Source organism: Pseudomonas sp. CFBP 5748, from assembly GCF_053850495.1.
In genome coordinates this window covers 1-56,005 of sequence record NZ_JBSPTN010000004.1, presented here as the reverse complement: position 1 = coordinate 56,005, position 56,005 = coordinate 1, and the positions used below count along the sequence as shown (strand labels likewise).

51 protein-coding genes, 1 pseudogene and 1 riboswitch (1 of these 53 cut by a window edge) are annotated in these 56,005 nt (G+C 62.0%); of the genes and pseudogenes, 31 read left to right on the top strand and 21 right to left on the bottom strand.

Annotated features, from left to right (window positions below):
* The 7 genes from ACWNZ1_RS10250 to gshB form a co-directional block, all read right to left on the bottom strand.
* Positions 1–65, bottom strand: the beginning of a protein-coding gene (locus ACWNZ1_RS10250) for a dihydroorotase (RefSeq protein WP_256453880.1). The gene continues 1,207 nt to the left of window position 1, outside the view; only the first 65 of its 1,272 coding nucleotides appear in the window; its start codon is at positions 63–65; the stop codon falls past the left edge of the window.
* Entirely contained in the window at positions 62–1,066 is a 1,005-nt protein-coding gene (locus ACWNZ1_RS10245; protein WP_003177495.1) for an aspartate carbamoyltransferase catalytic subunit, read from the bottom strand. The genes ACWNZ1_RS10250 and ACWNZ1_RS10245 overlap by 4 nt, the downstream gene beginning before the upstream one ends.
* A gap of 24 nt (positions 1,067–1,090) precedes the next feature.
* Entirely contained in the window at positions 1,091–1,597 is a 507-nt protein-coding gene (gene pyrR / locus ACWNZ1_RS10240) for a bifunctional pyr operon transcriptional regulator/uracil phosphoribosyltransferase PyrR (protein ID WP_135847618.1), read from the bottom strand.
* 86 nt (positions 1,598–1,683) lie between these two features.
* On the bottom strand, positions 1,684–2,121 hold the full coding sequence (gene ruvX / locus ACWNZ1_RS10235) for a Holliday junction resolvase RuvX (RefSeq protein ID WP_030137904.1): 438 nt from the start codon (positions 2,119–2,121) through the stop codon (positions 1,684–1,686).
* Positions 2,121–2,690 carry a YqgE/AlgH family protein gene (locus ACWNZ1_RS10230; RefSeq protein WP_135847617.1) on the bottom strand — a complete coding sequence of 190 codons (570 nt, stop codon included), beginning with the start codon at positions 2,688–2,690 and terminating at the stop codon, positions 2,121–2,123. The genes ruvX and ACWNZ1_RS10230 overlap by 1 nt, the downstream gene beginning before the upstream one ends.
* A 234-nt stretch (positions 2,691–2,924) precedes the next feature.
* A complete protein-coding gene (locus tag ACWNZ1_RS10225) occupies positions 2,925–3,821 on the bottom strand; it encodes an energy transducer TonB (RefSeq protein ID WP_135847616.1) in 897 nt (298 codons plus the stop codon).
* 77 nt (positions 3,822–3,898) lie between these two features.
* A complete protein-coding gene (gene gshB / locus ACWNZ1_RS10220) occupies positions 3,899–4,852 on the bottom strand; it encodes a glutathione synthase (protein ID WP_135847615.1) in 954 nt (317 codons plus the stop codon).
* A gap of 224 nt (positions 4,853–5,076) precedes the next feature.
* Between gshB and ACWNZ1_RS10215 the strand changes: the two genes are divergently transcribed.
* The 15 genes from ACWNZ1_RS10215 to madM all read left to right on the top strand — a co-directional run bounded on the left by ACWNZ1_RS10215 (position 5,077) and on the right by madM (position 22,842).
* Entirely contained in the window at positions 5,077–5,505 is a 429-nt protein-coding gene (locus ACWNZ1_RS10215) for a response regulator (protein WP_135847614.1), read from the top strand.
* Positions 5,506–5,551: 46 nt separating this feature from the next.
* Positions 5,552–5,917 (top strand): twitching motility response regulator PilH, encoded by a 366-nt coding sequence (pilH, locus tag ACWNZ1_RS10210; RefSeq protein ID WP_058544375.1) that lies wholly within the window; start codon positions 5,552–5,554, stop codon positions 5,915–5,917.
* A 10-nt stretch (positions 5,918–5,927) separates the two neighbouring features.
* The gene (locus ACWNZ1_RS10205) at positions 5,928–6,467 is read left to right on the top strand and encodes a chemotaxis protein CheW (RefSeq protein WP_135847613.1); all 540 of its coding nucleotides are present in this window, start codon (positions 5,928–5,930) and stop codon (positions 6,465–6,467) included.
* Between the two features lie 156 nt (positions 6,468–6,623).
* On the top strand, positions 6,624–8,684 hold the full coding sequence (locus tag ACWNZ1_RS10200; RefSeq protein WP_256453879.1) for a methyl-accepting chemotaxis protein: 2,061 nt from the start codon (positions 6,624–6,626) through the stop codon (positions 8,682–8,684).
* A 185-nt stretch (positions 8,685–8,869) separates the two neighbouring features.
* Entirely contained in the window at positions 8,870–14,803 is a 5,934-nt protein-coding gene (locus ACWNZ1_RS10195) for an Hpt domain-containing protein (RefSeq protein WP_256453878.1), read from the top strand.
* Positions 14,796–15,266, top strand: a complete 471-nt coding sequence (locus ACWNZ1_RS10190; protein ID WP_135847610.1) for a chemotaxis protein CheW — start codon at positions 14,796–14,798, stop codon at positions 15,264–15,266. Before ACWNZ1_RS10195 ends, ACWNZ1_RS10190 begins: the two co-directional genes overlap by 8 nt.
* Before the next feature lie 322 nt (positions 15,267–15,588).
* Positions 15,589–17,259 (top strand): malonate decarboxylase subunit alpha, encoded by a 1,671-nt coding sequence (gene mdcA / locus ACWNZ1_RS10185; protein WP_135847609.1) that lies wholly within the window; start codon positions 15,589–15,591, stop codon positions 17,257–17,259.
* Positions 17,260–18,135, top strand: a complete 876-nt coding sequence (locus tag ACWNZ1_RS10180; RefSeq protein WP_256453877.1) for a triphosphoribosyl-dephospho-CoA synthase — start codon at positions 17,260–17,262, stop codon at positions 18,133–18,135. It begins immediately after the preceding gene.
* The gene (locus ACWNZ1_RS10175; protein WP_003206454.1) at positions 18,135–18,434 is read left to right on the top strand and encodes a malonate decarboxylase subunit delta; all 300 of its coding nucleotides are present in this window, start codon (positions 18,135–18,137) and stop codon (positions 18,432–18,434) included. The genes ACWNZ1_RS10180 and ACWNZ1_RS10175 overlap by 1 nt, the downstream gene beginning before the upstream one ends.
* The gene (locus tag ACWNZ1_RS10170; protein ID WP_135847607.1) at positions 18,427–19,278 is read left to right on the top strand and encodes a biotin-independent malonate decarboxylase subunit beta; all 852 of its coding nucleotides are present in this window, start codon (positions 18,427–18,429) and stop codon (positions 19,276–19,278) included. The genes ACWNZ1_RS10175 and ACWNZ1_RS10170 overlap by 8 nt, the downstream gene beginning before the upstream one ends.
* Complete coding sequence (mdcE, locus tag ACWNZ1_RS10165) at positions 19,275–20,078, top strand: biotin-independent malonate decarboxylase subunit gamma (protein WP_256453876.1); 804 nt, start codon at positions 19,275–19,277, stop codon at positions 20,076–20,078. The genes ACWNZ1_RS10170 and mdcE overlap by 4 nt, the downstream gene beginning before the upstream one ends.
* Positions 20,072–20,695 (top strand): malonate decarboxylase holo-ACP synthase, encoded by a 624-nt coding sequence (locus ACWNZ1_RS10160; protein ID WP_256453875.1) that lies wholly within the window; start codon positions 20,072–20,074, stop codon positions 20,693–20,695. The genes mdcE and ACWNZ1_RS10160 overlap by 7 nt, the downstream gene beginning before the upstream one ends.
* Entirely contained in the window at positions 20,692–21,612 is a 921-nt protein-coding gene (mdcH, locus tag ACWNZ1_RS10155) for a malonate decarboxylase subunit epsilon (RefSeq protein ID WP_135847604.1), read from the top strand. Before ACWNZ1_RS10160 ends, mdcH begins: the two co-directional genes overlap by 4 nt.
* A gap of 67 nt (positions 21,613–21,679) precedes the next feature.
* Entirely contained in the window at positions 21,680–22,072 is a 393-nt protein-coding gene (gene madL, locus ACWNZ1_RS10150; RefSeq protein ID WP_135847603.1) for a malonate transporter subunit MadL, read from the top strand.
* A gap of 5 nt (positions 22,073–22,077) precedes the next feature.
* Entirely contained in the window at positions 22,078–22,842 is a 765-nt protein-coding gene (gene madM / locus ACWNZ1_RS10145; protein ID WP_135847602.1) for a malonate transporter subunit MadM, read from the top strand.
* Positions 22,843–22,953: 111 nt separating this feature from the next.
* Here madM and ACWNZ1_RS10140 read toward each other — a convergent pair whose 3' ends face one another.
* A complete protein-coding gene (locus ACWNZ1_RS10140; RefSeq protein ID WP_135847601.1) occupies positions 22,954–23,868 on the bottom strand; it encodes a LysR family transcriptional regulator in 915 nt (304 codons plus the stop codon).
* A 286-nt stretch (positions 23,869–24,154) separates the two neighbouring features.
* On the opposite strand from ACWNZ1_RS10140, the gene trhA reads away from it, so the two are divergent.
* Positions 24,155–24,772: a PAQR family membrane homeostasis protein TrhA gene (gene trhA, locus ACWNZ1_RS10135; RefSeq protein ID WP_135847600.1), complete on the top strand. Its 618-nt coding sequence runs from the start codon at positions 24,155–24,157 to the stop codon at positions 24,770–24,772.
* 157 nt (positions 24,773–24,929) lie between these two features.
* On the opposite strand, the gene ACWNZ1_RS10130 is transcribed toward trhA, so the two are convergent.
* The gene (locus ACWNZ1_RS10130; protein WP_256453874.1) at positions 24,930–25,649 is read right to left on the bottom strand and encodes a 16S rRNA (uracil(1498)-N(3))-methyltransferase; all 720 of its coding nucleotides are present in this window, start codon (positions 25,647–25,649) and stop codon (positions 24,930–24,932) included.
* A gap of 74 nt (positions 25,650–25,723) precedes the next feature.
* Positions 25,724–27,130, bottom strand: a complete 1,407-nt coding sequence (locus ACWNZ1_RS10125; RefSeq protein ID WP_265072483.1) for an adenosylmethionine--8-amino-7-oxononanoate transaminase — start codon at positions 27,128–27,130, stop codon at positions 25,724–25,726.
* Between the two features lie 245 nt (positions 27,131–27,375).
* On the opposite strand from ACWNZ1_RS10125, the gene ACWNZ1_RS10120 reads away from it, so the two are divergent.
* From ACWNZ1_RS10120 to ACWNZ1_RS10110, 3 genes are all read left to right on the top strand, one after another.
* Positions 27,376–29,133 (top strand): flavin monoamine oxidase family protein, encoded by a 1,758-nt coding sequence (locus ACWNZ1_RS10120; RefSeq protein ID WP_135847597.1) that lies wholly within the window; start codon positions 27,376–27,378, stop codon positions 29,131–29,133.
* Between the two features lie 668 nt (positions 29,134–29,801).
* Positions 29,802–30,353: a cytochrome b gene (locus ACWNZ1_RS10115; RefSeq protein ID WP_135847596.1), complete on the top strand. Its 552-nt coding sequence runs from the start codon at positions 29,802–29,804 to the stop codon at positions 30,351–30,353.
* Positions 30,354–30,385: 32 nt separating this feature from the next.
* Positions 30,386–30,982, top strand: a complete 597-nt coding sequence (locus ACWNZ1_RS10110) for a YceI family protein (protein WP_135847595.1) — start codon at positions 30,386–30,388, stop codon at positions 30,980–30,982.
* 254 nt (positions 30,983–31,236) lie between these two features.
* On the opposite strand, the gene ACWNZ1_RS10105 is transcribed toward ACWNZ1_RS10110, so the two are convergent.
* The 4 genes and pseudogenes from ACWNZ1_RS10105 to ahcY form a co-directional block, all read right to left on the bottom strand.
* Entirely contained in the window at positions 31,237–33,099 is a 1,863-nt protein-coding gene (locus ACWNZ1_RS10105; RefSeq protein WP_135847594.1) for a DEAD/DEAH box helicase, read from the bottom strand.
* Positions 33,100–33,332: 233 nt separating this feature from the next.
* Positions 33,333–34,143: pseudogene (locus ACWNZ1_RS10100) on the bottom strand (substrate-binding periplasmic protein); the annotation flags it as partial.
* 210 nt (positions 34,144–34,353) lie between these two features.
* The gene (metF, locus tag ACWNZ1_RS10095; RefSeq protein WP_135847592.1) at positions 34,354–35,199 is read right to left on the bottom strand and encodes a methylenetetrahydrofolate reductase [NAD(P)H]; all 846 of its coding nucleotides are present in this window, start codon (positions 35,197–35,199) and stop codon (positions 34,354–34,356) included.
* 161 nt (positions 35,200–35,360) lie between these two features.
* Positions 35,361–36,770 carry an adenosylhomocysteinase gene (ahcY, locus tag ACWNZ1_RS10090; RefSeq protein ID WP_135847590.1) on the bottom strand — a complete coding sequence of 470 codons (1,410 nt, stop codon included), beginning with the start codon at positions 36,768–36,770 and terminating at the stop codon, positions 35,361–35,363.
* Between the two features lie 23 nt (positions 36,771–36,793).
* Positions 36,794–36,900: riboswitch (S-adenosyl-L-homocysteine riboswitch) on the bottom strand.
* A gap of 191 nt (positions 36,901–37,091) precedes the next feature.
* Between ahcY and ACWNZ1_RS10085 the strand changes: the two genes are divergently transcribed.
* Positions 37,092–37,496 carry an acyl-CoA thioesterase gene (locus tag ACWNZ1_RS10085; protein WP_135847589.1) on the top strand — a complete coding sequence of 135 codons (405 nt, stop codon included), beginning with the start codon at positions 37,092–37,094 and terminating at the stop codon, positions 37,494–37,496.
* A gap of 143 nt (positions 37,497–37,639) precedes the next feature.
* On the top strand, positions 37,640–38,521 hold the full coding sequence (locus ACWNZ1_RS10080) for a formate/nitrite transporter family protein (RefSeq protein ID WP_135847588.1): 882 nt from the start codon (positions 37,640–37,642) through the stop codon (positions 38,519–38,521).
* Here ACWNZ1_RS10080 and ACWNZ1_RS10075 read toward each other — a convergent pair.
* Entirely contained in the window at positions 38,472–39,641 is a 1,170-nt protein-coding gene (locus tag ACWNZ1_RS10075; RefSeq protein ID WP_135847587.1) for an MFS transporter, read from the bottom strand. The two genes, ACWNZ1_RS10080 and ACWNZ1_RS10075, sit on opposite strands and share 50 nt — an antisense overlap.
* A gap of 197 nt (positions 39,642–39,838) precedes the next feature.
* Here ACWNZ1_RS10075 and ACWNZ1_RS10070 point away from each other — a divergent pair, with 197 nt between their 5' ends.
* Together ACWNZ1_RS10070 and ACWNZ1_RS10065 are read left to right on the top strand one after the other, a co-directional pair.
* Positions 39,839–40,672: an EamA family transporter gene (locus ACWNZ1_RS10070; RefSeq protein WP_456027620.1), complete on the top strand. Its 834-nt coding sequence runs from the start codon at positions 39,839–39,841 to the stop codon at positions 40,670–40,672.
* A gap of 51 nt (positions 40,673–40,723) precedes the next feature.
* A complete protein-coding gene (locus ACWNZ1_RS10065) occupies positions 40,724–41,107 on the top strand; it encodes an MAPEG family protein (RefSeq protein ID WP_135847585.1) in 384 nt (127 codons plus the stop codon).
* A 152-nt stretch (positions 41,108–41,259) separates the two neighbouring features.
* On the opposite strand, the gene mltA is transcribed toward ACWNZ1_RS10065, so the two are convergent.
* A complete protein-coding gene (mltA, locus tag ACWNZ1_RS10060) occupies positions 41,260–42,447 on the bottom strand; it encodes a murein transglycosylase A (RefSeq protein WP_135847584.1) in 1,188 nt (395 codons plus the stop codon).
* A 125-nt stretch (positions 42,448–42,572) separates the two neighbouring features.
* Here mltA and ACWNZ1_RS10055 point away from each other — a divergent pair, with 125 nt between their 5' ends.
* Positions 42,573–43,022 carry a c-type cytochrome gene (locus ACWNZ1_RS10055; protein ID WP_135847583.1) on the top strand — a complete coding sequence of 150 codons (450 nt, stop codon included), beginning with the start codon at positions 42,573–42,575 and terminating at the stop codon, positions 43,020–43,022.
* Between the two features lie 91 nt (positions 43,023–43,113).
* Here ACWNZ1_RS10055 and ACWNZ1_RS10050 read toward each other — a convergent pair whose 3' ends face one another.
* Entirely contained in the window at positions 43,114–43,509 is a 396-nt protein-coding gene (locus tag ACWNZ1_RS10050) for a DUF1090 domain-containing protein (protein ID WP_135847582.1), read from the bottom strand.
* Positions 43,510–43,601: 92 nt separating this feature from the next.
* The gene (gene ligB, locus ACWNZ1_RS10045; protein WP_135847581.1) at positions 43,602–45,275 is read right to left on the bottom strand and encodes an NAD-dependent DNA ligase LigB; all 1,674 of its coding nucleotides are present in this window, start codon (positions 45,273–45,275) and stop codon (positions 43,602–43,604) included.
* Between the two features lie 207 nt (positions 45,276–45,482).
* On the opposite strand from ligB, the gene ACWNZ1_RS10040 reads away from it, so the two are divergent.
* On the top strand, positions 45,483–46,103 hold the full coding sequence (locus ACWNZ1_RS10040) for a LysE family translocator (protein ID WP_135847580.1): 621 nt from the start codon (positions 45,483–45,485) through the stop codon (positions 46,101–46,103).
* Between the two features lie 81 nt (positions 46,104–46,184).
* Here ACWNZ1_RS10040 and metK read toward each other — a convergent pair whose 3' ends face one another.
* Genes metK through ACWNZ1_RS10025 form a run of 3 tightly spaced genes read right to left on the bottom strand, consistent with a single transcriptional unit; the run spans position 46,185 to position 48,632 of the window.
* Positions 46,185–47,375 (bottom strand): methionine adenosyltransferase, encoded by a 1,191-nt coding sequence (gene metK / locus ACWNZ1_RS10035; RefSeq protein ID WP_135847579.1) that lies wholly within the window; start codon positions 47,373–47,375, stop codon positions 46,185–46,187.
* Between the two features lie 19 nt (positions 47,376–47,394).
* Positions 47,395–48,390, bottom strand: a complete 996-nt coding sequence (locus tag ACWNZ1_RS10030) for an ArsR/SmtB family transcription factor (RefSeq protein ID WP_256453872.1) — start codon at positions 48,388–48,390, stop codon at positions 47,395–47,397.
* An 11-nt stretch (positions 48,391–48,401) separates the two neighbouring features.
* Positions 48,402–48,632 carry a hypothetical protein gene (locus tag ACWNZ1_RS10025; RefSeq protein WP_135847577.1) on the bottom strand — a complete coding sequence of 77 codons (231 nt, stop codon included), beginning with the start codon at positions 48,630–48,632 and terminating at the stop codon, positions 48,402–48,404.
* A gap of 30 nt (positions 48,633–48,662) precedes the next feature.
* Between ACWNZ1_RS10025 and tkt the strand changes: the two genes are divergently transcribed.
* The 6 genes from tkt (at position 48,663) to fba (ending at position 55,069) form a co-directional block, all read left to right on the top strand.
* A complete protein-coding gene (gene tkt / locus ACWNZ1_RS10020; protein WP_135847576.1) occupies positions 48,663–50,660 on the top strand; it encodes a transketolase in 1,998 nt (665 codons plus the stop codon).
* Between the two features lie 170 nt (positions 50,661–50,830).
* Positions 50,831–51,901: an erythrose-4-phosphate dehydrogenase gene (gene epd, locus ACWNZ1_RS10015; RefSeq protein WP_135847575.1), complete on the top strand. Its 1,071-nt coding sequence runs from the start codon at positions 50,831–50,833 to the stop codon at positions 51,899–51,901.
* A 24-nt stretch (positions 51,902–51,925) separates the two neighbouring features.
* Entirely contained in the window at positions 51,926–53,089 is a 1,164-nt protein-coding gene (locus tag ACWNZ1_RS10010; RefSeq protein ID WP_135847574.1) for a phosphoglycerate kinase, read from the top strand.
* Between the two features lie 31 nt (positions 53,090–53,120).
* On the top strand, positions 53,121–53,345 hold the full coding sequence (locus ACWNZ1_RS10005) for a hypothetical protein (protein ID WP_135847573.1): 225 nt from the start codon (positions 53,121–53,123) through the stop codon (positions 53,343–53,345).
* Positions 53,346–53,401: 56 nt separating this feature from the next.
* Positions 53,402–53,737: an MliC family protein gene (locus ACWNZ1_RS10000; RefSeq protein ID WP_135847572.1), complete on the top strand. Its 336-nt coding sequence runs from the start codon at positions 53,402–53,404 to the stop codon at positions 53,735–53,737.
* Positions 53,738–54,004: 267 nt separating this feature from the next.
* Positions 54,005–55,069, top strand: a complete 1,065-nt coding sequence (gene fba, locus ACWNZ1_RS09995; RefSeq protein WP_003177554.1) for a class II fructose-bisphosphate aldolase — start codon at positions 54,005–54,007, stop codon at positions 55,067–55,069.
* Positions 55,070–56,005: the final 936 nt, after the last annotated feature.

The following is a 56,005-nucleotide window of genomic DNA, read 5'->3' as shown; positions in this document are numbered from 1 at the left end:
TCAGTCACTTGATCCAGGCCACTGGCTGGATCGATCACGCGTGCGCCGAGAATGCTGAGCTTCACTGGGCGTTCTCCTGGTCGAATTGGCGCTGGGCCGTTTGCCCGCTCATGGCCATGGACAGCACGGCCATGCGGATGGCGATGCCGTAGGTCACTTGGTTGAGGATCACCGAGTGCGGCCCGTCAGCCACCGCTGATTCGATTTCCACACCGCGGTTGATCGGCCCCGGGTGCATGACGATGGCGTCCGGCTTGGCCCCGGCCAAACGGGCGGTGGTCAGGCCGAACAGGCGGTAGAACTCGCCTTCGCTGGGCAGCAGGCCGCCGGTCATGCGTTCGCGCTGCAGACGCAGCATGATCACCACGTCCACATCCTTGAGGCCTTCGGTCATGTCGGTGTAGACCTTCACGCCGTACTGCTCGACGCCGATGGGCAGCAGGGTCTTGGGCGCGATCACGCGAATGTCCGGGCAGCCGAGGGTCTTGAGGGCCAGCATGTTCGAACGGGCCACTCGCGAGTGCAGGATGTCGCCGACGATGGCCACCGACAGGTTTTCGAAGCTGCCCTTGTGCCGACGGATGGTCAGCATGTCCAGCATGCCCTGGGTCGGGTGGGCATGACGGCCGTCGCCGCCGTTGATGATCGCCACTTGCGGGCACACGTGTTCGGCAATGAAGTGCGCCGCGCCGGAATCACCGTGACGCACGACGAACATGTCGGCGGCCATGGCTTCAAGGTTGCGCAAGGTGTCGAGCAGGGTTTCGCCCTTGCTCGCCGAGGACGTGGACACGTTTAGCGTGATCACGTCCGCCGACAGCCGCTGGGCCGCCAGTTCGAAGGTGGTGCGGGTGCGGGTGGAGTTTTCGAAGAACACGTTGCACACGGTCTTGCCGCGCAGCAACGGGACTTTCTTCACCGCCCGGGCGCCGACTTCGAGGAACGAGTCGGCAGTGTCGAGGATTTCCGTCAGCAGCTCGCGGCGCAGGCCGTCGAGGGACAGGAAGTGGCGCAGCTGGCCCTGATCGTTGAGCTGCAGCGGGCGCTTGGTTTCGAGAGGCGTCATCGCGATGGACTCTTACAAGGGCAGTTAAAGGGCAAGGTCTTGCAGTTCGAGTTGCAGCGGCGAGGGGCCGGAGAGCTTGACCCGCTCGTGGGCCGCCAGCGTCAGCGTCGCGCCGACCACGTTCGGGCGAATCGGCAGCTCGCCGGCGTCCAGGTCCAGCAGGCACACCAGGGTCACACTGGCCGGGCGGCCATAGTCGAACAGTTCGTTCATGGCGGCGCGGATGGTCCGGCCACTCATCAGCACGTCGTCGATCAATACCAGATGCTGGCCTTCGATCTCGAACGGCAGGGCCGAAGGGCGCACTTGCGGGTGCAGGCCGTTCTGGCTGAAGTCGTCGCGGTAGAACGACACATCCAGGGTGCCCAAGGGCGATTGGCTGCCCAGTTCATCGAGCAAGGCCTGGGCGACCCAGACGCCACCGGTGCGAATACCGATGTAGCGCGGTTCGCTGATGCCGCGGTGTTCCAGGTGCGCCGTGAGACGAATCGCCATCTGGCTGATCAGTTCGGCAGGATTGGGCAGGCTCATGCTGGCTCCTTCAGGTTCCCGGGCCGGTGGTGAGTGGCGCGGCTTATCGCTAAAAGAAAGCGCCTTGGCGGCGCTTTGTAAAAAAATCAGGTTTCAAACAGAGCGGTGTTGGCGTCGAGCCAGCCTTGCAGCAGCAGGGCGGCCGCGATGGCGTCCACCGGGTTGTCGCGGTAACTGCCTTTCTGCCCACCACGCACCAGGCGCTCGCCCTTGGCTTCGAAGGTGGTCAGGCGTTCGTCATGGGTATAGAAGGGCAAGTTGAAGCGGCCATTGAGCCTGCGGGCGAATTTTTCGGCGCGCAGGCACATGTCGCTGGGCGTGCCATCCATGTTCAGCGGCAGGCCGACCACCACGGCGTCGGGCTTCCATTCCTTGATCAGCGCTTCGACCTGGTTCCAGTCCGGAACGCCATTCTGCGCCTTCAGCGTGCACAGCTCGCGGGCCTGGCCGGTAATGACCTGGCCGACCGCCACGCCGATCTGTTTGGTGCCGTAGTCGAAGCCCAGCAGCAAGCGCAGGGCCATCAGGCGTGTCCTGCCTGGCTGGTGAGCAGGCTGAGGTTGACCCCCAACCGGCTGGCCGCCGCTTCCAGGCGCAGTTCGCTGCTGGTGTTGAACAGGATGTCGGCGTCGAACGGGCAGGTCAGCCAGGCGTTATCGGCCAGCTCGGCTTCCAGTTGCCCGGCTTCCCAACCGGCATAGCCGAGGGCGATCAGGCTTTTTGCCGGACCGACGCCATCGGCGATGGCGAACAGCACGTCCTGGGAGGTGGACAGCGAGATGCCGTCCAGGTCCACGGTGGCCTGGTAGCTCGGCCCCGACGGATGGAGCACGAAACCGCGGTCGGTCTGCACCGGGCCGCCGATGAAAATCGGCACATGCTGGCACAGGAGTGGCGGCTCGATGTCGGGACGCAACTGCTCAAGAATGTCCGCCAGGTTCAGTTCCTGCGGGCGATTGATCACCAGCCCCATGGCCCCATTGGCCGTGTGCTCGACGATGTAGGTCAAGGTATGGGCAAAGTTCGGATCGGCCATGTGCGGCATGGCGATCAGGAAGTGATGCTTGAGGTAGGTGGGGCTGACGTTTTTCATAGGCGCTAGTGTGGCGGCGCAGGGGCGAACTGACAAGCTGGGGATGTGCAGGAAATACCTCGAACTGGCTGGCGACACCGATCAAATGTGGGAGCACCAGAAACCCCGAGCCATGCACATCTCCACTGTGGGAGCGGGCTTGCTCGCGAAGGGGCCGGTACATCCGACAGCGCTCTTGGGGCAGGACTGCCGTCTTCGCGAGCAAGCCCGCTCCCACAAGGGATTGGCGGCAGTTCAGTTGCTGGAAAGGCGGTCGCCCCGGGCGAATTTCCAGGTGCGGATGATTTCCAGGCGGTCGATGTCCGACAAATCCCCGGTAAACGGCGCGAACGGCGCGGCCAGGCGCACGATCCGCTGGGCCGCCTGGTCCAGCAGCGGCTGGCCGGAGGATTCCAGCACCAGCACTTCATACAACGAACCGTCGCGGTTGATCGAGACCATTAGCCGCAGGTTGCCGTAGATCTGTTTGCGCCGGGCTTCGTCGGGGTAGTTGAGGTTGCCGATGCGCTCGACCTTCTTGCGCCATTCGTCCTTATACCAGGCGCCCTTGTCGCGCATGGTCGAGGCGGCGCTCAGGCGGTGGATGCGCGGGCGTTTGGCGTACAGCTGCTGTTCCTGGGCCAGTTCGGCTTCCAGGCTGGCGATGTCACTGGACAGTTGGGAACTGTCGAAAGTCGGTGCCGGGACCTTGGGCTTGGGATCGGGCTTGACCTCTTCCTTGACCGGGGCTTTTTTCGGCTTCGGTGCCACAGTGGTCACGGCGGCCTTGGGCGCGGTCTCCTGCACCTCGGGCTTGGCCGACGGCGGCGGGGTGACTTTCTGCACCGTGTTGTCCTGGAATGGCGCGATCTCGGTGGTCTTGGGGATCGCCTTTTTTTCCAGGGTGCCGCTGCCTTGCTGGTTTTCCTGGGCCAGGAAATCGGCCTTCTTGGGCTTGATCTCGCTCTTGAAGGTGGCCAGGGTGATTTCCAGGGTCTGGCTGATCTGTTTGGGTTCGACCGTGGCAAAGCCGACGCCCAGCAGCAGGGCCAGGTGGATCAGCGCTGCCAGGAACAGGGTAAAACCGAGGCGATCAGCCGGGCGCACGCCACGATGGGCGAGCTCTTGGGGCAGATCGGACGGGAGAGTCATGACAAGGAAACCAACATCGCGTTTTTTTCAGGCCGGGCATGATAACGCAATGTGGGTTTCCTTCAGCAGGATCTGGATCAACGAGCCTTGAGCTTCTGATCGATGGCATCCATCAGCATCCCGCCGATGTCAGTGCCAAAGGCGTTGTCGATTTCGCGGATGCAGGTCGGGCTGGTGACGTTGATTTCCGTCAAATGCTCGCCAATCACGTCCAGGCCCACGAACAACAGGCCTTTCTCGCGCAGGGTCGGGCCGACCTGGGCCGCGATCCAGCGGTCCTTCTCGGTCAACGGACGGGCTTCGCCACGACCGCCGGCCGCCAGGTTACCGCGGGTTTCGCCGGCTGCCGGGATGCGCGCCAGGCAATAATCCACTGGTTCGCCGTCGATCATCAGGATGCGTTTGTCGCCGTCGATGATGGCCGGCAGGTAACCCTGGATCATGATCTGCTGCTTGCCGTGCAAGGTCAGGGTTTCCAGGATCACCGAGAGGTTCGGGTGGCCGGCGGTGTGTCGGAAGATCGAGGAGCCGCCCATGCCGTCCAGGGGCTTGAGGATCACGTCGCCGTGATGATCGGCAAATTCACGCAGCACATCCGGGCGCCGGCTGACGATGGTCGGCGGCGTGCACTGCGGGAACAGCGTGGCGAACAGTTTTTCGTTGCAGTCGCGCAGGCTCTGGGGCTTGTTGACCACCAGTACACCGGCGTTTTCGGCTTGCTCAAGCAGGTAGGTGGAGTAGACGAACTCCATGTCGAATGGTGGATCCTTGCGCATCAGGATCACGTCCAGGTCGCTCAGCAGCGCATCGCTTTCGGTGCCCAGCTCAAACCATTTTTCGGGGTTGGCGAAGACTTTCAGCGGCTTCATCCGCGCCCGCGCCTGGCCTTCGGCCTGGTAGAGGTCACGCTGCTCCATGTAGAACAGCTCCCAGCCGCGCTTTTGAGCGGCCAGCAGCATGGCCAGCGAGCTATCCTTTTTATAGGAAATGCTGGCGATAGGGTCCATGACAATGCCGACGCGTACGCTCATGGCTTGGTTCCTCGAAAATTTGATGGGCACAAATGGCGTGAAAAAGTGGCGTCAGAGTGGCGCCCGGAAGTTTGGCGGTCAAGGAAAAACCACCGCGCCGAGCGGCCGATAGATCGGCGATGGAGACTGTGCTAAAAAGGCTGCCATGTGACGTGCGGGCCTTGAACATCAAGGGTTTGCGCTGTCGTTCACTCTTAAGCGTTAAAAACCGGTCAGCAGTGGCAATGGCAGAGCATCTTACGCAGCAGCAACCCAGTGCCTTGAAGGTCATGGTCATCGACGACTCGAAGACCATCCGCCGCACCGCCGAAACCCTGCTGCGCAACGTGGGGTGCGAGGTAATCACGGCCATCGACGGCTTCGACGCCCTGGCCAAGATCGCCGACCATCATCCGGGCATCATCTTTGTCGACATCATGATGCCGCGCCTGGACGGTTACCAGACCTGCGCCCTGATCAAGAACAACAGCGCGTTCAAGGCCACGCCGGTGATCATGCTGTCGTCCCGGGACGGGTTGTTCGACAAGGCCAAGGGGCGCATCGTCGGTTCCGATCAGTTTTTGACCAAGCCGTTCAGCAAGGAAGAACTGTTGGGGGCAATACAGGCCCATGTTCCGGGCTTTATCGCTGTCCAGCCGCACCAGGCACATTAATGACGCTCGGCCAACGGGCCTGGGGTCGACAAAAATGGGGAAGACCATGGCACGTATTCTGATCGTCGATGATTCGCCGACCGAAATGTACAAACTGACCGGTATGCTGGAAAAGCACGGCCATCAGGTCCTGAAGGCCGAAAACGGCGCCGACGGCGTGGCCCTGGCCCGCCAGGAAAAACCCGATGCCGTGCTGATGGACATCGTCATGCCCGGCCTCAACGGTTTCCAGGCCACGCGCCAGTTGACCAAGGACCCGGACACCGGGCACATCCCGGTGATCATCATCACCACCAAGGACCAGGACACCGACAAGGTCTGGGGCACGCGCCAAGGGGCGAAGGATTACCTGACCAAGCCGGTGGACGAAGAAACCCTGATCGCGACCTTGAACAAAGTGCTGGCGGGTTGATGGCTCGGCCATGAGCCAATCCCTGACGGCATTCGAGCTGCTACTGCAGATCGATCGGCGCTGCCGGCTGCTGGGGGCGGACCTGCCTTCCCAGCCGACCCATCGCGCCGGTTGGAGCGGCATCGGCTTTCGCTTGGGTGAACACTGGTACGTGGCGCCCATGGGCGAAGTCAGTGAAGTGCTGCATGAGCCGCGTTACACGCACTTGCCCGGGGTCAAGCCATGGGTTCGTGGTGTGGCTAACCTGCGTGGGCGATTGTTGCCACTGATGGACCTGTGCGGTTTCTTCGGGCATGAGCTCTCGTCGGTGCGCAAGCAGCGGCGGGTGTTGGTGGTCGATCACGACGAGGTGTTCACCGGGTTGTTGGTGGACGAGGTCCTCGGGCTGCAGCATTTCGCCCAGGACAGCTTGGAAACGACGCTTGCGGACGATCTCGACGGCCCGGAGGCGGCCTTCGTCAAAGGTCGTTTTCGCGGCGAGCGCCAGTGGCGAGTGTTCAGCCCGTTTGCGTTGACGCGCTCGCCGGGGTTCATGGATGTGGCAATTTAACAGGCCGTAATGCGGCCCCTGTGGGAGCGAGCTTGCTCGCGATAGCGGCGGTACAGCTTGCGTCAATATTGACTGTGCTGGCGCCATCGCGAGCAAGCTCGCTCCCACAATGGGGTGGCGGTGGGATGGGGTCTTGGGCAGTACAGGCGAGAACCGATGATCAAAGCAAAAACAGGCAAGCCACTGGAAGCGTCGCGCAGTCGTTCGCAGATCATCGTGCTGTTCGTCGCGCTGATTGTCTTCATCATGCTGCTGTTCGCCAATTTCGCTTACCTCAACACTCAATCGACCTACGACAAACAGTACATCGGCCACGCCGGTGAATTGCGCGTGCTGTCCCAACGCATCGCCAAGAACGCCACCGAAGCCGCCGCCGGCAAACCTGCGGCGTTCAAGTTGTTGAGTGACGCGCGCAATGATTTCGCCCAGCGCTGGGGTTATCTGAAACAGGGTGATCCAGTGACCGGCCTGCCACCGGCGCCCGCCACTCTGCGTCCGCAGATGCGTGCCGTGCAGCTGGACTGGGAGCGCCTGCTGAAGAACGCCGACGCCATTCTCTCCAGCGAGCAGACCGTATTGTCGCTGCATCAGGTGGCGGCGACCCTGGCCGAAACCGTGCCGCAGTTGCAGGTCGAGTACGAAAAAGTTGTCGAAATCCTGCTCCAGCGCGGCGCGCCCGCCGCCCAGGTGGCCATGGCCCAGCGTCAGTCGCTGCTGGCCGAGCGGATTCTCGGCGCGGTGAATACCGTGCTGGCCGGGGACGAAAACGCCAGCCAGGCCGCCGACACCTTTGGTCGCGACGCCGCACGCTTCGGCCAGGTGCTCAATGGCATGTTGCAAGGCGACCCGACCTTGAAGATCTCCCAGGTCCAGGACCGCGACGCCCGGGCACGGCTGGCTGAAATCAGTGAACTCTTCGAGTTTGTCTCGGGTTCGGTGGACGAAATCCTCGAAACCTCCCCGGAGCTGTTCAAGGTTCGTGAATCGGCCGGCAACATCTTCAACCTGTCGCAAACCCTGCTCGACGAAGCCTCGCACCTGGCCACGGCCTTCGAGAACCTGGCCGGCGGACGCTCCGTTAATAGCATTGGCGGCTATGTGCTCGGCTTGCTGGCGCTGATGTCGATCATCCTGATCGGGCTGGTGATGGTCCGTGAAACCAACCGCCAACTGCGCGAAACCGCGGAAAAGAACGAGCGCAACCAGAACGCGATCATGCGTCTTCTGGACGAAATCGAAGACCTGGCCGACGGCGATTTGACCGTCACCGCGTCGGTCACTGAAGACTTCACCGGCACCATCGCTGACTCCATCAATTACTCGGTGGATCAACTGCGGGACCTGGTCGCCACCATCAACCTCACCGCCGGCCAGGTCGCCGCTGCGGTGCAGGAGACCCAGGCCACGGCCATGCACCTGGCCCAGGCTTCCGAGCATCAGGCCCAGCAGATCAGCGAAGCTTCGACTTCAATTAATGAAATGGCCCAGTCCATCGACCAGGTCTCGGCCAATGCCGCCGAATCGTCGGCGGTGGCCGAGCGCTCGGTGGAAATCGCCAACAAGGGCAACGAGGTGGTGCACAACACCATTCATGGCATGGACAACATTCGCGAGCAGATCCAGGACACCGCCAAGCGCATCAAGCGCCTGGGTGAGTCATCCCAGGAAATTGGCGACATTGTCAGCCTGATCGACGACATCGCCGACCAGACCAACATCCTGGCGCTCAACGCCGCGATCCAGGCGTCCATGGCCGGTGATGCCGGGCGCGGGTTCGCGGTGGTGGCCGATGAAGTGCAGCGCCTGGCGGAACGCTCTTCGGCGGCGACCCGGCAAATCGAGACCCTGGTGCGGGCGATCCAGGCCGACACCAACGAGGCGGTGATTTCCATGGAGCAGACCACCACCGAAGTGGTGCGCGGCGCGCGGCTGGCCCAGGATGCCGGCGTCGCGCTGGAGGAAATCGAAGGCGTGTCCAAGACCCTGGCGGCGCTGATCCAGAGCATTTCCAACGCGGCTCAGCAACAGACCACCTCGGCGGGGCAGATTTCCTTGACCATGAACGTGATCCAGCAGATCACTACGCAAACCTCGTCCGGCTCCACCGCCACCGCCGAGAGCATCGGCAACCTGGCGAAAATGGCCAGCCAGCTGCGTCGTTCGGTGTCGGGGTTTACCTTGCCGGCGGGGCCGGTGGTTGAGGATGACAAGGGGTGACTGGTCTGCTGGGAGGGGATCTACCTGTGGCATGGGTGCTTTTGTGGCGAGGGAGCTTGCTCCCGCTGGGGGGCGTAGCCGCCCCAGGGATTTTGTGAGCGCTGCGCGCTCAAGCGCGAGCAAGCTCCCTCGCCACGGGGTTCTGGGCCGTACCACAGGCATACGACTGTTGATTTGGAGTGGTTATGGGTGATCGGCACGACTATGTGGCCCTCGAATGGGTCAAGGGCGAGATTGCCGAAACGCTGAAGCAGGCCCATCTGGCCCTCAACCGGCTGGTGGATGATCCGCAGGCGTCGGACGCCCTCGGGCAATGCCTGGCCTGCATTCACCAGGTCCACGGCGGCCTGCAGATGGTCGAGTTCTATGGTGCGGCGCTGCTGGCCGAGGAGATGGAGCAGCTGTGCGCCGCCCTGCTGGACAACCGCATCGCCCATCGCGACGAAGCCATCAGCCTGTTGAGCCAGTCCCTGGGCCAGTTGCCGATCTACCTGGAGCGCATCCAGGGCGCCCGACGCGACCTGCCGCTGGTGGTGCTGCCGCTGATCAACGACTTGCGCAGCGCCCGGGGCGAGAGCCTGTTGTCGGAGACCAGCCTGTTCAGTCCCGAGCTGCCGGACATCGCGGCGCTCAGCGACGAGGCATTGAAGCGGCTCGAGCCGGCGGAACTGCCACACACCTTGCGCAAATTGCGCCAGACCCTGCAAATGGCCCTGGTGGGCCTGTTGCGTGAACAGGATGACGCCACCCACCTCGGGTATCTGGCCAAAGTTTTCCTTCGCCTGGAAGGGCTGTGTGCCGGGGCGCCACTCAATGCCTTGTGGCAGGTGGCTTCGGCGCTGGTCGAAGGCATGCGCGACGGACGCATCGCCAATAGCCCGGCGTTGCGCAGCCTGTTCAAGGAAACCGACAAGGAGCTCAAGCGCCTGCTGGACCAGGGCATGCTTGGCATCAATCAACCGGCACCGCCACACTTGCTCAAGAGCTTGTTGTTCTATATTGCCAAGGCCGAACATCCCAGCGGGCAGATGCAGATCATGAAAGAACGCTACTCACTGGACGACGCGCTGCCCGACAGCGCCATGGTCGACGAGGAACGCGCGCGTCTGGCCGGGCCCGACCGCGATGCCATGCGCTCGGTGCTCACCGCGCTCTGCGAAGAGCTGGTGCGGGTCAAGGAGCGCCTTGACCTGTTCGTACGCAGCGACCGCCAGCACGCCTCTGAACTGGACAGCCTGTTGGCGCCCCTGCGGCAGATCGCCGATACCTTGGCGGTGCTCGGCTTCGGTCAGCCGCGCAAGGTCATCATCGATCAATTGGCGGTGGTGCTGAGCCTTGCCCAAGGCCAGCGCGAGCCGGATGACGCAACGCTCATGGACGTCGCCGGAGCCCTGCTCTATGTCGAAGCGACCCTGGCCGGCATGGTCGGCACCGTCGAGCCGGAGAGTCGCGAAGAGACCCACCTGCCCACCACCGACCTGACCCAGATTCACCAGATCGTCATCAAGGAAGCCCACACCTGCCTGCAACAGGCCAAGGACATGATCGTCGACTATATCGACGCCGACTGGAACAGCGAGCAATTGCAACCCTTGCCGGCGCTGCTGACCCAGGTGCGTGGCGCGCTGGCGATGATCCCCCTGAGTCGCGCTGCCAGCCTGGTGGAGGCTTGCAACGGTTTTATCCGCGAACACCTGCTGCTGGACCATGCCCAGCCGGGTTGGGAAGAACTCGATCACCTGGCCGATGCCATCACTGGCCTCGAATACTACCTGGAGCGTTTGAGCGAAGACCCGCAAACCCCTGGCGAGCCCTTGCTGGATGTGGTTGAAAAGAGCTTGGCTGTGCTCGGCTATTTCCCCGACGAAGCCCGTGTGCCATTGCTCGATGATGTGCTGAGCCCCAACGAAGCCCAGTTGATGCAGGACTTGCAGGAGCTGGATGACCCGCAGACTGTGCAGTCCCTGGCCGAAGTGCTCGCCAGCCCGGTCCTGGCGGTCAACCCTCCGGCCAGGAACACCCCTGGCAGCCTGCTACCGCCGCCGGTGGATGAACACCCGGTGGACGATGAGTTGCGTGAGGTCTTTCTTGAGGAAACTGGCGAAGTGCTGGATGTCCTGCGCGAATACCTGCCGCGTTGGAACGCTCATCCCGACGACCATGGCGCCCTGAGTGAGCTGCGCCGAGCCTTCCATACCCTCAAGGGCAGCGGCCGGATGGTCCGGGCGTTGGTGCTGGGAGAGCTGGCCTGGGCCGTGGAAAACCTGCTTAACCGGGTGCTGGAGCACAGCGTCGAACCGAGTGCTTCAGCTCGCCAATTGATCGAGGAAACGGTGCAGTTGTTGCCGACCCTGGTCAGCGAGTTCGCTGCCAATCACCAGCGCCAGCGCGACGATGTCGACCGCCTGGCTGCTCGCGCCCACGCCCTGGCCAAAGGCAGCGACGAGGAAGACGAAGACGAGCAGGATGTGGCCGCCCTTGATCCGTTGCTGCTGAAGATCTTCGACACCGAAGCCCAGGGTCACCTCGCCAGCCTCAATCGATTTCTCGACCAGACTGCCGACCACCTGCCATTGCAGGCCAGCGATGAGCTGCAGCGGGCTTTGCACACTCTCAAGGGCAGTGCATCCATGGCCGGTGTGCTGCCGATCGCCGAGCTGGCCGGCGCGATGGACGAGCTGGCCCGGGAATACAAGGCGCACTTGATCGCCCTCGACCTGGATGAGGTCGAACTGCTGCTGGAGGCCGAAGGCCTGCTGCGCCAGGGCCTGCGCCGGTTGCACAGCGAACCGCTGGCCGCGATTCCCGGCGCCGATTCGCTGATTCAGCGCGTCCAGGCCCTGTTGGCCGAGCGTCTGCAAACAGCCCTCAGCGCACCGGACAAAGGGCTGCGAACCAAGCGTGATCCGCAACTGATCAACAACTTCCTCGCCCAGGGCATGGACATCCTGCTGGACGCCGAAAGCCTGTTGCAACGCTGGCAGCAGCACCCGGGCGAAGGCCAGGAGCTGAGTGCGTTGCTGGATGAGTTGACCACCCTCGGCGAAGGCGCGCACCTGGCCGATTTGCACCCGGTGGACGAACTCTGTGAAGCCTTGCTTGACCTCTATGGGGCGGTGGAAGAAAGCAGCCTGGCGGTCAGCGACGGTTTTTTCCAGGAGGCGCAGCGCGCCCATGAAGCGCTGATCGACATGCTCGATGAACTCGCGGCCGGGCAGCATGTGCATCCGCAGCCCGAGCGGGTTCAGGCCCTGCGCAGCCTGCTCGAGGCCAGCCTCGACCCATCGGCCACCGGGCTGATCCGCAGCGACGGCAGCCGAACCCTGAGCATTCGTGAATTGGGCAATGCGACGGCTGAACTTGAACGCAGTGCGCCGGCGTCCACCACCGTGGACGACGACATTGCCGCGATTTTTCTCGAAGAAGCCCAGGACATTCTCGAAAGCGCCGCCCAGGCCCTGCAACGCTGGTTGGCCGATCCGGAGAATGGGGCGCCGCTGTCCTCGCTGCAACGTGACCTGCATACCCTCAAGGGCGGCGCGAAGATGGCGGACGTGCGGCCGGTGACCGACCTGGCCCAGGAGCTGGAAAGCCTGTACGAAGGGCTGGTGGACCGCCGCTACAGCCACAGTGAGGAGCTGGAGCAACTGCTCAACAGTAGCCACGAACGCCTCGACCTGTTGCTCGGGCAGTTGCAGCAGGGGCAGCCGTTGGGTGATCCGGTGGCACTGATCGATGCCATTCGCCGCTTCCGTCAGGATAAACCGAACGCAATAGAGACGGGCGGGCCGACCCAGGGCGACGGGGCCGGGCATGATCCGGAACTGTTGGAAATCTTCCTCGAAGAGGGCTTCGACATCCTCGACAGCTCGGGTGCGGCGTTGCTGCGCTGGCAGGAAGAACCCTCGAACCGCCAGGCCGTGGAAACCCTGCTGCGGGATTTGCACACCCTCAAGGGCGGTGCGCGGATGGTGGAAATCGTACCCATCGGCGACCTGGCCCATGAGCTGGAAAACCTTTATGAAGGTCTGTCGGCGGGTCTGCTTCAACCGACCCCGGCGCTGTTTGCCTTGTTGCAAAGCAGCCATGACCGAATCGCACAGATGCTCGATGCGGTACGCGCCGGCCACCCGTGTCCGCTGGCGGACCGGCTGATCGAGCAGATCCAGGCGGTGAATCATCCGCAGGAACACGAGGCGCCAGAAGTCGTCTCTATTCCAGAACCGGTACCGGTCCCCTCTGTAGCCCCACCGCCTGTGCCCGCCAGAACCGAGCCCGCGGCCCCGGGCGACGGTGCGGACATGGTCAAGGTCTCTGCCGAACTGCTCGATGACTTGGTGAACCTGGCCGGGGAAACCTCGATTTTCCGTGGGCGCATCGAACAGCAGGTCAACGACGCGCGCGTGGCGTTGAGCGAGATGGAAACCACCATCGAACGGATGCGCGACCAATTGCGCCGCCTCGACACTGAAACTCAGGGGCGGATTCTCAGCCGCCAGCAGGTGGAGGCCGAACGTCTGGGGTACGAAGAGTTCGACCCGCTGGAGATGGATCGCCATTCCCAGTTGCAGCAGTTGTCCCGGGCGCTGTTCGAATCCGCCTCGGACCTGCTCGACCTCAAGGAAACCCTCGACCGCAGCAACCACGATGCCGAGAATTTGCTGCAACAGCAGGGGCGCATCAACACCGAACTCCAGGAAGGCCTGATGCGTACGCGCATGGTGCCGTTCGAGCGCATGTTGCCGCGCCTCAAACGCATCGTTCGGCAAGTGGCCCAGGAGCTGGGCAAGGACGTGGAATTCGTGGTCGGCAATGCCGACGGCGAGATGGATCGCAACGTGTTGGAGCGCATGGCTGCGCCTCTGGAGCACATGCTGCGCAACGCCGTCGACCACGGCCTGGAGCCGGCTGATGTACGCATTGCCGCTGGTAAACCTGCCCGGGGGCGCATCAGCCTCGACTTGTCCCGGGAAGGCGGCGACATCATTTTCGACATCCGCGACGATGGCGCCGGCGTACCGCTGGATGCCGTGCGGCGCAAGGCGATCAAACGTGGCTTGCTCGCCCCTGACAGCGACATGAACGACCGCGACGTACTGCAGTTCATTCTGCAGCCGGGGTTTTCCACCGCGGAAAAAATCACCCAGATCTCCGGGCGCGGTGTCGGCATGGACGTGGTCCATGAAGAGGTGCGACAGCTGGGCGGCAGCATGGTCATCGACTCCACGCCGGGGCAGGGCGTGCATTTCCGCATTCGCTTGCCGTTTACCGTGGCGGTCAACCGGGCACTGATGGTGCAGTGTCATGAAGATCAGTACGCGATTCCGCTGAACACCATCGAAAGCATCGTCCGGGTGTTGCCCGCCGAACTGGATGGCTATTACCAGCGCGATCCGCCGACCTACACCTACGCTGGGCAGCGTTATGAGCTGTGCTACCTGGGTGAGCTGCTGAAAACCGGCGCGCGCCCGAAATTGCTGGGCCAGAGCCAACCCTTGCCAGTGCTGCTGATGCAGTGCAATGAGCGACATATCGCGGTGCAAGTGGACGCGACCGCCGGTACCCGGGAGATCGTGGTCAAGAGCCTCGGCCCGCAGTTCTCGGCGGTGCAGGGCCTGTCTGGGGCGACCATCCTGGGCGACGGTCGGGTGGTATTGATCCTCGACCTGCTGGCGCCGATCCGCGCCTTGCCCCATCAGGTCCCGCGCCGGCCGGCAGCGACGCAAGGCGAGGGCGAACATCAGCGGCCGCTGCTGGTGCTGGTGGTGGACGACTCGGTGACGGTGCGCAAGGTCACCAGCCGCCTGCTGGAGCGCCATGGCATGCACGTCCTTACCGCCAAGGACGGCGTGGACGCCATGGCGCTGCTGGCCGAGCACTCCCCGGACCTGATGCTGCTGGACATCGAGATGCCGCGCATGGACGGCTTCGAAGTGGCCACGCAAGTACGCAACGACCCGCGCCTGGCGCACCTGCCGATCATCATGATCACCTCCCGCACCGGCCAGAAACACCGCGACCGCGCCATGGCCATCGGCGTCAACGACTACCTGGGCAAGCCGTACCAGGAATCGGTGCTGCTCGACAGCATCGCCCACTGGAGCAAGACCCATGCATGAGCATCGCACCCACCACCTCACCGGGCTGCTGCTGCCCCTGGCTGACCGCCACCTGATCCTGCCCAACGTGGCCGTGGCCGAACTGATCGACTATCAGAGCAGCGCCTTCGATATGGACACCCCGCCGTGGTTCCTGGGGTGGGTGAGTTGGCGCGAACGGCAAATCCCGCTGCTGAGCTTCGAATCGGCCTGCGGCCAGAAAACCGTGATTGGCGAGCGGGTGCGCATCGTCATCCTCAACGCCCTGGGCGGGCGCCCGGAGTTGCGTTTCATCGCGCTGCTGGTGCAAGGCATCCCACGCTCCTGCAAGCTCGATACCCAGTTGAGCTATGTCGATGTGCCGCTGTGTGGGTTGGAGCAGGCAGCGGTACAGGTGGGCGAGCATGTGGCGAAGGTGCCGGATTTGTTGGCGTTGGAAGAATTGGTGGTGGCCGCGGGATTGGTTCAGCACCACAAACCCTGAGCCATGCACGTCTCCACTGTGGGAGCGAGCTTGCTCGCGATGGCGGCCTGACAGCCGGCCTGGCTCTTGCGGGCGGTGTACACCCATCAGACCTGTTTGGGCTGGACCTGTTTGAGCAAAGCTTGCTCGCGAAGGCGGCGGTACATTCAGCATTGATGCAAGCAGACCCACCGCTATCGCGAGCAAGCTCGCTCCCACATTTTGACTTGTGTTCATCGCAAACCATTACTCCAACCGTAACGATCCGCCGCTAAGCTTGATTGATACCCTCGCCCCAACACTCCTAATGTGACCCCCACGACAGCGAACCCGTGGAGTGGTCATGACAACAACAATATCCCCCGACTCGCGCTGGACGCGGCGGCGCGGCGAAAAGCAGCGGCGTCTCGAGCTGGTGAAGGGGCTTGCCGACGGTGTGGTGTTGCCCACCGACAAGATCGTTGCGGCGTTGGAGGCGTTGATTCTGCCCGGCGACCGTGTGGTGTTGGAGGGGAATAACCAGAAGCAGGCGGATTTTCTCTCGCGCTCACTGGCCAAAGTCGACCCGGCGAAGCTGCACGATCTGCACATGATCATGCCCAGTGTCGGCCGGTCCGAGCACCTGGACCTGTTCGAACGCGGCATCGCCCGCAAGCTCGATTTTTCCTTCGCCGGCACCCAGAGCCTGCGCATCAGCCAGTTGCTCGAAGACGGTTTGCTGGAGATCGGCGCGATTCACACCTACATCGAGCTCTATGCCCGATTGGTGGTGGACCTGATTCCCAACGTGGTGCTCTCGGCCGGTTTCATGGCCGACCGCGCCGGCAATATCTACACCGGCCCCAGTACTGAAGACACGCCGGCGCTGATCGAGCCGGCGGCGTTCAGTGACGGTATCGTCATCGTCCAGGTCAACCAGTTGGTGGACGACGTCAGCGACTTGCCACGGGTCGATATCCCGGCGTCCTGGGTCGATTTCGTGGTGGTGGCCGACAAGCCGTTCTATATCGAGCCGCTGTTCACCCGCGACCCGCGCCACATCAAGCCTGTGCACGTGCTGATGGCGATGATGGCGATCCGCGGGATCTACGAAAAACACAACGTCCAGTCCCTCAATCACGGCATCGGTTTCAACACCGCCGCCATTGAACTGATCCTGCCCACCTATGGCGAATCCCTCGGCCTGAAGGGCAAGATCTGCCGCAATTGGACCCTCAATCCGCACCCAACCCTGATCCCGGCCATTGAAAGCGGTTGGGTCGAAAGCGTGCATTGCTTCGGCACCGAGCTGGGCATGGAAAACTACATCGCCGCCCGCCCCGACGTGTTCTTCACCGGACGCGACGGCTCGCTGCGTTCCAACCGCATGGTCTGCCAACTGGCCGGGCAGTACGCGGTGGACCTGTTCATCGGCGCCACCTTGCAGGTGGACGGCGACGGACATTCCTCGACGGTTACCCGTGGTCGCCTGGCCGGTTTTGGTGGTGCGCCGAACATGGGCCACGATCCCCGTGGTCGCCGTCACGGCACGCCAGCCTGGCTCGACATGCGCCACGGCGACGGCGAGGCGCCGCTGCTTGAGCGTGGCAAGAAACTGGTGGTGCAGATGGTCGAGACGTTCCAGGAGGGCGGCAAACCGACCTTCGTCGAGACCCTCGACGCGGTGGACGTGGCGAAGAAGGCCGGCATGCCCCTGGCGCCGATCATGATCTATGGCGACGACGTCACACATCTGCTGACCGAGGAAGGCATTGCCTACCTGTATAAGGCCCGCTCCCTGGAGGAGCGCCAGGCGATGATCGCCGCCGTGGCCGGGGTCACCGCCATCGGCCTGCGTCACGACCCGAAAGACACCGCGCGCATGCGCCGCGAAGGGCTGATCGCCTTGCCCGAAGACCTCGGTATCCGTCGCACCGACGCCACCCGTGAGTTGCTGGCCGCCAAGAGCGTGGCCGATCTGGTGGAGTGGTCCGGTGGCCTCTACAACCCGCCCGCCAAGTTCAGGAGCTGGTAAATGCACGCCTTTAACCTGCAACCTGAAAGATTGTCCTTGGCCGAGCGTCTGGCCGATATCGCGGTGGATGCGCTGATCGACGAAGCCGACCTGTCGCCGAAACCGGCCCTGGTGGATCGTCGCGGCAATGGCGCTCATACCGATCTGCACCTGGGGCTGATGCACGCCTCGGCGCTGTCGCTGTGGCCAGCATTCAAGGAAATGGCCGACGCTGCCCTTGACTGTGGTGAGATCGGCTTGCCGTTGCGCGAAGCCCTTGGGCGGATCGGCCGTGAGGGGGAAGCGGCGATGCTCGCGACCACCAACGGCGTGAACACCCACCGGGGGGCGATCTGGGCCTTGGGCCTGTTGGTGGCCGCGACAGCGTTGGAGCCTGAATCCAGTGTCGCCAGCTCCGTCACTTTACGTGCCGCCCGTCTGGCCTTGCTCAACGACCGCTACGCGCCCCAGCCCTTGAGCCACGGCGCCCAGGTCGCCCAACGCTACGGCGTGCGCGGTGCCCGGGAAGAAGCGCAATTGGCGTTCCCGGCCGTTACCGGTCTGGGCTTGCCGCAACTCAAGCGCAGTCGCGCGGCGGGCGCCGGTGAGCAGAACGCGCGGCTCGATGCCTTGCTGGCGATCATGACCACCCTGGCCGATACCTGTGTGCTCTATCGCGCTGGCAAGCCGGGTTTACAGGCTATGCAACAGGGTGCCAAAGCGGTACTCGATGCCGGTGGCAGTGCGAGCCTGGGCGGTCGCCGCCAGTTGCACGCACTGGACCAACAACTGATTGCCTTGAACGCCTCGCCTGGTGGCGCTGCCGACTTGCTCGCCGCCTGCCTGTTCCTCGACCGTATCGAACGCGGCGATGGCCTCTTCCCTGGAGTGTGCTGATGGAAACCTTATCCTTTGAATTTCCCGCCGGGCAGCCGCCACGGGGCCGGGCGCTGGTGGGCTGCGTCGGCTCGGGCGACCTGGAAGTGCTGATCGAACCAGGCCTGGCGGGCAAGCTGACCATTCAGGTGCAGACCTCGGTCAATGGCAGCGAACAACGCTGGCAGCACCTGTTCGCCCGCATGTTCGACGGCCAGACGCCGCCAGCCCTGTCTATCGACATCCACGACTTTGGTGCCACCCCCGGCGTGGTGCGCTTGCGCCTGGAACAGGGCTTCGAGGAGATCGGCCATGACTGACAGCGCAGCGTTGCTCAACAAGCACAGCTTCGTCGAACTTGGCGCCCGGCAACGGGCGAAAGCCTTGCTCGATGACGGTACCTTTCGTGAACTGCTCGACCCGTTCCAGCGGATCATGTCGCCCTGGCTGTTGCGCCAAGGCGTGGTGCCGCAAAGCGACGACGGCGTGGTGATCGCCAAGGGTTCGCTCGATGGCCTGCCGGTGGTGATCGCCGCCATTGAAGGGGCGTTCCAGGGTGGCAGCCTTGGTGAAGTCGGCGGGGCGAAGATTGCCGGCGCGCTGGAGCTGGCCGCCGAGGACAACCGCAAGGGCATCCCGACCCGCGCCGTATTGCTGCTGGAAACCGGCGGCGTGCGCTTGCAGGAGGCCAACCTCGGGTTGGCGGCGATTGCCGAGATTCATTCGGCGATCGTCGACCTGCGTCAGTATCAGCCGGTGGTCGGCGTGGTGGCCGGCAGCGTTGGTTGCTTTGGCGGCATGTCCATCGCCGCCGGGCTGTGCAGTTATCTGCTGGTGACCCAGGAAGCGCGGCTGGGCCTGAACGGCCCGCAAGTGATCGAGCAGGAAGCCGGGATCGACGAATACGACTCCCGCGACCGGCCGTTCATCTGGAGCCTGACCGGCGGTGAACAGCGTTTCGCCACGGGACTGGTGGACCGTTATGCGGCCGATGATGTCACGCAGATCCGCCAACAGGTCAGCCAGTTGCTGCACCTGGGCGTTCCCGCCGAACACCGCAGCGGCCAGGCCGAGCTGTTCCTGCAGCGCCTGGCTCGATTGGACACGCAAGTGCAAATCGAACCGGCAGCGGTTCGCCAGTTGTATCAGGGAGAACGCCCATGAGTGCGTATTCATTAAGAGGCTTGCGCTGGTTCGAGGCATTGAGTGACGGCGCCAAACCGTTGGCCGGATTGCCTGCTTCGTTGAAAGTCGCGGACGTCAAGTTGGGCGGGCAAAGCGTGCGCCTGTTGGCGGTGGTCGCTGATCCCGACAGTCGTTTTCCCCGCGCTCGTAATGGTGAAGTTGGCCTGCTGGAGGGCTGGGGCCTGGCCAAGGCGGTGGATGACGCCATCGACGCCGACCGCAATGCCCCCCACAAGCGTGCGCTGATCGCCATTGTCGATGTGCCGAGCCAGGCTTATGGCCGGCGCGAAGAAGCGCTTGGCATTCACCAGGCGCTGGCCGGCGCGGCGGACAGCTATGCCCGTGCGCGGCTGGCTGGGCATCCGGTGATCGGTTTGCTGGTGGGCAAGGCGATGTCCGGGGCGTTCCTTGCCCACGGCTACCAGGCCAACCGACTGATTGCCCTGCGCGACCCGGGCGTGATGGTCCACGCCATGGGCAAGGCCTCGGCGGCGCGGGTCACCCTGCGCAGTGTCGAAGAGCTTGAGGCGTTGGCCGCCAGCGTGCCGCCGATGGCTTATGACATCGATAGCTTCGCCAGCCTGGGTTTGCTCTGGGAAACCTTGTCGGTTGAGCAAATCGAACAGCCGCTGGCCAGCGATCTGGCGCGGGTCACCGATTGCCTGCAACAGGCGATCAACGATGTTGCCGGGGCGCCTCGGGACTTGCGCAGTCGCCTGGGTGCGACCCATCGCGCCGCCTCCAGCACTGTTCGCCAATTACTGAGAGCGCAGTGGTGAACGTCTTGCTTGCCCATGACTTGCTCTGGGGGCTGACCCCGGCGCAGTTGTCTGCGGATACGCCGGCGTGGGCCGTCGAATCCATCAGCCTCGGGCAACCGGTGGTCATTCGGCGCGCAATGACGACACCGGGGCACGTCGCGGTGGGCGTGCGAGGTGCATCACGGGAGCAACGTTATGCCACCTCAATGCCGGTGGCCGCCATCCAGCGTCGGGTGCGTCCGGAGGACTTGTGCTACGTCGAGCCCCACCGCGACTTGCCGGCCCTGCAAGCGCTATCCCACCTGCGCCCGCTGCTCGACGCCAGTGGCTGGAGCTGGGGTGTCAGCGGTAGCGCGGGATTCGAGCTCGCCAGTGGTATCGAGGCGTTGCATGAGCGCAGCGACCTCGACCTGATCCTGCGCACGCCGCAGCCGTTGGATCGCCTCCGGGCCAGGGATTTGCTGAGGCAACTGGATACGTCGGTTTGTGCGGTGGACATGCAATTGCAGACCCCTTTTGGCGCCGTCGCCTTGCGCGAGTGGGCGGGGTCGGCGCGCCGGGTCTTACTCAAGGATGATCTTCAAGCTCGGCTGGTGAGCGATCCTTGGCAACCGTCGCTGGAGCAGGTCGCGTGAGCAGTCTCTTGGTGTTCCCCGGCCAGGGTGCGCAGCGAGCAGGCATGCTCCATGGCCTGGCGCCGCAAATTCTGGGCGAGGCGAACGACGTGCTCGGTGAGGACGTCCTGCAGTTGGACAGTGCCGAGGCGTTGCAATCGACCCGTGCGGTGCAGCTGTGTTTGTTGATCGCCGGCGTGGCGGCATCCCGTCGGTTGCTGGAACAGGCGCCCGCGCCGGACTACGTGGCGGGGCTGTCCATCGGCGCCTATCCGGCGGCGGTGGTGGCCGGTGCGCTGGGGTTTGACGATGCGTTGCGGTTGGTCAGCCTGCGGGGTGACTTGATGCAGCAGGCGTATCCGCAAGGCTACGGCATGACCGCGATCATCGGCCTGGACCTCGCGGCAGTGGAAGCCTTGCTGGCGCAGGTGCACAGCGACCGCACACCGGTCTACCTGGCCAACATCAATGCCGATAATCAGGTGGTCATTGCCGGCAGCGACGAGGCCATGAGCAACGTTGCCAGACAGGCGCGAAGCCTGGGTGCCGGGAAGGCGTGCCGGCTGGCGGTGAGCGTGCCGTCCCATTGCCCATTGCTTCAGACCCCGGCGCAGGCATTGGCCCAAGCGTTCGCCGAAGTGGCGTTGAAAGTACCTGCCTTGGGTTATCTCAGCGGCAGCCGAGCCCGGCCGGTGATCAGCAGCGAGGCCTTGCGCGACGACCTGGCGTTCAACATGTGCCGCATCGTCGATTGGCGTGGCACGGTGCAAAGCGCCTACGAGCGTGGCGTGCGGCTACAGATCGAACTGCCACCCGGTGCGGTGCTGACCGGGCTGGCGCGCCGGGTGTTCGAGCAGGGTACCGTCATGGCTTTCGACGGTGCCCGCCTGGACACCTTGCAGGCGCTGCTCAGAGAGGAGGGAAACCGCTACCCCTAAACCACCGACTCAAGCTGGCGAAGCACAAAAACAACAACTTCGACGATGCATTTTGAGGACTACAACAATGATTATCTACGGTGTGGCGTTTCTGGCCTTTTGTACCCTGGCGGGTATTTTCATCGGTGAGCTGCTGGGCAAATTGATCGGGGTGCCGGCCAACGTCGGTGGCGTCGGCATTGCGATGCTGTTGTTGATCGGCCTGGGCAGTTACCTGAGCAAGCGCGGCCTGTTCAAGGGCAAGTCCGAGGCCGGCGTGGAATTCTGGAGTGCGGTCTACATTCCCATCGTGGTGGCGATGGCGGCCCAGCAAAACGTCTACGGTGCGCTCAAGGGCGGGCCGATGGCGATTCTGGCCGGGACCCTGGCGGTGGTGATTGCCTTTGCGTTGGTGCCTGTGTTGGTGCGTATCGGCAACAAAGGGCCTGAAGCCGATGTTTCCGTGAAGACGGTCGGGTGATCGCCATGTACGAATCGATGATGAAAGTGATTACCGGCTACGGCCTGATCAGTGGTTTTGCGATTGTCGGCATCACCATGTGGGTGTCTTACTGGATCAGCAACACGTTCACTAAAGGCCGCTTGCACGGTTCGGCCATCGCCATTCTGTTGGGCTTGGTGCTGTCGTACATCGGCGGTGCGATGACCGGCGGGCAGAAAGGCGTGGTGGACATTCCGTTGCTGTCCGGGATCGGTTTGCTCGGCGGCGCCATGCTGCGGGACTTTGCCATTGTCGCCACGGCGTTTGGCGTGAGTGTCGAAGAACTCAAGCGCGCCGGTTTCGTCGGGGTGCTGGCGCTGTTTGTCGGGGTGGGTACCTCGTTCATTGCCGGTGTCGGAGTCGCAATGGCCTTCGGTTACACCGATGCGGTGAGCCTGACCACCATCGGCGCCGGGGCGGTGACCTACATCGTCGGGCCGGTCACCGGCGCGGCGATTGGCGCCAGTTCCGAGGTCATGGCGCTGTCCATTGCCGCAGGGTTGATCAAGGCAATCCTGGTGATGGTCGCGACACCCTTCGTGGCACCGCTGATTGGCCTCAACAATCCGCGAAGCGCGGTGATCTTCGGTGGCTTGATGGGTACTTCCAGCGGTGTCGCCGGTGGCCTGGCGGCCACCGATCCGAAGCTGGTGCCCTATGGCTGCCTGACGGCGGCGTTCTATACGGCGCTTGGATGCTTGTTGGGGCCTTCGTTGTTGTTTCTGATCATGCGGGGCTTGATGGGGTAGGGCTTAGTCTTTTTGCTGACAGGACTGGCCTCATCGCGAGCAAGCCCGCCCCCACAGTCGACCGATTGTCCCTGTGGGAGCGGGCTTGCTCGCGAAGGCCGCGACTCGGTTTCAAGCCTGGCGATTGGCATACATCCGGCATTCAGCCAACAGCGCCAGCAAATTCGGATCGCGTTCCTTGGCCTTCAGGAACACCACGCCAATGTGCTGTTGCAACCGGTATTTTTCCTGCAAAGGGATCAGTTTCACCCGATTTTCATACACCGCCGCAATCCTGCCCGGCAGCAACGCATAACCCACCCCGGAACTGACCATGCTCAGCAGGGTGAAGATGTCGTTGACCTGCATCGCCACCTTCGGCTCGAACCCCGCCTGCTTGAACACCCGAATACCGTCCTGATGCGTGGCAAAACCCTGGGTCAAGGTGATGAACGTCTCGTCGCGCACCTCGGCCAGATCCACTTCGGCACGTTGGGCAAAGGGCGAATCAGCTGGCGTGGCGAGGAAGATGTCATCGGAAAATAGCGCGATATGCTCGCAATCCGGGTCGTTCACGCTGTCGTCCAGGGAGATCAGGATCGCGTCCACTTCCATATTTTTGAGCTTGTACAGCAAGTCGATGTTCGAGCCCAGGATCAGGTCGATATTGAGTTCGCTGCGGCGAATTTTCAGGCCCATGATCAACTGCGGCACGGTCTTGACCGTCAGCGAGTACAGCGAGCCCAGCTTGAAGCGTTCGGCAGAGAAACCGGCGGCCTCACGGGTCAGGCGCACACTTTCGACCACATCCTGGATCAGTTTCTGCGCCCGCTCTTCCAGTACGTAGGCGCTTTCCAACGGTGTGAGGTTGCGGCCTTCGTGCTTGAACAACGGACAACGCAGGGCGCTTTCCAATGAATGAATGGCCCGGTGCACGCTGACGTTGCTGGTCTGCAACTCGGCCGCCGCCCGCGCCAGGTTGCCGGTGCGCATGAAAGCCAGGAACACCTCGAGTTTCTTCAGGGTCAATTCTTCGTCGATCAGCATGGGGCGGACTCTTATTCGTATGGCCTGATTGTGCCCCAATAGGCCTTTGTGATGAGGAAATTCAACCGTGGCGAATATCTGTTGAAGGACCTTCAATTGTGGCGAGGGAGCTTGCTCCCGCTGGGTGGCGTAGCCGCCCCCAAGATTTTGTGAGCGCTGCGCACTCAAGCGGGAGCAAGCTCCCTCGCCACAGGTTTTGTATTTGGCTGGCTTGAAGCAAAACATTGCACTTTGAGACGCCAAGCCTGAGCCTTGGCGTCTGTTCTGGAATGTGAGGTGGGATGGGATGTATCACGGCGAACGACTCAACGCCTGGACGCACCTGGTCGGAGCGGTGGCGGCTTTCATCGGGGCGGTGTGGTTGTTGGTGATTGCCGGGATGGCCGGCGATCCTTGGAAGATCGTCAGCGTGGCGATCTACGGTTTTACCTTGCTGGTGCTCTACAGCGCTTCGACGGTTTACCACAGCGTGCGCGGGCGCAAAAAACAAATCATGCAAAAGGTCGATCACTTTTCGATCTACCTGCTGATCGCTGGCAGTTACACGCCGTTCTGCCTGGTGACCCTGCGTGGGCCGTGGGGCTGGACGTTGTTCGGGATCGTCTGGGGACTGGCGCTGATCGGGATCCTGCAGGAGATCAAGCCACGTTCCGAAGCGCGCATCTTATCGATTGTGATCTATGCGGTGATGGGTTGGATCGTGCTGGTGGCGGTCAAGCCGCTGTTGGCGGCCCTGGGCAGCGCCGGGTTTGCCTGGCTGGCCTCGGGCGGCGTGCTGTACACCGTGGGCATTATCTTTTTTGCGTTGGATCACCGGCTGCGGCATGCCCATGGGATCTGGCATCTGTTTGTGATCGCCGGCAGTTTGCTGCACTTCGTGGCGATTTTGTTTTATGTGCTCTGACTCATGAACCCATACCGCCGAATTCATGAACACCACTGTTTTACTGTGGGAGCGGGTTGCTCGCGAAAGCGGTGGGTCAGCCAACATCGATGTCACTGACCAATTGCATTCGCGAGCAAGCCCGCTCCCACCATGGTTCCTCAGTGGCCGCAGGCGATTAGAAATCCCCCCACAACTGCTGCGCCACGGCCAGCGCCACCACCGGCGCGGTTTCGGTGCGCAGCACCCGGGGGCCGAGGCGGGCGGCGTGGTAGCCGGCGGTCTTGGCCTGCTCGACTTCAGCGTCCGACAAGCCACCCTCGGGGCCGATCAGGAACGCCAATGCCTGCGGCTTGGCATGGCTGATCAGTGGCTCGGCCACCGGGTGCAGCACCAGCTTGAGCTCGGCTTCGGTCTGCTTCAGCCAGTCAGCCAGCAGCAGCGGCGGATGGATCACTGGCACGCTCGAACGCCCACATTGCTCGCAGGCGCTGATCGCCACCTGGCGCCAGTGCATCAGGCGCTTGTCGGCGCGTTCATCCTTGAGGCGTACTTCACAGCGCTCGCTGAAAATCGGCGTGATCTCGCTGACGCCCAGTTCCGTGGCTTTCTGAATCGCCCAGTCCATGCGCTCGCCCCGGGACAAACCTTGGCCGAGGTGGATACGCAACGGCGATTCAACCTGCCCGGCGAATTGCTCGTCCAACTGCACCCGCACACGTTTCTTGCCGACTTCGGCCAACGTGCCGCGAAACTCCTGGCCGGAGCCGTCGAACACCTGCACCGCATCGCCCTCAGCCATGCGCAGCACACGGCCGATGTAGTGGGCCTGGGCTTCGGGCAATTCGTGGTCGCCGAGGCTCAGGGGGGTGTCGATGAAGAAGCGGGACAGTCTCATGCTTTGTTCTCTACTGAATCTGAATTCGACATTGCAGCCTGATGGAGTGTCGTTGTGGCGAGGGAAAGTTGTCGTCAGCCCGGATCACGGAAGCCGGGATGAAAATCCTTCGGTACCGCCACACTGACCTTGTCCCGGGTGGCGATGTCGATGCCTTCGCTGGCCACTTCTGCCAGGAAATCGATCTGCTCCGGGGTGATCACATACGGCGGCAGGAAATACACCACGCTACCCAGCGGGCGCAGCAACGCGCCGCGTTCCAGGGCATGCTGGAACACCGCCAGGCCGCGACGCTCCTGCCATGGGTAGGCGGTTTTGCTGGCCTTGTCCTTGACCATCTCGATCGCCAGCACCATACCGGTCTGGCGCACCTCGGCGACGTTCGGGTGGTCTGCCAGGTGCGCGGTGGCGCTCGCCATGCGCTGGGCCAGGGCCTGGTTGTTTTCGATGACGTTGTCTTCTTCGAATATATCCAGCGTCGCCAGGGCCGCCGCGCAGGCCAGTGGATTGCCCGTGTAGCTGTGGGAATGCAGGAAGGCTCGCAGGGTCGGATAGTCGTCGTAGAACGCGCTGTAGACCTCGTCGGTGGTCACGCACGCCGCCAGTGGCAAGTAGCCGCCAGTCAGCGCCTTGGACAGACAGAGGAAGTCCGGGGTGATACCGGCCTGCTCGCAGGCGAACATCGTCCCGGTGCGCCCGAAGCCGACGGCGATTTCGTCGTGGATCAGGTGCACGCCGTAGCGGTCGCAGGCCTTGCGCAGCAGTTTCAGGTACACCGGGTGATACATGCGCATGCCGCCGGCGCCCTGGATCAGCGGCTCGACGATCACCGCCGCAACGGTGTCGTGGTGCTCGGCGAGGGTCTGCTCCATGGCGGCGAACATGTTGCGTGAATGCTCCTCCCAACCCATGCCTTCAGGGCGGTGGTAGCAGTCGGGGCTGGGCACCTTGATCGTGTCCAGCAGCAGCGCTTTGTAGGTTTCAGTGAACAGTGGTACATCGCCCACAGACATCGCCGCGATGGTCTCGCCGTGGTAACTGTTGCTCAGGGTGACGAAGCGTTTTTTGTCCGGCCGGCCGCGATTGATCCAGTAATGAAAGCTCATTTTCATCGACACTTCGATGCAGGACGAGCCGTTATCGGCGTAGAAGCACCGGGTCAGGCCCTCGGGTGTCATCTTCACCAGGCGCTCGGACAGTTCAATCACCGGTTGATGGCTGAAGCCGGCGAGGATCACATGCTCCAGTTGATCGACCTGATCCTTGATCCGCTGATTGATACGTGGGTTGGCGTGGCCGAACACGTTGACCCACCAGGAACTGACGGCGTCGAGGTAGCGCTTGCCTTCGAAATCTTCCAGCCACACGCCTTCACCGCGCTTGATGGGGATCAGTGGCAGCTGTTCGTGGTCTTTCATTTGGGTGCAGGGATGCCACAGCACCGCGAGGTCGCGTTGCATCCACTGGTTATTCAGGCCCATTTACAGTCTCCTCGAGGCGGCTCGCGGCGAGCGCGGGCAAAACAATCGCGCAAGCCTATGCAATGGCGGCCCTGGGGACAACCCATTGTGTCTTTCACGCTACTTTGAACGAGGCGATAGACGCCGCTGGCGGCGCTTTGATGGCTGACGTATTCTTCGCCGTTCCCTGAGCCGCCGGGCTCGAAAAACCGAGAGCCGCCTGGCTCGAAAACTGAAATTTCCTACGTTAATCCGGAGTTCGTTGAATGTCTGCTGGTTGGCTGCGCGCCTGTGCGCTGGTGATGATAGGGCTGTTCAGCGTTTCGGCGCTGGCCAAGGACAAGCAACCGACGGCTATCGTCGTTGGCGGCGGCCTGGCGGGACTCACGGCGGCCTATGAGCTGCAGAACAAAGGCTGGGCCGTGACCCTGCTGGAAGCCAAGCCGAGCCTGGGCGGTCGGTCGGGCATGGCCACCAGCGAGTGGATCGGCAACGAGAAGACTCAGCCGGTGCTGAACAAGTACGTCTCGACCTTCAAGCTGAGCACTACGCCGGCCCCGGAATTCGTGCGCACCCCCAGCTACCTGATCGACGGTACCTACTACACGGCCGCTGACCTGGCGACCAAGCAGCCGGCAACGGCCGAAGCCCTCAAGCGCTATGAAACCACTGTGGACGACCTGGCGCGCTCGATTGAAGACCCGCAGAACCCGGCGGCCAACAGCACGTTGCACTCGCTGGACCAGATTACCGTGTCCAACTGGCTCGACCGCCTGCAACTGCCGGCCACCGCGCGTCAGTTGGTGAACCAGGAAATTCGCACCCGCTACGATGAACCTTCGCGCCTGTCACTGCTGTACTTCGCACAACAGAACCGGGTCTATCGCGGTGTGTCCGACCGTGACCTGCGGGCTTCGCGCCTGCTGGGCGGCAGTCCGGTGCTGGCCCAGGCCTTCGTCAAACAGCTGAAAATCATCAAGACCAGCTCGCCGGTATCGGCCATCTCCCAGGACAAGGACGGCGTCACCGTCAAGGTCGGCAGCGTTGGTTATCAGGCGGATTACGTGGTGCTGGCCGTGCCGTTGCGCGCGCTGAACAAGATCCAGCTGACCCCGGCCCTGGACGCCCAGCATCAAGGCGCGATCAAGGGGACCAACTACGGCTGGCGCGACCAGATCATGCTCAAGTTCAAGACCCCGGTCTGGGACAGCAAGGCGCGCATGTCGGGCGAGATCTACAGCAACACCGGCCTGGGCATGATGTGGATCGAGCCGGCCATGAAGGGCGGCGCCAACGTGGTCATCAACCTGTCCGGCGACAACGCCCGGGTGATGCAGGCCTTCGGCGACAAGCAGATGGTCGATCAGGTGCTGATCCGCCTGCACGCGTTTTACCCACAGGCACGTGGGGCATTCACCGGTTATGAAATCCGCCGCTACAGCACCGACCCATCCATGGGCGGCGCATACCTGGCCTTTGGTCCGGGCCAGATCAGCAAATACTGGCGCCTGTGGGAAAAACCATTGCAGCGCATAGCCTTTGCCGGCGAACACACCGACACCTTGTACCCGGGCACCCTGGAAGGCGCATTGCGCAGCGGTCAACGCGCAGCCAGCCAAGTCGAAGACCTGGCGGCGGGCAAGTCGTTTGAACCGGCCAAGGTCGTTCCGGCTGCAACGGCAGCAGCGGCCGGTGCGGTGGCGGCGAAGAAGGGCAACTTCTTTACCAACCTGTTTGGTGGCTCGGACGACGACAAGAAGCCGGAGCCGGTGAAGGCACCAGAGCCGGTAGCGCCGCCAGCACCGACGCCTGCTCCAGCGCCAACCCCGGCACCTGCACCGGTAGAAGCGCCGAAGCCCGTGGCCCCAGTAAAAGCCCAGCCTGCCAAGAAAGCACCAGCGAAGAAACCGGCAGCCAAGACCCCGGCCAAAAAAGCCCCGGCCAAGGCGCCGGTAAAAAAGGCTGAGCCGGCGAAGAAGCCAGTGGCCAAACCGGCGACGCCCCCTGAGACCCAGGTTCAGTAACGTTCAGGCGCAAAAAAAGCGCGACCCACGGGTCGCGCTTTTTTTTATCCAGCATTAGGCGTGCACTGACGCTGCGGCCCAGAGCCCGGCGTTGCGCAACGAGCGCTATCGTCCTACACGCTTCGGCGATATATCGGAAACTTCCCACCAGCTAACAGGATGGAAGTGATAGAGCGCACCCGGTCATAGGCCCTAGGCTCCTCAAAAAACTGGAGCGTTTATGAAAACTCTAATAGCGATGATCATATTGGTAGCACTGTCAGGGTGTGTATCTGGCGAATGCAGGGACCCTTTAACAATTCCGATGATCCCAAAGAGAGATCCGCAGCTAGCGTACAAGTGCACGATCGACCCCTTTAAGCCCGAGTGCTCGGTAAATTAGCACTTCAAACTATCAGGATTTCCTGAGTATTAGAGACGGATAGGGCCCAGCGCAGATATTTCATGACATAAAACCGTCGTAAGCAGCCCGCTCGCGATGAGGCCCTACTCAAGCACGCGATCGGTGCCCACCCCCGCCATTACGTAGCGTATTCGATTTAATCTTTCCTTAACCCACCCCCTCCAGACTGATGATCGTATTTCTCGATATTTCAAAGCGAAAATTTCCGCTTTAAATCGATAGATAACTCGCTAGTCTTGGTCGCAGTTTTTACAGGATATGAGCAATGCAGCTACGCAACTCTTCTTCTCGCTATGGCTGGGTCAGTATCGCTCTGCACTGGGGCGTTGCATTGGCGGTGTATGGACTGTTCGCGCTGGGCCTGTGGATGGTCGGCCTGGATTACTACAGCACCTGGCGTAAAGACGCACCGGACCTGCACAAGAGCATTGGCCTGGTGCTGCTGGCGGTCATGTTGCTGCGGGTGATCTGGCGTTTTGTCAGCCCGCCACCGCCGACCCTGCCAACCTACGGACGCCTCACCCGTGCAGGCGCCAAGCTCGGTCATCGTGCCCTGTATCTCGGGTTGTTCGCCGTGATGATTGCCGGTTACCTGATTTCCACCGCAGACGGTGTCGGGATCCCGGTGTTTGGTTTGTTCGAAGTACCCGCGCTGGTGTCCGGACTGCCCGATCAGGCAGACGTCGCTGGCCAGATTCACCTGTACCTGGCGTGGGCGCTGGTCATTTTTTCCGGCCTTCACGCGTTGGCAGCATTGAAACACCACTTTATCGATCGTGACGCGACCCTCAAGCGCATGCTGGGGCGCCAAGCCTGATGTTCAACCTCGACTCCAAAGGAATAGAAAGCATGTTGAAAAAGACGCTCGCCGCCCTGGCAATCGGTTCTGCACTGCTGTCGGCCGGCCAGGCCATGGCTGCCGACTACGTGGTCGACAAAGAAGGCCAGCACGCCTTCGTCGACTTCAAGATCAGCCACCTGGGCTATAGCTACATCACCGGTACCTTCAAGGATATCGACGGCAAGTTCAGCTTCGATGCCGCCAAGCCTGAAGCCAGCAAGATCGAGTTCAACGTCAATACCGCCAGCGTATTCACCAATCACGCTGAACGTGACAAGCACATTGCCAGCGGCGACTTCCTGAACGTGAGCAAGTTCGGCAAGGCCACCTTCGTTTCCACCAGCGTCAAATCCACCGGTAAAAACGCCGATGGCAAAGAAACTGCGGACGTGACCGGTGACCTGACCCTGCTGGGCGTGACCAAGCCAGTGGTGGTCAAGGCCACGTTCCTGGGTGAAGGCAAGGACCCATGGGGCGGCTACCGTGCTGGCTTCGAAGGCACCACCAGCATCAAGCGTTCCGACTTCGGCAAGCAGAAAGACCTGGGCCCAGCGTCTGACGCGGTCGAGCTGTACGTCACGTTTGAAGGCGTCAAAGCGAAGTAAGCTTCGCGCCTGATAAAAAAACGCCCCTGATCTTGCGATCAGGGGCGTTTTTTATTGCCATGTCTCAGCTCGAACAGCCAACACAGAACTCTTGTGGGAGCGGGCTTGCTCGCGAAGGCGGTGGGTCAGTCGATTCGATGCTGGCTGATACACCTTCTTCGCGAGCAAGCCCGCTCCCACATGCAGATTTGTGGCGTTCAAAAAAATGCCCCGGATCGCGAGATCAGGGGCATTTTTTTACAGCTTGGAAAAACTCAGCGATTGCGGGTCAGCAATGCCGGCTTCTCGCCCCGTGGGCGGCTTGGCAGTTGATCCAGTTGCTCAGGCGTCGGGAAGCGATCGGCTTTCGATTCCTTGTGCATGATCTTCGGCTGGTTGCCACGGGGGGCCTGCACGGCCGGTTCCTGACGAGGTTGGTCGTCACGGGCCGGGCGGCGCGGGCGGGTGTCTTCGCGACGGGCCTGACCGTCACGGGGAGCACCGTTGCGTGGGCCGCTGCGCTTGGCCGGTGGGGTGCCGGTGGACGAGCCGTTGCTGTTGCGTGGACCGTTCTGGCGACCCTGTGGCTGGCCAGTACGCGGAGCGGCTGCACCCGCGCCCTGTGCCGGGGCGCCTGGACGACGGCCGCGACCTTGGGCCGGTTTCTGCTGCGGCACGTAGTCGACGCGGTTACCGAAATTATCTACATCGTCGTCCAGGAACTCGTCCGGGGCACGATCAGCTGCGGCGCGGGGAGCCGGGCGCTGCTGTTCACGGGCTGGCGTACCTTCGCGAGGCTTCTGCTCGCGGGCCGGGCGTTCACCGCGGCTGTTGCTGGCCGGTTTTTCCTTGCCCTTGTCCTTGCCTTTGTCTTTACGACCGCCGCCACCGCCGCCGCCATTCGGACCGTCGCCGCGTGGGCCACGGGCATTGCGCGGGTTGCGCACGTCCGGACGTTCGCGCACTTCAGGCTTCTCGGCCTCGATGGTGCTGGCATCGAAGCCCATCAGGTCGCCATCGGCAATTTTCTGCTTGGTCATGCGCTCAATGCTCTTGAGCAGCTTTTCTTCGTCCGGCGCGACCAGCGAGATCGCTTCGCCCGAACGACCGGCCCGGCCGGTACGGCCGATACGGTGCACGTAGTCTTCATCGACGTTCGGCAGCTCGAAGTTGACCACGTGGGGCAACTGGTCGATATCCAGGCCACGGGCCGCGATGTCGGTGGCGACCAGGATGCGCACTTCGCCGGCCTTGAAATCGGCCAGGGCCTTGGTGCGGGCATTCTGGCTCTTGTTACCGTGGATCGCCACGGCCGGCAGGCCATGCTTGTCCAGGTATTCGGCCAGGCGGTTGGCGCCGTGCTTGGTACGGGTGAACACCAGGACCTGTTCCCAGGCGCCAGCGGTGATCAGGTGCGCGAGCAAGGCACGCTTGTGGCTGGCCGCCAGGCGGAATACGCGTTGTTCGATGCGCTCGACCGTGGTGTTCGGCGGCGTGACTTCGATGCGTTCCGGGTTGTGCAGCAGCTTGCCGGCCAGGTCGGTGATGTCCTTGGAGAACGTCGCCGAAAACAGCAGGTTCTGGCGTTTGGCGGGCAGGCGGGCGAGGACTTTCTTCACGTCATGGACGAAGCCCATGTCGAGCATGCGGTCGGCTTCGTCCAGCACGAGGATTTCCACGTGGGACAGATCGACACTGCCTTGGCCGGCCAGATCCAGCAGGCGGCCGGGGCAGGCCACGAGCACGTCGACGCCACGGGACATGGCCTGGACCTGAGGGTTCATGCCCACGCCGCCGAAAATGCAGGCGCTGACGAATTTCAGGTCGCGAGCGTAGACCTTGAAGCTCTCGTGTACCTGGGCGGCCAGTTCGCGGGTTGGGGTCAGGACCAGTACGCGCGGTTGACGCGGGCCGTGACGCTGGGATTTGTCTGGGTGACCGTTGGGGAACAACCGCTCCAGGATCGGGAGGGCGAAACCACCGGTTTTACCAGTGCCTGTCTGCGCCGCGACCATCAGATCGCGACCTTGCAACACGGCGGGAATGGCCCGCTGTTGCACCGGGGTAGGCTCGGTGTAGCCGGCGGCCTCGATGGCGCGGACTAAAGCCTCGGAGAGACCGAGGGAAGCAAAGGACATGAGTAATCCTGTTTTAGTGAGGGCCTGGCCCAATGGGATAGTCTTGCCTGGCGCGAACGACGTTCAATAATGAAAGACGTCATCCCGTCCGGTCCTGCCGAGTCTCAAAGGCGGGTCCGGACAGGGCTCGCGCGGGCTGGAAGCTGCGCTGTAGCGGTGTCGGGATGCCTTTTGCAAGACCGGGCGTCCGGGCGTAAGCCTGGCGGGAAGGCCGGAGTATAACAGAGCAAACGCCGTGCGCCGCTTTCCTGCTGCTCAACGGTTTATTTCAGCGTTGACCGGGTCGGGCCGCGTAGCCTTGGCAAGCGGGCTGGCGCCATAGCGGGCACTGAGCTCGGCATAGGCCGGTTCGCGTTTGAAGCGCTTGAGTTCGGCGCCGAAGCGTTGCACCAGCAAATCCATCCCGGCGCTACGCCGTACCGCCAGGTATTGGCTTTGACGGCTCACGACCGTCGGGTTTTCAGTAATCTGGTCGCCCAACTGCATTTGCTCGAGCACATGCCGGCCGACCCGACGGTCAGTGATGAGCAGGTCGATCCGGCCCAGTTGCAACTTGCCGAAGTTGGCTTCGTGGGTAGGCGCTGTTTCACGCTTGAACAGGGGCGATTCACTGAACGCCTGGCTGTACAGATAACCGGGTGACGTGCCGATGGTCAGGCCGCCCAGGTCATCGAGCGTGCGAAACGGATGGGGGCGGGCGTTGGCGTAGAACATCACGAACTCCACGTCTGACAGCGGTTCGCTGGGATAAAGCAGCATGGTGTCGCGTTCATTGCTATGAAAAATGTCCAGCGCGCCGTCCGCCAATCCCTGTTCCAGCATCGCCAGGCAACGCTTCCAGGGCAGGAGCTGCCATTCCACGTCGATGCCCAGGCGCTTGAACACAATGGCCGTGGTTTCGTAGTCCAGTCCGAGGATTTTGCCGTTCTCTTCGTAGACATACGGCGCCCAGGCTTCGGTGACAATGCGCAACTTCTCGGCCCGGGCAGTCATGCTCAGGCACAAGAGGAGAAGGGCTGTCAGTAACCGGGCAATAACGGGCATGGCCTGAGGTTACGACGAGAACTCCTCAAATAGCTAGAGCGCTCTGGCTCGCGCCTTAGTTGCCTTTTGCCTGCAGTCGGTGCAGATCGATGGCTTCGCGGTATTCGTCCCGAGGCAAACATATCCATTCGGGCTCGAAGAGCCTCACGACGACTGAATAAAAAAAGGCCCTGGTTTTCACCAGGGCCTTTTGTACCACGGTATTTGCTGTTAACGCGGCAGCTTGAGGTTGTTCCATACCGCCAGGCTGGCTTCGGCCTGGTTCAGGGTATAGAAGTGCAGCCCCGGGGCTCCACCTTGCAACAAACGCTCGCACATTTGTGTGATGACTTCCTCGCCGAAGCTTTGGATGCTGGACGTGTCGTCACCATAAGCTTCCAGTTGCTTGCGGATCCAGCGCGGGATTTCCGCACCGCAGGCGTCGGAGAAGCGCGCCAACTTGCTGTAGTTGGTGATCGGCATGATCCCCGGTACGACAGGAATGTCGACGCCCATCTTGCGGATACGCTCGACGAAGTAAAAATAGCTGTCGGCGTTGAAGAAGTACTGGGTGATCGCACTGTTGGCACCGGCGTTGGCCTTGCGCACGAAGTTGAGCAGATCGTCCTCGAAATTGCGCGCCTGGGGGTGCATCTCTGGGTAAGCGGCAACTTCGATGTGGAAATGATCGCCGGTCTCTTCACGAATGAATTCAACCAGGTCATTGGCGTGACGCAGCTCGCCGCTGGCCATGCCCATGCCCGAGGGCAAGTCACCGCGCAGGGCAACGATGCGCTTGATGCCTGCGGCCTTGTATCGGGTCAGCAGGCCACGCAGGTCGTCCTTGCTGTCGCCTACGCAGGACAGATGCGGGGCAGCCGGGACTTTGACTTCGCTTTCGAGCTGCAACACGGTGTTCATCGTGCGGTCACGGGTCGAACCGCCGGCGCCATAGGTGCAGGAGAAGAAGTCGGGGTTGTAGCTGGCCAACTGACGGGCAGTGGCGATCAGTTTTTCATGCCCAGCATCGGTCTTCGTCGGGAAGAACTCGAAGCTGTAGCGACGTTCTTGGGACATGGTCATATCCTTGGAAACTCGTAGGGCTGGAAGCCTGGCGCATTCCAATGTGGGAGCGGGCTTGCTCGCGAAGACGGAGGATCAGGCGACATCGATGTTGAATGATGAACCGCCTTCGCGAGCAAGCCCGCTCCCACAGGGAGAGCAGGCAATAGAGCCGATCAGTAGCGGTAAGCGTGTGGCTTGAACGGACCTTCGACGGTGACGCCGATGTAGTCAGCCTGTTGCTTGGTCAGCTTAGTGACCACGCCGCCGAAACCGCGGACCATTTCCAGGGCCACTTCTTCGTCGAGTTTCTTGGGCAGTACTTCCACGGTCAGGCGCTCGGCTTTCTGGGCTGGCGACAGGTCGGCGTACTTCTGGCCGAACAGGAAGATCTGGGCCAGGACCTGGTTGGCGAACGAACCGTCCATGATGCGGCTTGGGTGGCCAGTGGCGTTGCCCAGGTTAACCAGGCGGCCTTCGGCCAGCAGGATCAGGTAGTCGTCGTTCTGTGGGTCGAAGCTTCCGGTGCCGGTGCGGTGAACCTTGTGCACCTGTGGCTTCACTTCTTCCCATGCCCAGTTCTTGCGCATGAAAGCGGTGTCGATTTCATTGTCGAAGTGACCGATGTTGCACACCACGGCGCGTTTCTTCAGGGCCTTGAGCATGTTGGCGTCGCAGACATTGACGTTGCCGGTGGTGGTCACGATCAGGTCGATCTTGCCCAGCAGGGCTTTGTCGATGCTCGCTTCGGTGCCGTCGTTGATCCCGTCGATGAATGGCGAAACCAGCTCGAAACCGTCCATGCAGGCTTGCATGGCGCAGATCGGGTCGACTTCCGACACCTTGACGATCATGCCTTCCTGGCGCAGGGACTGGGCCGAACCCTTGCCCACGTCACCGTAGCCGATCACCAACGCCTGCTTGCCCGACAACAGGTGGTCGGTGCCGCGCTTGATGGCGTCGTTGAGGCTGTGACGGCAGCCGTACTTGTTGTCGTTCTTGCTCTTGGTCACCGAGTCGTTGACGTTGATGGCCGGGATCTTCAGTTCGCCCTTGGCCAGCATGTCCAGCAGGCGGTGTACGCCGGTGGTGGTCTCTTCGGTCACGCCGTGGACTTTGTCCAGCACGGCCGGGTATTTCTTGTGCAGCAGCTCGGTCAGGTCGCCGCCGTCGTCGAGGATCATGTTGGTGTCCCATGGCTGGCCATCCTTGAGGATGGTTTGCTCCAGGCACCACTCGTACTCTTGCTCGGTCTCGCCTTTCCAGGCGAATACCGGAACACCCGCGGCGGCGATGGCGGCAGCGGCCTGGTCTTGAGTCGAGAAGATGTTGCAGGACGACCAGCGCACTTCGGCACCCAGGGCAACCAGGGTTTCGATCAGCACGGCAGTCTGGATGGTCATGTGGATGCAGCCGAGGATCTTGGCACCCTTGAGCGGTTGCTCGCCGGCGTATTTGCGACGCAGGCCCATCAGGGCTGGCATTTCGGATTCGGCGATGATGATTTCGCGACGGCCCCAGGCGGCCAGGGACATGTCGGCGACTTTGTAATCGGTAAAATCTGCAGGCGTAATAACAGCGCTCATGAAGAGCCTCCATTCGTAATGTATGCGAATGGGCGCCGTTGTGCGTTTAGTGTCCGTGCGGGGAGCCCCGTACGAACAACGCCCCATCCGAGCCTGACAGGTCGAGCCTGCTGCAGCGCCCCTCGGACAGGTGGCGGGAACGGTCCAAAGCGTGGACCGGATAAAACGGGGGCGATTATAACGGGCTAATCGGATCTTCCAAAAGGGTTTCTGTCGGCAAATCAAAATTGCCGATGATCGTTATAGGGGCCGCGACGTAGAGCCTGGCTGCCCGGTCTGCCATGATGCAGCCATTCATTGGCCAGACGCTCAGGAGTGAACATGAATTTCCACACCCGCAAATGGGTCAAGCCCGAAGACCTCAACCCCAACGGCACGCTGTTCGGCGGCAGCCTGTTGCGCTGGATCGACGAAGAAGCGGCGATCTACGCCATCGTCCAGCTCGGCAACCAGCGCGTGGTCACCAAGTACATCTCGGAAATCAACTTCGTCAGCGCCTCGCGCCAGGGCGATATCATCGAGCTGGGCATCACCGCCACCGAATTTGGTCGCACCTCCATCACCCTGACCTGCGAGGTGCGCAACAAAATCACCCGCAAGAGCATCCTGACCGTGGAGAAGATGGTTTTCGTCAATCTTGGTGAAGACGGCTTGCCAGCGCCCCATGGCCGGACCGAGATCAGGTACGTCAAGGATCAGTTCCAGGATGACATTGCCGGTCAGTGAGATTGGCGGTGTCTCCAGTCGCGAGCAGGCTCGCTCCCACAATGAATTCGGCTGGGGCATGGGGCATCCATCCCCTGTGGGAGACTGAACAGCTCCGAACGCCGCGTGTCGTAGGTACATCACGCCACCGGTTCAGGAGCTCCATGGACACTCAAAAAGACGGTAAGACCCCTGATCTTTCGGCACAGGAAAAGCACGAAGTTGACCGCAACCAGCCGCCACGAGCGGCGGTGCTGCATGAGATCATCCGCACCCAGGGCAACCAGGAACTGGAGCGCAGTGTCGCCGCGCTGTGGTGGTCGGCCCTGGCGGCCGGGTTGACCATGGGCCTGTCGCTGATGGCGATGGGGTTGCTCAATTCCCGGCTGCCGGACCACGAAGGCTTTAAAGTGATCGCCAGTTTCGGCTACTGCGCCGGTTTTCTCGCGGTGATCCTCGCCCGCCAGCAGTTGTTCACCGAAAATACGCTGACCGCGGTGTTGCCAATCATGAGCAAGCCCACGCTGGGCAATTTCGGTCGGTTGTTTCGGCTATGGGGCGTGGTGCTGGTGGGCAACCTGTGCGGCACCTTGCTGGTGGCGTACGTGATGCTGCACCTGCCGATTTTCGACCAGCGCACTGACCAGGCCTTTCTGGAAATCGGTCGCAAGGTCATGGAAAACGACACCGGCCAGATGTTCGCCAAAGGCATCATTTCTGGCTGGATGATCGCCACCATGGTCTGGATGATCCCGTCCATGGAAAGCGCCAAGATGTGGATCATCATCCTGATTACCTACCTGATGGCGCTCGGGGATTTCACCCACATTGTCGTTGGCTCGGCCGAGGTGTCTTACCTGGTATTCGCCGGCCAGCTGTCGTGGGAGGACTTCTGGATGGTGTTCGCCGCGCCGACCCTGGCGGGGAACATCATCGGTGGCAGCTTCATCTTCGCATTGCTCAGCCATGCCCAGGTGCGTAGCGAGAGCGGCTCGCCTAGTCGGCCGCACCCACCAGGACGCCATGACGACGCTGACGATAAATAAAGTACAGCGCCGTCAGTACGGTCAGCATGCCGACGAAGGCACCGGTCCACGGCAAATCTGCCAGATCCGCACCACTGGCCACCACCAACCCGCCAATCCACGCCCCGGCCGCGTTGCCGAGATTGAACGCGCTCTGGTTCAGGGTCGAGCCGAGGTTCGGCGCCTCAAAGGCCTGGTCGATGATCAGCAATTGCAGGATCGGGCACAGGGCGAAGGCGAAGATGCCCCATAGCACCAGGGTAATCGCCGCCGGAATCACCGATTGACTGGTCTGGCTGAACGCGGCCAGCACCAGCACCACAGCCAGGGCCATGCCCACCAGCGAGGGCAGCAGGCGTCGGTCGGCCAAGCGCCCACCGAGGAAACTGCCCGCCGTCAGGCCGACGCCGAACAACAGCAGCATGATAGTGATGCCGTGGGGGCTGACACCGGTAATGTCCTGCAGGATCGGCGCGATGTAGGTGAACACGCTGAACAGGCTGGTGGAGGCCAGCACACTCATGCCCAGGGCCAGCAGTACGTTGGCCTTGCCCAGCACCTTGAACTCGCTGGCCAGGTTGGCCTTGTCCATGGGGATTTCCTTGGGCAGCCAGACCCATTGGGCGATGGCCGCGATCACCCCGATCACCGACACGGCCCAGAAGGTCGAGCGCCAGCCGGCGTATTGGCCCAAGGCCGTGCCCAACGGCACGCCCAACACGTTGGCCAGGGTCAGGCCGGTGAACATCATTGCAATGGCCTGGGCCCGTTTGTTCGGCGCTACCAGCCCGGCCGCTACCACCGAGCCGATGCCGAAGAATGCCCCATGGCACAACGCGGTGATGACGCGCGCGGCCATCAGCGTGGCGTAATTCGGTGCCAGGGCGCAGAGCACGTTGCCGAGGATGAACATCAGCGTCATGCCCAGCAGCGTCGCCTTGCGCGGCATGTTGGCGGTGCCGACCGCCAGGATCGGCGCGCCGAACACCACCCCCAGGGCATAGCCGGTGATCAGTAGCCCGGCCTGGGGAATACTCACGGCCAGGTCTCGGGCGACATCGGGCAACAGGCCCATGATGACGAATTCAGTCGTGCCGATGCCAAAAGCGGCGACGGCCAAAGCAAGCAAGGCGAGTGGCATGCGCAGGGTCTCTGTCTGTAGTCTTGACGCTCTGATCAGGCATACGCATGCCGGCACCACCGGTTCGAGTGAACGGCGCAACGGCGAAATTATTGGAATAGGTGTATGCGCAACTGAGTGCGGCGTGGTCGGTTTGCAGTATAAACGGCTGCGGATGGATGGCGAATCAATTCTCTGGATGGAATAAGGAGCGTGCCGTGCTTGCAACGGCCCTGGTGTTGGTTGCGGCGCTGTTGCATGCGGCGTGGAATACGCTGATCAAGTTCAGCGCCGAGCGTTTGCTGGTGGTGGCGTGCATGGACAGCGTCGCGCTGCTGTTTGGAGCGTTGGCCCTGGGCTTCGTGGCACTGCCGCCGTTGGAGATCTGGCCGTGGATCCTGGCGTCGGCGGCGTTTGAGCTGCTGTATCGCTATTTGCTGATCCAGGCTTATCGGGTCGGTGACCTGGGGCTGGTCTATCCGCTGATGCGCGGCCTGTCGCCGTTGGTGGTGTTGGCCCTGACGTTGATCTTCGCCGGGGAAGTGCTGACGAGCCAGCAGATCATCGGCATTCTGTTGATCCCGTTCGGCATGCTATGCCTGTTGTGGCAGGGCGGTGGTGGCGAGCGGCTGCCCTGGTCGATGCTACCGGTGGTGGCACTGATCGGCCTGTGCATCGGTTGCTACACCTTTATCGACGGTCACGCCCTGCGGCGCTGGCCCCATCCGCTGGATTACCTGGTCTGGGTCACGCTGCTCAGCGTCTGGCCGTTTCCGTTGCTGGCGTTGGTGGGCAAGCGACCGGCGTTCTTGCTGTTTTGGCGCGAGCAGTGGCGGTTGGGGTTGGCGGTCGGATTCTGCGTATTGTTCAGCTACGCTCTGGTGCTGTGGGCCATGCAACTGGGGTCGATCGCCGAAGCAGCGGCGCTGCGGGAGATCAGCGTGATACTGGTTGTACTGTTTGGCATGCGCTACTTGAAAGAACCTTTTGGGCGGCCGCGGCTCTTAGCTTGCGCCTTGGTGCTGGTTGGCATGCTGGTGATGAAACTTTGACCGAAGCACCCATTCTCGATTCTCTATAAAACTCAAAGAAGGAACTGCGTCATGACGGTTGCCCTGTGGTGTATTTTGATTGCCTTTCTCCTGCCTTACCTGTGCATTGCTATCGCCAAGATCGGCGGCAAATACAGGCTGGCAGATAACCACGACCCTCGGGACTTCCTGGAAACACTCGAAGGCGCTCCCCGGCGCGCTTACGCCGCGCAACTGAACAGCTTTGAAATCAGCCCGTTTTTCGCCGCCGCGGTGATCGTCGCGCACTTGGCCGGCAATGCCGAGCTGGTGACCATCAACGTGCTGGCGGTGCTGTTCATCACCAGTCGCCTGCTTTACATCATTTGTTATCTGGCGGATTGGGACATCTTGCGGTCGCTGGTGTGGTTCGTGGGGGTGGGGTTGGTACTGAGTTTCTTCTTCGTTTCGGTCTGAGCCTGACGGTTGAATCCCTGTGTCTGTGCTGGCCCCACCGCGAGCAAGCTGGCCACACATTGGATCGGCTGTGTACACAAAACAGGTGTTCACTGAGATTCCCTGTGGGAGCGAGCTTGCTCGCGATGGGGGCCGGTACAGTCAGCCCATCTTCAGGGATTGGCGCTAACCGCATTCGCCACCTGCGGCACTTGCGGCAACGCCGCGCCCTTGGGCCACAACATCCAGATCTGCCCCTGTTGCTTCATGTCCCCGGCCAATTGCCCCGCCGCCTCGCCCGTGCCCCAGAACAGGTCCGCGCGCACCTCGCCGGCAATTGCGCCGCCGGTGTCCTGGGCGGCGACCGGCCGGTTCAATGCGCTGCCATCGGGGCGCGTGGTCGATAGCCACAACAGGCTGCCCAGTGGAATCACCTTGCGATCCACCGCCACGCTGTAGCCAGCGGTCAGTGGCACATTCAATGAGCCCCGCGGGCCTTCGTTGCTGTCGGGGTTGCGGTTGAAAAACACGTAGCTGGGATTGCTGCCCAGCAATTCGGGAATCCGGTTCGGGTTGGCCTTGGCCCAGGCACTGATGGTACCCATGGTCACGTCTTCTTTCTTCAGTTCGCCCTGTTCGACCAGCCAGCGCCCGATGGGCCGGTAAGGGTGGCCGTTCTGGTCGGCATAGCCGATGCGCAACTGGCGGCCGTCATTGAGGCGGATGCGACCCGAGCCTTGGATTTGCAGGAACTGCAGGTTCATCGGGTCGGTCAGCCAGGCAATCACCGGTGCTTTCACCCCGTTGGTTTCGATGGTGGCCGCGTCGTCGTAGGGCTTGAGTACCCGGCCTTCGAGGCGACCGCGCAGGCGTTTGCCCTTGAGTTCGGGGTAGATGCTGTCCAGCGACACAATGATCATGTCGTCCGGCACGCCGTAGACCGGAATATTCGCGGTGGCTGTCTGGGTGAGGCTGCCGGGGTAGACCGGCTCGTAGTAGCCGGTAATCAGGCCGTTGGGGCTGTTGTCTCCTGAGCGCAGGCCATAGACGTCCAGGTTCTGTTTCAGGAAATTGCGCACATCCGGGGCGGTCTGCGGCACATTGGCCGCTGCCGCGCAGGTCGGACCCCAGGTCGCATCAGCCTTGAGCCGGGTGCAAGCGCTGCGCCAGGAGCCGAAACCGGCCAGCAGGTCTTCATCGGACACCGACGGCAAGGCTTCCCATGGCGCGCTGACATACGTGGCGAGGGCGTGGGTTTGAGGCTCTTCGACCTTGTCACCGCGATTGCAGCCGGCCAGCACTGCGATCAACGGTAGGGTCAATGCCAGGCCTTTGTGCCAGGTCTTGAAGCGGCTGTTCATGAAGATTTCCTTTGCAGTCATTCGAGCGCTGTCAGGCACTCAAACAACCCGTATTGTTGATAGGGTCATTGGTCTTTACCGATGACCCGAGGATACTAACCGCCGTTCCCTGTCCCGAGGCCAAGATGTTTGTAAAACGATTTTCCATGGCAGTACTGGCCTGCCTGATGCTGTCCGCCTGTGGTGGCGTCGATCCCAACTCTCCCCTGGGCCAGCGCAAGGCGATTTTCAAGCAGATGCTCAAGACCAACGAAGAGTTGGGCGGCATGCTGCGCGGTCGCGTTCCGTTCGACGGCGCGCGCTTCGCCGAGGGCGCGGCGCAACTGGATCAACTCTCCCGCGAACCGTGGAAACACTTCCCGCAAGTACGCGAGGAAGACCACACCAGTGCCAGGGATGCGGTCTGGCAACAACAGACGCGTTTCCAGGACCTGGCCCGCAGTCTTGAAACCGCCACCGGTGAATTGGTGGTCGCCAGCAAAGTCCAGCCCTACAAGGCCAGCTACCTCGGGCCAGCGGTGCAGAAGGTCGAAGATGCGTGCAGTGCCTGTCATAAAGAATTTCGGGATCATTGATATCCCTTGAAAGATCGCAGGCCTTGCCAGCGCCTACAGGGGATTGCATTCAACCTGTAGGCGCTGGCGAAGCCTGCGATCTTTTCAATGTTCACTTATCCAGCTCATCCACCGCTTCCTGCAGTTCCTTGCGAGAGGCCGCCAGCTTTTCCTTGCGTTTGTTGATCCGCTCCGAGTCGCCTTTTTTCATGGCTTTTTCCAGGTCGGCCTGACGCCGACTGACTTCATGTTTGGCGTCGAGCACTTTGTTTTCACGCTCCTTGCGCAAGGAAGCGTCGGTGCAATGGGTGGTGACTTCATTCAGCGCTGTTTCCAACCCGGCCTGCTGGTCGTTGTTGCCACGGGATTTGGCCAGTTCGATCTGATTGATGATGCCCTGGCGCTTGGCCGCACAGCCAGTGAGTTCCGGCGTCTGCTCGTCCGCCAGTAAAGGGGCGGCCATGGCGCTGCATAAGACCAGCAGGGCTACGGGGGACAGGAAATTCATAGCAACTCCGTAAAAAAGCTCGCGAGCGGTCGGTACAGATGCGCTGTTGGAACGCACGTTTGCCCCTTGGGTTCAACTGCACGGAGTTTGAGTCAAAAACCGTCGACCCCGGCTGTGCGTAATACTTCACTCAAAGCCAACACCTGCGGGTCGCGAAAAAAAGCGCTCAATTGCTCGGCGCGTCCCGGCCCGATGCCGGCTTCGGCTTGCCATTGCTCGGTGTTGCGCTCGGCCAGCTTCTGCCACGGCCCTTCCAGTCGGGCTTGACCGACAGGCGGCAGGCCAAGGGCCTTGAGCCATTGCTCGAAAGGGCGTTGCCGAGCACTGTGCAAGCTGGCGAGCAGGCGGGCGCTGCTGCGCTCGCCGAAGCCGGCAATGTTAGCAAGCTCGGCGGCATCGAGGGTCAACCAATCGAGTAATCCGTCGAGTTGGCCGGCGGCCAGGAGTTTTTCCCAGGTACCCGGGCCTATATGGGGCAGGGCTAGTCCGTGCTTGCCGCTAAGCCAATTCAAGCGCGCGAGGAACTGGCTTTCGCAACCGGGTGTGGGTTGCCAGCAACTCAAGAAGTGATAATCGGCTGCCGTCGGGGCGTTGAGGTCCCGGCGCTCGACGCTGCGCAGCACGACGCTGTCGAGGCGTGGAATGGTCAGCCCGGCCAGGCTGATGGCGACTCGATCGCCCGGTCGGATGTCCATCTCCTCCCAGCGCTTGAGGGAACTGACACTCACCCGGCGGATTCGCCGGTCGTCGAGCATGACGGGCTCCAACTCCAGCACGGGCGTGATGCGCCCGGTACGGCCGACGTTGAAACGCACCTTGCGCACCTCGGCCAGGACTTGGGCGTACGGGTATTTCCAGGCCATGCTCCAGAACGGCGCCCTGGCCTGCCAGCGGTCGGCGGGAGGGCGGCGGCTCTGGCGCAGGACGATCCCGTCGCTGGCGAATGGCAGCGGTGTGCGATACCAGTGGTCGCGCCAGTGTTGGGCCTCGGTCAATGTCTGGACGGGCTGGTTGTAGTCGAGGGTGTCAGCGAAGCCCAGCTCACTTAGCGCGGCCATCCTCTCGGGCAAGGTGTCCGGTCCTTCGGGCCAGTCCCAGACAAACAGGCCGATGTCCGTGCCCTCTTGCGCGGTCAGGTTTGTGCGCGCCATCAGGCCCGCCACGGTCGCCCGGGCGTTGAGGCTACCGTTGGCGGCCTGGACATGGGCGTTCAGTCGCCAGTACAGCTCGCCCTGAACGAGCAGGTCCAAAGGCTGGCGCAGCCGTTGGGGGATGCTGCTGATCTTGTGCACCGCCCAGGTCCAGTCTTGCCCTTGGACGCCATCGCCGCGGCTGATCGCCTGGTGCAGGCGACCCTCCCGATAGATCAGGGTCACCGCTACACCATCGACTTTCGGTTGGGCCCAGACGTCCGCCCGGCCGTGCAACCAGGCCTTCACGGCATCGGCATCTTTCAGTTTGTCCAGGCCGGTATGAAGGACAGGGTGCGGCACCTTCCCACCCGCCGAGCGTAAAGGGTTGCCTGGTGCGTCAAGACCGAAACAACTGCGCCATTGGCCCAATTGCAGGCGGGACTGATCGTACAGTTCGTCGGCTACCAGTGAGCGGCCGAGACGGTGATACGTGTCATCCCAGGCGTCGATTTGCTGCTGCAGCGCGATGATCTCCGCTTGGGCGCGTTCGGTGGGCCAATCGGGGCAGGGCGTGGCGAGGACGGGGGAAACGATGAACATGAAACAGGCGATTGTACGGAGTAACGGCAGCATCGAAGCATCCTTGCTTGGTGGTGTGCTTGAAGGCTAGCCACTGTGGCGCAAGGTGCGAGGCCTGGAGCGTTACCGGATTTTGCAACGTCTGATGGCGAAGGTGCGGCGGTACAGTGCGGCGTGATTTAGCCGTGCAACTGTCCCTTGAACCGATCAAAGGCCGGTGCAGAATGGACCTTCGATTCGCCTCTGCCAGGAGCGCCCCCGATGGACCTGACAACCCTCGCCGTTTTCATTCCGGCCTGCTTCGCGCTGAACATGGCGCCAGGGCCGAACAACCTGCTGTCCATCAGTAACGCCTCGCGTTATGGCTTCGTCCGGGCGTGCAGCGGCGGCATCGGTCGGCTATTGGCATTTGCAATCATGATTGCCTTGGCTGCAGTAGGGCTGACCGCTGTGCTGCACACCTCGGAGCTGTTGTTCCTGGGGATCAAGTTCGTCGGTGCCGGCTATCTGTTCTACCTCGCCGTGCAGTTGTGGCGGGCGCAGCCCGAGGCGGGCGGCGAGGCAACGGTCACGTCGATGAGCATGACCAGCCTGGCGCGCCAGGAATTCCTGGTGGCGATCGGCAATCCGAAGGCGATCCTGTTGTTTACTGCGTTCCTGCCACAGTTCGTCGACCGTGCGGGCACCGTTACCCAGCAGTTCGCCGTGCTGGGTGGTCTGTTCCTGGCGCTGGAGTGCATCGCCATCGGGTTGTATTGCTACATGGGCATTTATGCGCGGCGGCTGTTTGCCCGGCCCAGTGGCAAGCGTCTGTTCAATCGGATGTGCGCGGGGTTGCTGGCCAGTGCGGCTTCGTTTTTGCTGGTGGCCCGCCGATCTTGAGTTCGATGGTCCCTCGCCACAACACGGGCATGAAAAAGCCCCTGGCAACGAGGTCGCCAGGGGCTTTTCGTACAGCAGGCCTTACAGGCCGGCAGCGGCGCGCAGGGCGTCGGCGCGGTCGGTTTTTTCCCAGGTGAAGGTGGTGAAGGTATCGTCACCGACCGTCTTGGTTTGCGGCGTGCGGCCAAAGTGACCGTAGGCTGCGGTGTCCTGGTACATCGGGTGCAGCAGGTCGAGCATGGTGGTGATGGCGTATGGACGCAGGTCGAACACATCACGAACCAGCTTGACGATCTTGTCATCGCTGATCTTGCCGGTGCCGAAGGTGTTCAGCGAGATCGACGTAGGCTGGGCGACGCCAATGGCGTAGGACACCTGAATCTCGCAGCGCTCGGCCAGGCCGGCAGCCACGATGTTCTTGGCGACATAACGACCGGCATAGGCCGCCGAGCGGTCAACCTTCGATGGATCCTTGCCGGAGAACGCGCCGCCGCCGTGACGGGCCATGCCGCCGTAGCTGTCGACGATGATCTTGCGACCGGTCAGGCCGCAGTCGCCCACCGGGCCGCCGATGATGAACTGCCCGGTCGGGTTGATGTGGAACTGAGTGTCCTTGGACAGCAACTCGGCAGGCAGTACGTGCTTGACGATCAGCTCCATCACGCCTTCGCGCAGGTCTTTGTAGGACACTTCCGGGTTGTGCTGGGTCGACAGTACAACGGCGTCGATACCGACCACCTTGCCGCCTTCGTAACGGCAGGTCACTTGGGACTTGGCGTCCGGGCGCAGCCAAGGCAACAGACCGGATTTACGGGCTTCGGCCTGGCGTTGAACCAGTTGGTGCGAGAAGGTGATCGGGGCTGGCATCAGCACGTCGGTTTCGTTGCTGGCGTAGCCGAACATCAGGCCCTGGTCGCCGGCGCCCTGATCTTCGGGCTTGGCACGATCAACACCTTGGTTGATGTCGGGCGACTGCTTGCCGATGATGTTCATCACGCCGCAGGTCGCGCCATCGAAACCGACGTCGGAGCTGTTGTAGCCGATGCCCAGGATGACGTCGCGAACGATCTGTTCCAGGTCGACCCAGGCCGAGGTGGTGACTTCGCCGGCGATGATCGCCACGCCCGTTTTCACCAGAGTCTCGCACGCCACGCGGGCGAACTTGTCTTCAGCAATGATGGCGTCCAGCACCGCATCAGAAATCTGGTCGGCGATTTTGTCCGGATGCCCTTCAGACACGGACTCGGAGGTGAAAAGGGAGTATTCGCTCATCTCGATGTTTTCCTACAAGTTACCGATGGTGAGTGTCGCCAGCCGGTCGCTGAAAATGGCGGACCTGGATCTGGAAACCATTACGTAAGCCTACATAGAGGCTTTCCCCGGGCACGAGGCCCGCAGCGGTGGCCCAACGGGCCAAATCGTCCTGTTCAAACCCCAACCAGAGATCACCGCAGGCCTCCCTGGCCCAACTCTGGTTGTGGCTGCATAACTCTGTCACCAACAGGCTACCGCCTGGTTGCAGCAAGCCGGCCATGTGCCGGAGTGCGTCGGCCGGTGCGGCGAAGTGGTGAAGCACCATGTTCAATACAACGCAATCGGCCTGCAGGCTCACACCGTCCAAGGCATCGGCCAGCTGCAGGCTGACATTAGCCAAGGTTTCGCGCTCGCACACCTGGCGCGCCAGTTCGAGCATGGCCGGGCTGTTGTCCAGCGCCGTCACCTGGCTGAAGCGCCGCGCCAGTTCCGGCAAAAACGCGCCGTCGCCGGGGCCGACTTCGATGGCGGTGGCGCTGGGCTCGAAGCTCAATTTATCGAGCAGCGCCACGACGCTCTCACGGTATTGCGGCAATCCTGCGATCAGGTCTTGCTGGGCACGAAACTTCTCGGCCACCCGTGCGAAAAAGTCCTGGCTGGCGGCGGCCCGCTGCCCATGCACCTGGGCGATGCGTGCCTGCACGTCGGTGGGCAGATTCAGTTCGTCCACTTCCTCCAACAACGCGGCGTGCAGCTTGCCACCCAAAAGATCGGTGTGGGGCAGGGCGCGGCGGTAGAAAATCGCGTTGCCTTCGCGGCGGGTCGCCACCAGGTCGGCCTGGGCCAGGACCTTGAGGTGGTGGCTCATGCCGGACTGGCCGATGCCGAAGATCTGCGCCAGTTCCAGCACGCCGAACGAATCGTTGGCCAGGGCGCGCAATACATTGAGCCGCAACGGATCGCCGCCGGCCTTGCAAAGGGCCGCCAGCTCATCGCAATCGTCATGGCGAATGGAAGGCACGCGTAAGTTCATAGGGCGGCAGTCTAGAGAGGGGTATGGATCATCGCAAGGTCAATATCAAAAAGTTTTGATATTGCTCGATAAATGGCACTTCCCAGAGCGTGCTCGACTCTACAACCCATCAGCGGAAAGGTTTCACTTGAAGAAAGGGACTTTATCCACCGGAAAAACGCCTTTGGATGACTATCTGTCATTGCCCCCAGGCGGGTGGGTGAGGGAAAATGCTCGCCTTTTTTCAGTTTCGTTTTATTCATTCTCGATTCAATTCCCGCAGGAGATCAGCGATGCCCAGCCGTCGTGAGCGTGCCAATGCCATTCGTGCCCTCAGCATGGATGCCGTGCAGAAAGCCAACAGCGGCCATCCCGGTGCCCCTATGGGTATGGCGGATATCGCCGAGGTGCTTTGGCGCGATTACCTCAAGCACAGCCCGAGCAACCCAGCCTTCGCCGACCGTGACCGCTTCGTGCTGTCCAACGGCCACGGCTCGATGTTGATCTATTCGCTGCTGCACCTGACCGGCTACGACCTGTCGATCGATGACCTGAAGAACTTCCGCCAGTTGCACAGCCGCACCCCGGGCCACCCGGAATACGGTTACACCCCAGGCGTGGAAACCACCACCGGTCCATTGGGCCAAGGCCTGGCCAACGCCGTGGGTTTTGCCCTGGCAGAAAAAGTCCTGGCCGCGCAGTTCAACCGCCCGGGTCATAACGTTGTCGATCACCACACCTACGTGTTCCTGGGTGATGGCTGCATGATGGAAGGCATTTCCCACGAAGTCGCCTCCCTGGCCGGCACCTTGGGCCTGGACAAGCTGATTGCCTTCTACGACGACAACGGCATCTCCATCGATGGCGAAGTCGAAGGCTGGTTCACCGACGACACCCCCAAGCGCTTCGAAGCCTACAACTGGCTGGTGATCCGCAATGTCGACGGCCACGATCCGGAAGAGATCAAGACCGCCATCGAGACGGCCCGCAAAAGCGCCCAGCCGACCCTGATCTGCTGCAAGACCACCATCGGTTTCGGCTCGCCGAACAAGCAGGGCAAGGAAGACTGCCACGGCGCGCCACTGGGTGCCGAGGAAATCGCCCTGACCCGCGCCGCGTTGAAATGGAACCACGGCCCGTTCGAAATCCCGGCCGACATCTATGCCGAGTGGGATGCCAAGGAAAAGGGCCGTGCATTCGAAGCCGAATGGGACCAGCGTTTCGCCGCCTATTCCGCCGAATTCCCTGAGTTGGCCAATGAACTGGTGCGTCGCCTCAGTGGCGAGCTGCCAGCCGACTTCGCCGAAAAAGCCTCGGCCTACATCGCTGAAGTCGCGGCCAAGGGCGAAACCATCGCCAGCCGCAAGGCCAGCCAGAACACCCTGAACGCCTTTGGCCCGCTGCTGCCGGAATTGCTGGGCGGTTCGGCCGACCTGGCCGGTTCCAACCTGACCCTGTGGAAAGGCTGCAAAGGCGTCAGCGCCGAAGATGCCAGCGGCAACTACATGTACTACGGCGTTCGCGAGTTCGGCATGAGCGCGATCATGAACGGCGTGGCGCTGCACGGCGGCCTGGTGCCTTACGGCGCGACCTTCCTGATGTTCATGGAATATGCCCGCAACGCCGTGCGCATGTCGGCGCTGATGAAAAAACGCGTGCTCTATGTGTTCACCCACGACTCCATCGGCCTGGGCGAAGACGGTCCGACTCACCAGCCGATCGAGCAGCTGGCAAGCCTGCGCTGCACGCCGAACCTGGACACCTGGCGTCCATGCGATGCGGTGGAATCGGCAGTGGCCTGGAAATACGCCCTCGAGCGTAAAGATGGCCCATCGGCGCTGATCTTCTCCCGTCAGAACTTGCAGCACCAGAACCGCGATGCCGACCAGATTGGCGACATCACCCGTGGTGGCTATGTGCTCAAGGACTGCATCGGTGAGCCTGAACTGATCCTGATCGCCACCGGTTCCGAAGTCGGCCTGGCCGTCCAGGCTTACGACAAACTGACCGAACAGGGCCGCAACGTACGTGTCGTGTCCATGCCGTGCACCAGCGTGTTCGACGCCCAGGACGCTGGCTACAAGCAGGCGGTATTGCCGCTGCAGGTCAGCGCGCGGATCGCCATCGAGGCCGCTCATGCCGATTACTGGTACAAGTACGTGGGCCTGGAAGGCCGCGTGATCGGCATGACCACTTACGGCGAATCGGCGCCTGCGCCGGCGCTGTTCGAGGAATTCGGCTTCACCCTGGAAAACATCCTGGGTCAGGCTGAAGAGCTGCTGGAAGACTAAGTCCAGGAATGCATCGCCTGTTCTGACGCCATCGCGGGCAAGCCTTGCTCCCACAGGATGTGCACGCTCCCACTGGGAAAATGCCATCCTGTGGGAGCAAGGCTTGCCCGCGATGACTGCGGAACATTCAGCGCTGTACTCCATGGATTCACCCTGGTCAGAGAACCCTCATGCCCCAACCGCGTCCCTACAAAGTTGCACTCAACGGCTACGGCCGGATTGGTCGTTGCGTCTTGCGTGCGTTGTTCGAGCGAGGGGCCAAGGCCGGGTTCGAGATTGTGGCGATCAACGATCTGGCCGACATGGCCAGCATCGAATACCTGACACGCTTTGACTCCACCCACGGCCGGTTTCCCGGCGAAGTGCGGGTCGAGGGCGATTGTCTGCATATTAATGGCGATTGCGTGAAAGTCCTGCGCAGTGCCACCCCCGAAGGCATCGATTGGGCGTCCTTGGGCGTCGATCTGGTGCTCGAATGCTCCGGTGCTTATCACACCCGCGAAGACGGCCAGCGTTTTCTCGCCGCTGGTGCGCCACGGGTGCTGTTCTCCCAGCCGATGGCCAGCGAAGCGGATGTGGACGCCACCATCGTTTATGGCGTGAATCAGGATTGCCTGACCGGCGCCGAGCTGCTGGTGTCCAACGCCTCCTGCACCACCAATTGCGGCGTGCCGCTGTTGCGCCTGCTGGACCAGGCCATTGGCCTGGAATACGTGTCGATCACCACCATCCACTCGGCGATGAATGATCAGCCGGTGATCGATGCCTATCACCATGAAGATTTGCGCCGTACCCGTTCGGCGTTCCAGTCGGTGATTCCGGTGTCCACTGGTCTGGCGCGTGGCATTGAACGGCTGCTGCCGGAACTTGCGGGGCGAATTCAGGCCAAAGCCGTGCGGGTGCCGACGGTCAACGTGTCCTGCCTCGACATTACGATGCAGACCGTGAGCGATACCGACGCCACCGAGATCAACCGGATCCTGCGCGAAGCCGCCACCAGCGGCCCGCTCAAAGGCCTGCTGGCCTACACCGAGTTGCCTCACGCCAGCTGTGATTTTAACCATGACCCTCATTCGGCCATTGTCGATGCCAGCCAGACTCGGGTTTCCGGGCCGCGGCTTGTGAACATCCTGGCCTGGTTCGACAACGAATGGGGGTTTGCCAACCGAATGCTGGACGTTGCTGAACATTATCTGCAAACAGCGACTTCGCTTGCTGCTTCTAACAAACCTGCTCTCTAAACAGTTATCCAGGAATTGCGACCCATGACCGTGTTGAAGATGTCCGACCTCGATCTGCAAGGTAAGCGCGTACTGATCCGCGAAGACCTCAACGTTCCCGTCAAGGACGGTGTTGTCACCAGCGACGCGCGCATCCTGGCTTCGCTGCCGACCATCAAGCTGGCCCTGGAAAAAGGCGCGGCGGTCATGGTCTGCTCGCACCTGGGCCGTCCGACCGAAGGCGAGTTCTCGGCCGAGAACAGCCTCAAGCCAGTGGCTGACTACCTGAGCAAGGCCCTGGGCCGTGAAGTGCCGTTGGTGGCTGACTACTTGGGTGGCGTGGACGTGAAGGCCGGCGATGTCGTGCTGTTCGAAAACGTGCGCTTCAACAAGGGCGAGAAAAAGAACGCCGACGAACTGGCCCAGCAATACGCGGCCCTGTGCGACGTGTTCGTGATGGACGCGTTCGGCACCGCCCACCGCGCCGAGGGTTCGACCCACGGCGTGGCGAAGTTTGCCAAAGTTGCCGCTGCCGGCCCGCTGCTGGCGGCTGAATTGGATGCACTGGGCAAGGCCTTGGGCTCCCCGGCCCAACCGATGGCCGCCATCGTTGCCGGCTCCAAGGTCTCCACCAAGCTCGACGTGCTCAACAGCCTGAGTCAGGTGTGCAACCAGTTGATCGTCGGTGGCGGCATCGCCAACACCTTCCTCGCTGCGGCCGGTCACCCAGTGGGTAAATCCCTCTACGAGCCGGACCTGCTGGACACCGCCCGTGAAATCGCCGCCAAGGTCAGCGTGCCGTTGCCGGTGGACGTGGTGGTTGCCAAGGAATTCGCTGAAAGCGCCACCGCCACCGTCAAGCTGATCGCTGACGTGGCCGAAGACGACATGATCCTCGACATTGGCCCGCAAACTGCAGCCAACTTCGCTGAACTGTTGAAATCTTCCCAGACTATCCTGTGGAACGGTCCGGTTGGTGTGTTCGAGTTCGACCAGTTCGGCAACGGCACCAAAGTACTGGCCCATGCCATCGCCGAAAGCAGCGCGTTCTCTATCGCGGGCGGCGGCGACACCCTGGCGGCCATCGATAAATATGGCGTGGCCGAGCAGATCTCCTACATTTCTACCGGTGGCGGCGCGTTCCTCGAGTTCGTCGAAGGCAAAGTGCTGCCGGCCGTGGAAGTCCTGGAAAGCCGGGCCAAGGCCTGAGGCTGCGTTGATCAGGCAAAGGAGTGTTCTGATGGTCAAGACGTTCACGTTGCTGTTGACGGCGACGCTGTTGGTGGCCTGTTCGAGCAGCCCGAAGGCCACGGCCCCGGAAACCGGGACGTCGGCGCCTGAAGAGGGCTGCTACCAGGCCGACTGGCAGGCCGAGACCAACCCGGTGCTGAACAAGCGTTCGGGGCCGGATGGCCTGGATAAATACGAGACGCAAACCCCGGCCAAGGAACATGGTTGTCCTTGACGGGTCAGACTCTTAACTCATGGCTGGCGGCGTGCGCTGTCGGTCGAGGAACACGGATGAAAGGCTTGATCGCCGTTGTGGCGTTGGCGTTGCTGGCCGGTTGCGCGCAGTTGGATCGGTTTCGTTCGTCCGAGCCTTCAGTAGAGGGCTGGACAACGTGGACCTGCGACAGCCAGGCCAAGGTGCTCTGGCGTTATACCGACGATTCCCGCAAGGAAGTCGACGTGCGCCTCGGCGGTGCCGAGCAGGTTTATCACCTGAAGCAGGAACCAGGCGCGTCGGGTTCGCTGTACAGCGATGACATGCTGGCGTTTCACGTCAAGGGTGAGGAAGGCCTGGTGTATTGGGTCGCCACGAATGACTTGATTGGCCGGGGTTGCAAGGCCGAGTAACAGATACACCATAGATTTAATGTGGAAATAGATCAGATGTGGGAGCGGGCTTGCTCGCGAATGCAGTGGGTCAGCTTGCATCCCTGTTGAATGTTAAGCCGCATTCGCGAGCAAGCCCGCTCCCACAGGGATCTGTGCAAGACATGAGATTTTTGCAACACCGAACACGCAGGCCGGGGCCACCCCCGATCCGCAATGACTTGAATAGCCGCCGCCGCTCCGGCAGGCTGGCACGATTAACGACCCTCGACCGGGAGAGACACACTAATGGCACTTATCAGCATGCGTCAGATGCTGGACCACGCAGCCGAGTTCGGCTACGGCGTTCCAGCCTTTAACGTCAACAACCTTGAGCAGATGCGCGCCATCATGGAAGCCGCTGACAAGACTGACTCTCCGGTGATCGTCCAGGCTTCGGCCGGCGCCCGTAAATATGCCGGTGCGCCATTCCTGCGTCACCTGATCCTGGCGGCGATCGAAGAATTCCCGCACATCCCGGTGTGCATGCACCAGGACCACGGCACCAGCCCTGACGTCTGCCAGCGCTCCATCCAACTGGGCTTCAGCTCGGTGATGATGGACGGCTCCCTTGGCGAAGACGGCAAGACCCCGACCGACTACGAATATAACGTTCGCGTCACCCAGCAAACCGTCGCCATGGCCCACGCCTGCGGCGTGTCGGTGGAAGGCGAACTGGGTTGCCTGGGCTCGCTGGAAACCGGCATGGCCGGTGAAGAAGACGGCATCGGCGCCGAAGGCGTGCTGGATCACAGCCAGATGCTGACCGACCCGGAAGAAGCCGCGGACTTCGTCAAGAAAACCCAGGTCGACGCCCTGGCCATCGCCATCGGCACCAGCCACGGCGCCTACAAATTCACCAAGCCACCTACCGGCGACGTGCTGGCCATCGACCGCATCAAGGAAATCCACAAGCGCATCCCCAACACCCACCTGGTGATGCACGGTTCTTCCTCGGTTCCGCAAGAGTGGTTGGCGATCATCAACCAGTACGGCGGCGACATCAAAGAAACCTACGGCGTGCCGGTTGAAGAAATCGTCGAAGGCATCAAGTACGGCGTGCGCAAGGTCAACATCGACACCGACCTGCGCCTGGCTTCTACTGGTGCGATGCGTCGTTTGATGGCGACCAATCCGAGTGAGTTTGATCCGCGTAAGTTCTTCGGCGCGACCGTGACGGCCATGCGCGACGTGTGCATCGCGCGTTACGAAGCGTTCGGTACTGCCGGCAACGCCTCCAAGATCAAGCCGATCTCGTTGGAAGCGATGTATCAGCGTTATCTGAAAGGTGAGTTGAACGCTAAGGTTAACTAAGGCTTCAGCGTTGTGGTTGTGAGAAAACCCGCAGTGATGCGGGTTTTTTTTATACGTGGGATTTATGTGTATATCCGTTTTTTGGGTAACGGCTACTTATGGTTCCGCCCTTACGGCGGGTCACTTTCGAAAAGCGCGAAAGTAACCAAAGCGCTCCTGCCCCACCACTCGGTGCCTCGCCTAGGCTCGGCATGCCCTCACTCCGGCATTGCTCCGTGGGCCCGCCGCGAAGGGCCATCCATGGCCCAGCGCGGCTATTCCGGCATCCATGCCGGGATGCCCACGGCCCAATGCCTGCGTTCAGCCATCGTGGTTAACGGGGCGCCAAAATCTACGTCCACCGCGAGGCGGCCTTATAGCCGACCTGTTTCTTGGTGGGACTGCGTTTCTCCTGTGGGAGCGGGCTTGCTCGCGAAGGCATTGGTTCAGTCGATGAAAATGTTGGATGTGTCGGCCTCTTCGCGGGCAGGCTCGCTCCCACAAAATCTGATTGGCATACCTCCGGAAAGAACCAGGTCGGCTGTCAGGCCGCCTCGCGAGCAAGCTTTGCTCCCACAGGTCCTGCTCAAACAGATTTGACGGGTGTACGACCAGGAGAGCCAGGTCGGCTACTAGGCCGCCTCGCGGTGGACGTAGATTTTGGCGCCCCGTTAACCACGCTGGCCGAACGCAGGCATTGTGGAGTGGGCATCCCGGCATGGATGCCGGGATAGCCGCGCTGGACCATGGATGGTCCTTCGCGGCGGGCCCACGGAGCAATGCCGGAGTGAGGGCACACCGAGCCTAGGCGAGGTGCCGAGTGGTGGGGCAGGAGCGCTTTGGTTACTTTCGCGCTTTTCGAAAGTGACCCGCCGTAAGGGCCATCCCTTTCAAGGTCTTAGGTAAAATCCCCTGAAGTTTCTATCAGGGATACCAGAACGATGTGGGCCGATGTTC

What these genes read in the sequence shown, in the direction of transcription:
- mltA (WP_135847584.1), bottom strand. Translation starts at nt 42,447, where the DNA reads ATGAACAGCCGCTTCAAGACCTGGCACAAAGGCCTGGCATTGACCCTA.
- ACWNZ1_RS10025 (WP_135847577.1), bottom strand. Translation starts at nt 48,632, where the DNA reads ATGAATAAAACGAAACTGAAAAAAGGCGAGCATTTTCCCTCACCCACC.
- ACWNZ1_RS10245 (WP_003177495.1), bottom strand. Translation starts at nt 1,066, where the DNA reads ATGACGCCTCTCGAAACCAAGCGCCCGCTGCAGCTCAACGATCAGGGC.
- ACWNZ1_RS10170 (WP_135847607.1), top strand. Translation starts at nt 18,427, where the DNA reads ATGACTGACAGCGCAGCGTTGCTCAACAAGCACAGCTTCGTCGAACTT.
- ACWNZ1_RS10205 (WP_135847613.1), top strand. Translation starts at nt 5,928, where the DNA reads ATGAGCCAATCCCTGACGGCATTCGAGCTGCTACTGCAGATCGATCGG.
- ACWNZ1_RS10175 (WP_003206454.1), top strand. Translation starts at nt 18,135, where the DNA reads ATGGAAACCTTATCCTTTGAATTTCCCGCCGGGCAGCCGCCACGGGGC.
- ACWNZ1_RS10200 (WP_256453879.1), top strand. Translation starts at nt 6,624, where the DNA reads ATGATCAAAGCAAAAACAGGCAAGCCACTGGAAGCGTCGCGCAGTCGT.
- ACWNZ1_RS10120 (WP_135847597.1), top strand. Translation starts at nt 27,376, where the DNA reads ATGTCTGCTGGTTGGCTGCGCGCCTGTGCGCTGGTGATGATAGGGCTG.
- trhA (WP_135847600.1), top strand. Translation starts at nt 24,155, where the DNA reads ATGTATCACGGCGAACGACTCAACGCCTGGACGCACCTGGTCGGAGCG.
- metF (WP_135847592.1), bottom strand. Translation starts at nt 35,199, where the DNA reads ATGTCCCAAGAACGTCGCTACAGCTTCGAGTTCTTCCCGACGAAGACC.
- ACWNZ1_RS10190 (WP_135847610.1), top strand. Translation starts at nt 14,796, where the DNA reads ATGCATGAGCATCGCACCCACCACCTCACCGGGCTGCTGCTGCCCCTG.
- ACWNZ1_RS10010 (WP_135847574.1), top strand. Translation starts at nt 51,926, where the DNA reads ATGACCGTGTTGAAGATGTCCGACCTCGATCTGCAAGGTAAGCGCGTA.
- ACWNZ1_RS10050 (WP_135847582.1), bottom strand. Translation starts at nt 43,509, where the DNA reads ATGAATTTCCTGTCCCCCGTAGCCCTGCTGGTCTTATGCAGCGCCATG.
- ACWNZ1_RS10110 (WP_135847595.1), top strand. Translation starts at nt 30,386, where the DNA reads ATGTTGAAAAAGACGCTCGCCGCCCTGGCAATCGGTTCTGCACTGCTG.
- madM (WP_135847602.1), top strand. Translation starts at nt 22,078, where the DNA reads ATGTACGAATCGATGATGAAAGTGATTACCGGCTACGGCCTGATCAGT.
- ACWNZ1_RS10125 (WP_265072483.1), bottom strand. Translation starts at nt 27,130, where the DNA reads ATGGGCCTGAATAACCAGTGGATGCAACGCGACCTCGCGGTGCTGTGG.
- tkt (WP_135847576.1), top strand. Translation starts at nt 48,663, where the DNA reads ATGCCCAGCCGTCGTGAGCGTGCCAATGCCATTCGTGCCCTCAGCATG.
- ahcY (WP_135847590.1), bottom strand. Translation starts at nt 36,770, where the DNA reads ATGAGCGCTGTTATTACGCCTGCAGATTTTACCGATTACAAAGTCGCC.
- ACWNZ1_RS10105 (WP_135847594.1), bottom strand. Translation starts at nt 33,099, where the DNA reads ATGTCCTTTGCTTCCCTCGGTCTCTCCGAGGCTTTAGTCCGCGCCATC.
- ACWNZ1_RS10030 (WP_256453872.1), bottom strand. Translation starts at nt 48,390, where the DNA reads ATGAACTTACGCGTGCCTTCCATTCGCCATGACGATTGCGATGAGCTG.
- ACWNZ1_RS10195 (WP_256453878.1), top strand. Translation starts at nt 8,870, where the DNA reads ATGGGTGATCGGCACGACTATGTGGCCCTCGAATGGGTCAAGGGCGAG.
- fba (WP_003177554.1), top strand. Translation starts at nt 54,005, where the DNA reads ATGGCACTTATCAGCATGCGTCAGATGCTGGACCACGCAGCCGAGTTC.
- madL (WP_135847603.1), top strand. Translation starts at nt 21,680, where the DNA reads ATGATTATCTACGGTGTGGCGTTTCTGGCCTTTTGTACCCTGGCGGGT.
- ACWNZ1_RS10065 (WP_135847585.1), top strand. Translation starts at nt 40,724, where the DNA reads ATGACGGTTGCCCTGTGGTGTATTTTGATTGCCTTTCTCCTGCCTTAC.
- gshB (WP_135847615.1), bottom strand. Translation starts at nt 4,852, where the DNA reads ATGAGCGTACGCGTCGGCATTGTCATGGACCCTATCGCCAGCATTTCC.
- mdcA (WP_135847609.1), top strand. Translation starts at nt 15,589, where the DNA reads ATGACAACAACAATATCCCCCGACTCGCGCTGGACGCGGCGGCGCGGC.
- ACWNZ1_RS10000 (WP_135847572.1), top strand. Translation starts at nt 53,402, where the DNA reads ATGAAAGGCTTGATCGCCGTTGTGGCGTTGGCGTTGCTGGCCGGTTGC.
- ACWNZ1_RS10005 (WP_135847573.1), top strand. Translation starts at nt 53,121, where the DNA reads ATGGTCAAGACGTTCACGTTGCTGTTGACGGCGACGCTGTTGGTGGCC.
- ACWNZ1_RS10225 (WP_135847616.1), bottom strand. Translation starts at nt 3,821, where the DNA reads ATGACTCTCCCGTCCGATCTGCCCCAAGAGCTCGCCCATCGTGGCGTG.
- ACWNZ1_RS10230 (WP_135847617.1), bottom strand. Translation starts at nt 2,690, where the DNA reads ATGAAAAACGTCAGCCCCACCTACCTCAAGCATCACTTCCTGATCGCC.
- ligB (WP_135847581.1), bottom strand. Translation starts at nt 45,275, where the DNA reads ATGCTGCCGTTACTCCGTACAATCGCCTGTTTCATGTTCATCGTTTCC.
- ACWNZ1_RS10075 (WP_135847587.1), bottom strand. Translation starts at nt 39,641, where the DNA reads ATGCCACTCGCCTTGCTTGCTTTGGCCGTCGCCGCTTTTGGCATCGGC.
- ACWNZ1_RS10215 (WP_135847614.1), top strand. Translation starts at nt 5,077, where the DNA reads ATGGCAGAGCATCTTACGCAGCAGCAACCCAGTGCCTTGAAGGTCATG.
- ACWNZ1_RS10130 (WP_256453874.1), bottom strand. Translation starts at nt 25,649, where the DNA reads ATGAGACTGTCCCGCTTCTTCATCGACACCCCCCTGAGCCTCGGCGAC.
- ruvX (WP_030137904.1), bottom strand. Translation starts at nt 2,121, where the DNA reads ATGGCCCTGCGCTTGCTGCTGGGCTTCGACTACGGCACCAAACAGATC.
- epd (WP_135847575.1), top strand. Translation starts at nt 50,831, where the DNA reads ATGCCCCAACCGCGTCCCTACAAAGTTGCACTCAACGGCTACGGCCGG.
- metK (WP_135847579.1), bottom strand. Translation starts at nt 47,375, where the DNA reads ATGAGCGAATACTCCCTTTTCACCTCCGAGTCCGTGTCTGAAGGGCAT.
- mdcE (WP_256453876.1), top strand. Translation starts at nt 19,275, where the DNA reads ATGAGTGCGTATTCATTAAGAGGCTTGCGCTGGTTCGAGGCATTGAGT.
- ACWNZ1_RS10040 (WP_135847580.1), top strand. Translation starts at nt 45,483, where the DNA reads ATGGACCTGACAACCCTCGCCGTTTTCATTCCGGCCTGCTTCGCGCTG.
- ACWNZ1_RS10080 (WP_135847588.1), top strand. Translation starts at nt 37,640, where the DNA reads ATGGACACTCAAAAAGACGGTAAGACCCCTGATCTTTCGGCACAGGAA.
- ACWNZ1_RS10085 (WP_135847589.1), top strand. Translation starts at nt 37,092, where the DNA reads ATGAATTTCCACACCCGCAAATGGGTCAAGCCCGAAGACCTCAACCCC.
- ACWNZ1_RS10180 (WP_256453877.1), top strand. Translation starts at nt 17,260, where the DNA reads ATGCACGCCTTTAACCTGCAACCTGAAAGATTGTCCTTGGCCGAGCGT.
- ACWNZ1_RS10140 (WP_135847601.1), bottom strand. Translation starts at nt 23,868, where the DNA reads ATGCTGATCGACGAAGAATTGACCCTGAAGAAACTCGAGGTGTTCCTG.
- ACWNZ1_RS10115 (WP_135847596.1), top strand. Translation starts at nt 29,802, where the DNA reads ATGCAGCTACGCAACTCTTCTTCTCGCTATGGCTGGGTCAGTATCGCT.
- pilH (WP_058544375.1), top strand. Translation starts at nt 5,552, where the DNA reads ATGGCACGTATTCTGATCGTCGATGATTCGCCGACCGAAATGTACAAA.
- ACWNZ1_RS10055 (WP_135847583.1), top strand. Translation starts at nt 42,573, where the DNA reads ATGTTTGTAAAACGATTTTCCATGGCAGTACTGGCCTGCCTGATGCTG.
- pyrR (WP_135847618.1), bottom strand. Translation starts at nt 1,597, where the DNA reads ATGAGCCTGCCCAATCCTGCCGAACTGATCAGCCAGATGGCGATTCGT.